General features: G+C 40.8%; 54 protein-coding genes, 1 pseudogene and 1 riboswitch (2 of these 56 running past the window's edge). Of the genes and pseudogenes, 32 read left to right on the top strand and 23 right to left on the bottom strand.

Annotated elements, in window-relative coordinates; all coding sequences use genetic code 11:
* The 3 genes from BK139_RS03565 to BK139_RS03575 all read left to right on the top strand — a co-directional run.
* A protein-coding gene (locus BK139_RS03565; protein WP_076256824.1) for a Ger(x)C family spore germination protein crosses the window boundary here: on the top strand, window positions 1–1,035 show its 3' portion. 96 nt of this gene lie to the left of the window's left edge; only the last 1,035 of its 1,131 coding nucleotides appear in the window; its start codon lies off the left edge, out of view; the stop codon is at window positions 1,033–1,035.
* A gap of 656 nt (window positions 1,036–1,691) precedes the next feature.
* Complete coding sequence (locus BK139_RS03570) at window positions 1,692–2,666, top strand: proline dehydrogenase family protein (RefSeq protein WP_076256827.1); 975 nt, start codon at window positions 1,692–1,694, stop codon at window positions 2,664–2,666.
* 119 nt (window positions 2,667–2,785) lie between these two features.
* Complete coding sequence (locus tag BK139_RS03575; protein ID WP_076256828.1) at window positions 2,786–3,250, top strand: GNAT family N-acetyltransferase; 465 nt, start codon at window positions 2,786–2,788, stop codon at window positions 3,248–3,250.
* Between the two features lie 33 nt (window positions 3,251–3,283).
* Here the strand turns inward: BK139_RS03575 and BK139_RS03580 are convergent, their stop codons facing one another.
* Window positions 3,284–4,069, bottom strand: a complete 786-nt coding sequence (locus BK139_RS03580; protein ID WP_076256830.1) for an endonuclease/exonuclease/phosphatase family protein — start codon at window positions 4,067–4,069, stop codon at window positions 3,284–3,286.
* Between the two features lie 2 nt (window positions 4,070–4,071).
* Window positions 4,072–5,712 (bottom strand): PTS transporter subunit IIBC, encoded by a 1,641-nt coding sequence (locus BK139_RS03585; RefSeq protein ID WP_076256831.1) that lies wholly within the window; start codon window positions 5,710–5,712, stop codon window positions 4,072–4,074.
* 494 nt (window positions 5,713–6,206) lie between these two features.
* Here BK139_RS03585 and BK139_RS03590 point away from each other — a divergent pair, with 494 nt between their 5' ends.
* The 5 genes from BK139_RS03590 to BK139_RS03610 all read left to right on the top strand — a co-directional run bounded on the left by BK139_RS03590 (window position 6,207) and on the right by BK139_RS03610 (window position 11,584).
* Window positions 6,207–7,061: a MurR/RpiR family transcriptional regulator gene (locus tag BK139_RS03590; RefSeq protein ID WP_076256833.1), complete on the top strand. Its 855-nt coding sequence runs from the start codon at window positions 6,207–6,209 to the stop codon at window positions 7,059–7,061.
* A gap of 50 nt (window positions 7,062–7,111) precedes the next feature.
* Window positions 7,112–8,494 carry a YjiH family protein gene (locus BK139_RS03595; protein ID WP_076256835.1) on the top strand — a complete coding sequence of 461 codons (1,383 nt, stop codon included), beginning with the start codon at window positions 7,112–7,114 and terminating at the stop codon, window positions 8,492–8,494.
* Window positions 8,495–8,529: 35 nt separating this feature from the next.
* Window positions 8,530–9,336, top strand: a complete 807-nt coding sequence (locus tag BK139_RS03600; protein ID WP_076256836.1) for a GNAT family N-acetyltransferase — start codon at window positions 8,530–8,532, stop codon at window positions 9,334–9,336.
* 18 nt (window positions 9,337–9,354) lie between these two features.
* A complete protein-coding gene (gene menC, locus BK139_RS03605; RefSeq protein WP_076256838.1) occupies window positions 9,355–10,464 on the top strand; it encodes an o-succinylbenzoate synthase in 1,110 nt (369 codons plus the stop codon).
* Between the two features lie 202 nt (window positions 10,465–10,666).
* Window positions 10,667–11,584 carry a COX15/CtaA family protein gene (locus BK139_RS03610; protein ID WP_483310640.1) on the top strand — a complete coding sequence of 306 codons (918 nt, stop codon included), beginning with the start codon at window positions 10,667–10,669 and terminating at the stop codon, window positions 11,582–11,584.
* 50 nt (window positions 11,585–11,634) lie between these two features.
* Here BK139_RS03610 and BK139_RS24275 read toward each other — a convergent pair whose 3' ends face one another.
* Together BK139_RS24275 and BK139_RS03615 are read right to left on the bottom strand one after the other, a co-directional pair.
* On the bottom strand, window positions 11,635–11,760 hold the full coding sequence (locus BK139_RS24275; protein ID WP_286147838.1) for a hypothetical protein: 126 nt from the start codon (window positions 11,758–11,760) through the stop codon (window positions 11,635–11,637).
* An 81-nt stretch (window positions 11,761–11,841) separates the two neighbouring features.
* Entirely contained in the window at window positions 11,842–12,036 is a 195-nt protein-coding gene (locus BK139_RS03615; protein WP_076256841.1) for an alpha/beta-type small acid-soluble spore protein, read from the bottom strand.
* A 268-nt stretch (window positions 12,037–12,304) separates the two neighbouring features.
* On the opposite strand from BK139_RS03615, the gene BK139_RS03620 reads away from it, so the two are divergent.
* Genes BK139_RS03620 through BK139_RS03630 form a run of 3 tightly spaced genes read left to right on the top strand, consistent with a single transcriptional unit; the run spans window position 12,305 to window position 15,320 of the window.
* Window positions 12,305–13,573: an ammonium transporter gene (locus BK139_RS03620; RefSeq protein ID WP_076256843.1), complete on the top strand. Its 1,269-nt coding sequence runs from the start codon at window positions 12,305–12,307 to the stop codon at window positions 13,571–13,573.
* Window positions 13,574–13,608: 35 nt separating this feature from the next.
* Window positions 13,609–14,592, top strand: coding sequence for a DUF294 nucleotidyltransferase-like domain-containing protein (locus tag BK139_RS03625; RefSeq protein WP_076256845.1), 984 nt, complete (start codon window positions 13,609–13,611; stop codon window positions 14,590–14,592).
* Window positions 14,592–15,320: an exonuclease domain-containing protein gene (locus BK139_RS03630; protein WP_076256846.1), complete on the top strand. Its 729-nt coding sequence runs from the start codon at window positions 14,592–14,594 to the stop codon at window positions 15,318–15,320. The genes BK139_RS03625 and BK139_RS03630 overlap by 1 nt, the downstream gene beginning before the upstream one ends.
* A gap of 303 nt (window positions 15,321–15,623) precedes the next feature.
* Here BK139_RS03630 and BK139_RS03635 read toward each other — a convergent pair whose 3' ends face one another.
* A complete protein-coding gene (locus tag BK139_RS03635) occupies window positions 15,624–15,956 on the bottom strand; it encodes a hypothetical protein (RefSeq protein ID WP_076256848.1) in 333 nt (110 codons plus the stop codon).
* A gap of 153 nt (window positions 15,957–16,109) precedes the next feature.
* Window positions 16,110–16,343, bottom strand: coding sequence for a helix-turn-helix domain-containing protein (locus tag BK139_RS03640; RefSeq protein WP_076256850.1), 234 nt, complete (start codon window positions 16,341–16,343; stop codon window positions 16,110–16,112).
* Window positions 16,344–16,532: 189 nt separating this feature from the next.
* Here BK139_RS03640 and BK139_RS03645 point away from each other — a divergent pair, with 189 nt between their 5' ends.
* Window positions 16,533–17,102, top strand: a complete 570-nt coding sequence (locus BK139_RS03645; RefSeq protein WP_076256852.1) for an HAD-IA family hydrolase — start codon at window positions 16,533–16,535, stop codon at window positions 17,100–17,102.
* Window positions 17,103–17,179: 77 nt separating this feature from the next.
* Here the strand turns inward: BK139_RS03645 and BK139_RS03650 are convergent, their stop codons facing one another.
* The 3 genes from BK139_RS03650 to BK139_RS03660 form a co-directional block, all read right to left on the bottom strand.
* Window positions 17,180–17,446 (bottom strand): hypothetical protein, encoded by a 267-nt coding sequence (locus tag BK139_RS03650; RefSeq protein WP_076256854.1) that lies wholly within the window; start codon window positions 17,444–17,446, stop codon window positions 17,180–17,182.
* Between the two features lie 15 nt (window positions 17,447–17,461).
* The gene (locus BK139_RS03655) at window positions 17,462–17,584 is read right to left on the bottom strand and encodes a 3-methyladenine DNA glycosylase (protein WP_076256857.1); all 123 of its coding nucleotides are present in this window, start codon (window positions 17,582–17,584) and stop codon (window positions 17,462–17,464) included.
* A 169-nt stretch (window positions 17,585–17,753) separates the two neighbouring features.
* The gene (locus BK139_RS03660; RefSeq protein WP_076256859.1) at window positions 17,754–19,190 is read right to left on the bottom strand and encodes a carbon starvation CstA family protein; all 1,437 of its coding nucleotides are present in this window, start codon (window positions 19,188–19,190) and stop codon (window positions 17,754–17,756) included.
* A gap of 228 nt (window positions 19,191–19,418) precedes the next feature.
* Between BK139_RS03660 and BK139_RS03665 the strand changes: the two genes are divergently transcribed.
* Entirely contained in the window at window positions 19,419–20,159 is a 741-nt protein-coding gene (locus tag BK139_RS03665; protein WP_076256861.1) for a protein-glutamine gamma-glutamyltransferase, read from the top strand.
* Between the two features lie 226 nt (window positions 20,160–20,385).
* Window positions 20,386–21,846, top strand: a complete 1,461-nt coding sequence (locus BK139_RS03670) for a UDP-N-acetylmuramoyl-L-alanyl-D-glutamate--2,6-diaminopimelate ligase (RefSeq protein WP_076256863.1) — start codon at window positions 20,386–20,388, stop codon at window positions 21,844–21,846.
* 41 nt (window positions 21,847–21,887) lie between these two features.
* Here the strand turns inward: BK139_RS03670 and BK139_RS03675 are convergent, their stop codons facing one another.
* Entirely contained in the window at window positions 21,888–22,694 is an 807-nt protein-coding gene (locus BK139_RS03675) for a glycerophosphodiester phosphodiesterase (protein ID WP_076256865.1), read from the bottom strand.
* A gap of 81 nt (window positions 22,695–22,775) precedes the next feature.
* Window positions 22,776–23,078 carry a hypothetical protein gene (locus BK139_RS03680; protein ID WP_076256867.1) on the bottom strand — a complete coding sequence of 101 codons (303 nt, stop codon included), beginning with the start codon at window positions 23,076–23,078 and terminating at the stop codon, window positions 22,776–22,778.
* A gap of 283 nt (window positions 23,079–23,361) precedes the next feature.
* On the opposite strand from BK139_RS03680, the pseudogene BK139_RS03685 reads away from it, so the two are divergent.
* The 5 genes and pseudogenes from BK139_RS03685 to abc-f all read left to right on the top strand — a co-directional run.
* Window positions 23,362–23,761: pseudogene (locus tag BK139_RS03685) on the top strand (flotillin domain-containing protein); the annotation flags it as partial.
* Window positions 23,762–23,937: 176 nt separating this feature from the next.
* Window positions 23,938–24,042 (top strand): YjcZ family sporulation protein, encoded by a 105-nt coding sequence (locus tag BK139_RS03690; RefSeq protein WP_076256869.1) that lies wholly within the window; start codon window positions 23,938–23,940, stop codon window positions 24,040–24,042.
* Window positions 24,043–24,087: 45 nt separating this feature from the next.
* Complete coding sequence (locus tag BK139_RS03695; RefSeq protein ID WP_076256871.1) at window positions 24,088–24,210, top strand: YjcZ family sporulation protein; 123 nt, start codon at window positions 24,088–24,090, stop codon at window positions 24,208–24,210.
* A gap of 118 nt (window positions 24,211–24,328) precedes the next feature.
* Window positions 24,329–24,529, top strand: a complete 201-nt coding sequence (locus BK139_RS03700) for a hypothetical protein (protein WP_076256872.1) — start codon at window positions 24,329–24,331, stop codon at window positions 24,527–24,529.
* A 336-nt stretch (window positions 24,530–24,865) separates the two neighbouring features.
* Window positions 24,866–26,638 carry a ribosomal protection-like ABC-F family protein gene (gene abc-f / locus BK139_RS03705; protein WP_076256874.1) on the top strand — a complete coding sequence of 591 codons (1,773 nt, stop codon included), beginning with the start codon at window positions 24,866–24,868 and terminating at the stop codon, window positions 26,636–26,638.
* A 49-nt stretch (window positions 26,639–26,687) separates the two neighbouring features.
* Here the strand turns inward: abc-f and BK139_RS03710 are convergent, their stop codons facing one another.
* Window positions 26,688–30,986, bottom strand: a complete 4,299-nt coding sequence (locus BK139_RS03710) for a S8 family peptidase (RefSeq protein WP_175609055.1) — start codon at window positions 30,984–30,986, stop codon at window positions 26,688–26,690.
* A gap of 689 nt (window positions 30,987–31,675) precedes the next feature.
* On the opposite strand from BK139_RS03710, the gene BK139_RS03715 reads away from it, so the two are divergent.
* Window positions 31,676–32,212 carry an RNA polymerase sigma factor gene (locus tag BK139_RS03715; protein WP_076256876.1) on the top strand — a complete coding sequence of 179 codons (537 nt, stop codon included), beginning with the start codon at window positions 31,676–31,678 and terminating at the stop codon, window positions 32,210–32,212.
* Complete coding sequence (locus BK139_RS03720) at window positions 32,187–32,795, top strand: hypothetical protein (protein ID WP_076256877.1); 609 nt, start codon at window positions 32,187–32,189, stop codon at window positions 32,793–32,795. Before BK139_RS03715 ends, BK139_RS03720 begins: the two co-directional genes overlap by 26 nt.
* Window positions 32,796–33,105: 310 nt before the next feature.
* On the opposite strand, the gene BK139_RS03725 is transcribed toward BK139_RS03720, so the two are convergent.
* The 7 genes from BK139_RS03725 to BK139_RS03755 form a co-directional block, all read right to left on the bottom strand.
* Window positions 33,106–33,846 carry a hypothetical protein gene (locus BK139_RS03725; RefSeq protein WP_076256879.1) on the bottom strand — a complete coding sequence of 247 codons (741 nt, stop codon included), beginning with the start codon at window positions 33,844–33,846 and terminating at the stop codon, window positions 33,106–33,108.
* A gap of 147 nt (window positions 33,847–33,993) precedes the next feature.
* Window positions 33,994–34,761: a TatD family hydrolase gene (locus BK139_RS03730; RefSeq protein WP_076256880.1), complete on the bottom strand. Its 768-nt coding sequence runs from the start codon at window positions 34,759–34,761 to the stop codon at window positions 33,994–33,996.
* A gap of 11 nt (window positions 34,762–34,772) precedes the next feature.
* The gene (locus BK139_RS03735; protein ID WP_076256882.1) at window positions 34,773–35,507 is read right to left on the bottom strand and encodes an ABC transporter ATP-binding protein; all 735 of its coding nucleotides are present in this window, start codon (window positions 35,505–35,507) and stop codon (window positions 34,773–34,775) included.
* Window positions 35,504–36,271, bottom strand: coding sequence for an ABC transporter permease (locus BK139_RS03740; protein ID WP_076256884.1), 768 nt, complete (start codon window positions 36,269–36,271; stop codon window positions 35,504–35,506). The genes BK139_RS03735 and BK139_RS03740 overlap by 4 nt, the downstream gene beginning before the upstream one ends.
* Window positions 36,268–36,561: a thiamine-binding protein gene (locus tag BK139_RS03745; protein WP_076256885.1), complete on the bottom strand. Its 294-nt coding sequence runs from the start codon at window positions 36,559–36,561 to the stop codon at window positions 36,268–36,270. Before BK139_RS03745 ends, BK139_RS03740 begins: the two co-directional genes overlap by 4 nt.
* Window positions 36,562–36,575: 14 nt before the next feature.
* Window positions 36,576–37,580 (bottom strand): ABC transporter substrate-binding protein, encoded by a 1,005-nt coding sequence (locus BK139_RS03750; protein ID WP_076256887.1) that lies wholly within the window; start codon window positions 37,578–37,580, stop codon window positions 36,576–36,578.
* 112 nt (window positions 37,581–37,692) lie between these two features.
* Window positions 37,693–37,801: riboswitch (TPP riboswitch) on the bottom strand.
* A gap of 78 nt (window positions 37,802–37,879) precedes the next feature.
* On the bottom strand, window positions 37,880–38,293 hold the full coding sequence (locus BK139_RS03755; RefSeq protein WP_076256888.1) for a YkvA family protein: 414 nt from the start codon (window positions 38,291–38,293) through the stop codon (window positions 37,880–37,882).
* A gap of 147 nt (window positions 38,294–38,440) precedes the next feature.
* Between BK139_RS03755 and BK139_RS03760 the strand changes: the two genes are divergently transcribed.
* From BK139_RS03760 to treC, 5 genes are all read left to right on the top strand, one after another.
* On the top strand, window positions 38,441–39,175 hold the full coding sequence (locus tag BK139_RS03760) for an NAD-dependent deacylase (RefSeq protein ID WP_076256890.1): 735 nt from the start codon (window positions 38,441–38,443) through the stop codon (window positions 39,173–39,175).
* 102 nt (window positions 39,176–39,277) lie between these two features.
* A complete protein-coding gene (gene tatA, locus BK139_RS03765) occupies window positions 39,278–39,451 on the top strand; it encodes a twin-arginine translocase TatA/TatE family subunit (RefSeq protein ID WP_035327434.1) in 174 nt (57 codons plus the stop codon).
* A gap of 277 nt (window positions 39,452–39,728) precedes the next feature.
* Window positions 39,729–41,132, top strand: coding sequence for a PTS system trehalose-specific EIIBC component (treP, locus tag BK139_RS03770; protein ID WP_076256892.1), 1,404 nt, complete (start codon window positions 39,729–39,731; stop codon window positions 41,130–41,132).
* 91 nt (window positions 41,133–41,223) lie between these two features.
* Entirely contained in the window at window positions 41,224–42,900 is a 1,677-nt protein-coding gene (locus BK139_RS03775) for a glycoside hydrolase family 13 protein (RefSeq protein ID WP_076256894.1), read from the top strand.
* Between the two features lie 43 nt (window positions 42,901–42,943).
* Complete coding sequence (treC, locus tag BK139_RS03780) at window positions 42,944–44,629, top strand: alpha,alpha-phosphotrehalase (protein WP_076256895.1); 1,686 nt, start codon at window positions 42,944–42,946, stop codon at window positions 44,627–44,629.
* Window positions 44,630–44,683: 54 nt separating this feature from the next.
* On the opposite strand, the gene BK139_RS03785 is transcribed toward treC, so the two are convergent.
* Together BK139_RS03785 and BK139_RS03790 are read right to left on the bottom strand one after the other, a co-directional pair.
* Window positions 44,684–45,901, bottom strand: coding sequence for a NupC/NupG family nucleoside CNT transporter (locus BK139_RS03785; RefSeq protein ID WP_076256897.1), 1,218 nt, complete (start codon window positions 45,899–45,901; stop codon window positions 44,684–44,686).
* 181 nt (window positions 45,902–46,082) lie between these two features.
* Entirely contained in the window at window positions 46,083–46,958 is an 876-nt protein-coding gene (locus BK139_RS03790; protein WP_076256898.1) for a metal-dependent hydrolase, read from the bottom strand.
* Window positions 46,959–47,147: 189 nt separating this feature from the next.
* On the opposite strand from BK139_RS03790, the gene BK139_RS03795 reads away from it, so the two are divergent.
* From BK139_RS03795 to BK139_RS03820, 6 genes are all read left to right on the top strand, one after another.
* Window positions 47,148–48,725 (top strand): peptide chain release factor 3, encoded by a 1,578-nt coding sequence (locus BK139_RS03795; RefSeq protein ID WP_076256900.1) that lies wholly within the window; start codon window positions 47,148–47,150, stop codon window positions 48,723–48,725.
* A 394-nt stretch (window positions 48,726–49,119) separates the two neighbouring features.
* Window positions 49,120–50,499: a Na+/H+ antiporter NhaC gene (gene nhaC, locus BK139_RS03800; RefSeq protein WP_076256901.1), complete on the top strand. Its 1,380-nt coding sequence runs from the start codon at window positions 49,120–49,122 to the stop codon at window positions 50,497–50,499.
* A gap of 180 nt (window positions 50,500–50,679) precedes the next feature.
* Window positions 50,680–53,937 (top strand): efflux RND transporter permease subunit, encoded by a 3,258-nt coding sequence (locus BK139_RS03805; protein ID WP_076256903.1) that lies wholly within the window; start codon window positions 50,680–50,682, stop codon window positions 53,935–53,937.
* A 178-nt stretch (window positions 53,938–54,115) separates the two neighbouring features.
* Window positions 54,116–54,592 (top strand): hypothetical protein, encoded by a 477-nt coding sequence (locus BK139_RS03810; RefSeq protein WP_076256905.1) that lies wholly within the window; start codon window positions 54,116–54,118, stop codon window positions 54,590–54,592.
* Window positions 54,593–54,849: 257 nt separating this feature from the next.
* Window positions 54,850–55,596, top strand: coding sequence for an RNA polymerase sigma factor SigI (gene sigI / locus BK139_RS03815; RefSeq protein WP_076256907.1), 747 nt, complete (start codon window positions 54,850–54,852; stop codon window positions 55,594–55,596).
* Window positions 55,593–56,747, top strand: a complete 1,155-nt coding sequence (locus BK139_RS03820) for an anti-sigma factor domain-containing protein (protein ID WP_076256909.1) — start codon at window positions 55,593–55,595, stop codon at window positions 56,745–56,747. The genes sigI and BK139_RS03820 overlap by 4 nt, the downstream gene beginning before the upstream one ends.
* A gap of 49 nt (window positions 56,748–56,796) precedes the next feature.
* Here BK139_RS03820 and BK139_RS03825 read toward each other — a convergent pair whose 3' ends face one another.
* Window positions 56,797–56,997, bottom strand: coding sequence for an alpha/beta-type small acid-soluble spore protein (locus BK139_RS03825; RefSeq protein ID WP_009331086.1), 201 nt, complete (start codon window positions 56,995–56,997; stop codon window positions 56,797–56,799).
* Window positions 56,998–57,108: 111 nt separating this feature from the next.
* Window positions 57,109–57,671: the 3' end of a (Fe-S)-binding protein gene (locus BK139_RS03830; protein ID WP_076256911.1), read on the bottom strand. It continues 763 nt past the right edge of the window; 563 of the gene's 1,326 nt are visible here — the last part of the coding sequence; its start codon lies beyond the right edge, outside the window; its stop codon occupies window positions 57,109–57,111.

The raw sequence follows: 57,671 nt of genomic DNA on the forward strand, positions 1-57,671 counted from the left end.
CTTGGTTTCGACTTACTGGATGATGAGACTTACAAAGGCACAATAAGTCTTTTGCAATTTGACGGTTCACAGGGAAAGACAAGTACTACCATTTCTGCTGAGGGTTCTACCAGTAAAGAAATTCGACAAAGGCTGGAGCAGCAAACAAGCCATGACATTTCCTCTGGACAATTAAGAACCATCTTATTTGATAAAAAAATGGCTGAGGAAGGGATATTTTCATTTCTTGATACGATGCTAAGAGACACCAGCATAAATCCCCTCATATTCTTAGCGATCACAGAAAAATCGGAGGAAACGATAAATAGTAAAGAATATGAAGAGTTTCCTGAAATGGGTTCCTATATGTATCAGTTACTGGACAAACATGAGAAAAAAGAAATGTTAATAAACTCTAACTTGCATGACTTTGTTTCCGCATTATATGAGAGTGGCATTGATCCTACGCTGCCTATTATAAAAAATATTAAAGGTGAAGCACCTTTTATAGAAGCAGTAGCATTATTCAGGGATGATAAAATGGTTGGTTCTATTTCTTTAATCAAAACCTTCTACATAAAATTATTCACTAACAAAAATGCTTTCTTAGGGGATTTAACCTTAACGATACCTTCTGATAAATTAGAGAAAACTGGAGTACTTATCTCTGAGAATGCAGAAAATGAAAAGTATAAAATTACCTTACACCCTATCAATTATCGCGGGAAAATTGAGGTAGTTAATAATGAAATAGTAAACTTAAACGCGTCTATTTCAGTTTCAATATTAGAAACTCAGCCATCTACTTCCATAATTGATAAAGAATCAACAAGAAAATTAGAGCGCTTGATTGGTGAAGAACTTAATAATGAATTCGAGAAAATTCTTGAGGAATTAAAAATCTTAGAAACAGATCCCATAGGAATTGGAAGAAAAATAAAAAGTTTAAGGAAATATTCTCATTTAAGCAATGGAGAATTAAGTGAGAAGTATTCTGCAGTAAAGATAAAGCCAAATATAACTGTAGAAATTAAGCGGCCAGGAGCAGTTAATTAGGAAAAAAATTCGTTCCGACCCCAAACCGACCCCAAACTTGGAATTCAATGGTTTATGACTAATCAAATTGAATAAAATAAAAAACGCCAAACCCTTGATATACATGGGTTTCGCGCTTTTCTTTTGTAGCATCCCAATCGAGATTCGAACAAACGACTACAGCTCAGGAGGCAGACTATGATCTATCATTAATTTAATTTTACCATGAGTACATATTTATTAGGCAACTGTTATTATGTATTATTCAGGACTGGCAAGAGAGGTCTAAATTATGGGGTTGTTGACGAATTGTTGACGAACACGGTCAACAACGGTCTTTTTTAGACCTAAAGGAACAAACTTCATACCTTCTAAATCCTTAATATGCAAGGGATATTCAATAATAACTTTATTGCTTCCGTGACTGTTTGCTACTTTGACAGGGTAGAGGTCGCTGGTTCGAACCCAGTCGGAATCATACTTAAAGTGCTTGGCTGTAACTGCCCAGGCACTTTTTTGTGCATCTGGATAGGGTCTTTTTGAGCTGGAATTTCCTCCGATGTTTTAACGAAACAGTGATAGGGAATCGTTAAAATATAAAAATTCACAAAATAATTTTTATTGAAAATCTATGCTATAATTTTATTGTGAAATTACAAGAGTTAGGGGATATTTCTATGTTGAAAGATCTGTTTATAGGCCTTTCCCAAAACGAATTTCTGAATAGTGCCGCAAAGAAATATGGATTGAAACTAGGCGCGCAGAATGTAGTTGCTGGGACAAATCTAGATGAAGCAATTCAGAGCATAAAAGAGCTTAATGCTCATGGCATCTCTTGTACTGTCGATAACCTCGGGGAATTTGTTTATAAAAAAGAAGAGGCGGCAGAAGCGAAAAAACAAATTATAGAAGTGATAGAGGCCATTCATGAAAATCAGGTGGATGCACATATCTCTTTAAAGCCTTCTCAATTAGGTCTTGATATTGACTACTCTTTCTGCCTTGAAAATGTCAGGGAGATAGTAGAGAGAGCAAGCCGTTATGGTATTTTTGTGAATATGGATATGGAAGACTCCAAGCGTTTGCAGCCTTCCTTTGACATTTTGGATGAATTATCCAAAGAATACAATAACTTCGGTACAGTTATTCAGGCATATTTCCTGGATGCAGAAGAAGATCTGAAGAAATATCAGAACTTCCGGCTGCGGATTGTAAAAGGAGCTTACAAAGAGCCTGAAGAAATTGCTTATCAGGACAAAAATGACATTGACGCTAACTTTATAAAATTAATAGAATGGCATTTGCTGAATGGCAAATTCACGTCAATTGCAACACATGACCATAATGTAATTAATCATGTAAAAGATTTTGTAAGGGCTAACAATATTCCTAAAGATAAATTTGAATTCCAAATGCTCTATGGCTTCCGCAAGGATATGCAGCTGAAGCTTGCTGGTGAAGGCTATAATTTCTGCACATATGTTCCTTTTGGACATGACTGGTATGGCTACTTCATGAGACGCCTGGCAGAACGGCCGCAGAACTTAAACCTTGTGGCCAAGCAGGTATTTACCAAGAAAACAAATACTGTCATTGGTGTTGCAGCAGGAGCTTTCTTATTAGGCAGATTGACAAAGAAACGGAAAAAATAATAATGCAGGAGCCTCCCTATAAATTTTAGTGGGAGGCTTTTTATCTTTTTATAAAGGAATTCTTGGCTATGGATGCGAATTTATTTTGAGTAATGATTTGGAAAGAGAGGAAAGATGACATGGATTTACAACTGAAACCTGTTACAGAGAAAAATTTTTTTGAGGTTATTAATTTGAAATCTGAAGAAGAGCAGGAAAAGAAGTTTCAAATTTTCGAAAGGTTTGTCGGTTCCAATGCTTTTTTCATTGCTCTGGCTTCAGTCAATGGCTGGACATGTAAAGCTATATACGATAGCGAATCATTAATTGGCTTTGCGACTCATGGTCTGGATAAAGAGCATGGCCGATATGAACTTGTCAGTCTGATGCTTGGACATCAATTTCAGGGGAAGGGCTATGGCATACCGGCAATTGAACTTGTAATTGAGGAAATGAAAGAGAAATATGGGTGCCATGAAATCTACCTATCTGTCATCAGGGAGAACGAGCCGGCTATTCGTGTATATGAGAAAGTTGGTTTTGAACCGACAGGTGAGGTTTTTCAGGCCTTTCATCCGGAACCTATCTATAAGTTAAAAGTGTAAAAAGCCCCTGACTGAATTGTCAGGGACTTTTGCTTATATTTCAATTTCCACACCATAATGATCTGAAATGATGGGTTTGTTTGTGCCATTAAAAATAACTCGGGAATATTTTGGATGGATCGGATACGATGATAAAATCAAGTCGATGCGCATCTCATGTTTATTTTCGTCCCAGCCGGCAATTTTGCCTTTAACCGTCACTCCTGAGTCCTGCTTGTCTGCTAATTCAAAAGTGTCATAAAGCCCTTTGTCAATGAGAAAGTCATAACCTTCATTGCGGACATACGCCGAGCTGTTGAAATCACCCATAAAAATGGCGGGTTCATCTTTAGATGCATGTGCAAGAAGAGATTCAGCCTGAAATTTAAAGGATTCTTCTTCATCATCCCACCAGCCAAGGTGACAAGAATAAAAGGTAATTGGTCTGTTTTTGTAAACTAATTTAACGCCAATAATTTTTCGTGTCTTCCAGTGTGCCTGGTCTTTATTTTGGGTAATAAAGAAGGAAAAATCCTCCTTTATTTCATGCTTTGTCAATATGGCAAGACCCTCTTCATATATATCATAGCCAATATGTGAGAAATCCCATTTAAAAACGTAATCTTCCACACCTATTTTTCTCAATTCTTCAATTAACAGCAGTGCATAGTTATCTTTTTTGATATGGCCATCTATTAAAGGGGCTTTGATATGCTGGCTGACTTCCTGCAGAGCGATGACATCATAGCGGTTCTCCTTAATAGCCTCAGCAAGAATTTTAATTTTTTCCAGCTGCTGTTCCTCCTGCCATGAGTGACAGTTTAGAGTTAATAATTTCATTGTTAAGCTCCCAAAAGGTCTTGGATATCAGATTTAAGGACATCTGCTTTTGGTCCATAAATTGCTTGAACGCCTTTGTCCTTAACGATAAGACCTAAAGCTCCATTCTTCTTCCATTCCTGTTCACCAGCAACTGATGCAGTGTCCTTTACTGTGACACGCAAGCGGGTCATACAGGCATCAACGTCTTCAATATTTTCTTTTCCGCCTAATAATTCGATTAACACAGGAGCTAGTGAATTTTTCTTGACTGAAATATCTGAAGATGAAGCAGTATTTTCTTCTTCAATATAGTTTCCATTGCGTCCTGGTGTAGGGAAGTTAAATTTTCTGATCATAAAATTGGCAACCCAAAAGTTTAGTCCGAAGAATACCAGGCAGGCAATTACAAAGTTTACAAGATCCAGCCATAAACCAGCTTTTATAATCATTGGTGTTCTTGTAATCAATTCAATGATCCCAAAAGAATGAACACGGATATTAATAATATCAACGACTGCAAATGCCAGACCTGTCATAACTGCATACACGATATAAAGAAGTGGAGCAGCAAACATGAACATAAATTCAATCGGTTCTGTTACTCCAGTTAAGAATACTGCCAAACCAGCGGAGAAGAACATCGATTTGTATTTCTTCTTTTTCTCAGGATCTACATTGCGGTACATTGCAAGCGCAATTCCCAATAAGGCAGCAGCGGACAGAATCATTTGGCCTACTTTAAAGCGGGCAGGGGTAACGTCATTCAGCAATTGTTTATAGCTTTCTGTATCTCCTGCAGCCAAAAAGTTATTCAGGTCGGCAATCCATGCAAGCCATAGGGGATCTTGTCCAGCGACCGTTGAACCTGCGTTAGAGCCTGTCAGGATTTTGTAAGTTCCGCCGAGCTCTGTATAATTAATTGGGACTGTCAGCATATGATGCAATCCAAATGGAAGAAGCAATCTTTCCAGTGCGCCAAAAACAAATGGAGCGATAACTGGTGCTGTATTCCGTGATGTAGCAATCCATTGTCCGAAATCATTTAATAATCCTTGAATGAATGGCCAAACAATTGATAAGACCAAGGCTGCTGCAACAGAGCCGCCGATTACAGTGAAGGGTACAAATCGCTTTCCATTGAAAAAGGAAAGTGAATTTGGCAATTTATCATAGTTATAATACTTGTTAAATAAATTTGCGCCAAGAAAACCTGAAATAATCCCGACGAATACTCCCATATTTAATGCGGGTGCGCCTAAAACAGAAGTGAAATAGTCCGGGACAATGAGATCTTGTCCAAACAGGGATTTTACCGTGGCCTCGGAACTACCTAACATGTCGGACTTTACACCAAATATGGAGCCTGTAATTCTATTAATCAGAATGAAAGCAATAAGAGCTGCAAACGCTCCGCCTGCACGTTCCTTAGCCCAGGAACCGCCAATTGCAACTGCAAATAAGATATGAAGATTTGTAATAATGGCCCAGCCGATATCCTCCAGAATTCGTGCAATCGATTGCACAAATGCTATGTCAGTACCTGTCATGCCTACAAGCTTGCCAAGTGAAATCATAATACCTGCAGCTGGCATTACAGCCACTACTACAAGTAATGCCTTTCCAAACTTTTGCCAGAAATCAAAAGAAAATAATTTTTTCATCGTTCCCTCTCCCTTATTGTATGGGCTTTCATTAAATGGACTAAAAAAGCATTTCCGTAATTTCACGAAAAAAATTTCGATGCATACATGAATCTATTCTATGAAAATACTATTTAGCTTTATTATTATCTTAAAATAACACGGGCAGAAAAATGATGCAACCGTTTGCGTAAAAAATTGTTGGAGACGTTTAAGAATATCGAAGGGTTACTATTGATAAATATTTTTTAAGTCATCCATCTAGAATTGAAATGTGGTTTTATGCATAAAAATAAATTTTTATTTTTAAAAATACATTTTTCTCTTGCTAAAGAAGTATTTCATCCTTTAGAATTTACTAAAAGAAGGATTACCTTCACATAAAAGAGTGGATTTCTAAACGAAATATAAATAAAAATAATTTTGAATAGTGTAAAATCTTCTTGTTTGAGAAGCATTTCATGCTTTATAATTTGCGTAAGAAGTTTTTCCTTCACTATTCATGAGGAGCCGGCATGGATAAGAAAACAATGAACCAGATGATTAAAGAAAGCTATTCATCCCTCTCGCCAGGACAGAGGAAAGCAGCTGAATTTATTATGGAGCATGCTAATGAGGCGGTGTTGTTAACCGCATTTCAAGTTGGCAGAAATGCAGGAGTCAGTGAGACAACGGTCATTCGGCTTGCGTATGCACTGGGGTTCAGCGGTTATTCCCAAATGCAGGAACAAATCAGAAAAGACTGGCTAGCCGGGAAACAGCAGGCTGCAGAAGAAAATGACTCTTACATAATAAATGCAGCGAAAGAGAACCTGTTTAAGAGAGTCATTGATCAAGAGAGGAAAATACTTCGGCAATTGCTTGATCAGGTTGATGAAAGAGAGCTTTGGAAAGCAATTGATGCCTTAATTCAGGCAGACAGGGTTTATATTGGGGGTTTTGGCAGCTCATTTGCGGCCGCATACTGGTTCTATTACACTCTTAAACAAATGAGGATAAATGTTTATATCTCAGGCCCTCACGGTTTTCTTCCTGAGGATTTGTGTGATTTGACAGAACAGTCAGCAGTTGTCATTTTTTCTTTCCCTCGCTATCGAAAGGAAACCATAAAGCTGGCCTCATTCGCTGAGAGGAAGGGCTCCAGGATGGTAGCCATTACAGACCGGCAGCTTTCGCCGATCGGGCAGATGGCTGCAGTCACACTTACTACTGATGAACTAATGGATACCGGACATCATTCAATTGCATCGGTTATTAGTTTACTGGAAGTGCTGATCGCGGGTATCGATGAACAGGATCGTGAAAGGATTGCCAAGAGACAGCAGGAACTGGAAATCTTATACGCTGATCAGGAGTTATTTGTTGAATAAAGCTGAACAGCAGGGGTGTTAAAAACAGAGTAATAAAAGGGGGCATACGAATGAGCAGTCTTTCAAAGAAATTCATTCAGCAGGAGGAAAGGGAAGCCTACACAACCGGGGACTATTTAAAATTTTTAATTCCTTCTCTGATCGGGGTTTTACTATTTATGGTGCCGATTCAAGGAGAAGATGGGATTACGATCCCGGTTGCATATTTAGCAAATCAAATTAACGGGCTGCTGGGTGCTTCCATACCTGCGATTACTGTTACTATAATGGCTCTATCAGTTATTGGTTCACTGATAGCAGCAGTTTTTAAACCGGGCTTTATCTTAAACAGCCCTTATTTGAACAAATTGCTAAATGTAAGTAAATTTTGGGTAGCAGCCCGTTTGCTTGGAACAGTTTTTGCTATTATTACTTTATTTGAGATTGGTCTGGAACCAGTATATTCAGAGAACACTGGCGCACTCTTAATCTATGATCTAATTCCGATCCTGTTTACTACCTTTCTTCTGGCAGGTTTATTGCTGCCGCTTTTATTAAATTTTGGCCTGCTCGAATTTTTTGGTGCATTATTGATTAAAGTGATGAGGCCTGTTTTTAAGCTGCCGGGACGTTCTTCGCTTGATTGTCTGGCATCATGGGTAGGTGATGGGACAATTGGAGTCCTGTTGACGACAAAACAATATGAAGAAGGATATTATACAAAGCGGGAGGCGGCAGTTGTAGCAACTACCTTCTCGGTTGTTTCCATAACGTTTACGATTGTCATTATTCAATATTTAAATTTAGAGCAATATTTCATACATTACTATTTAACAATTATCCTTGCTGGTCTGGTGGCAGCTGTAGTAATGCCGCGGATTCCGCCATTGTCCAGAAAAGCCGATACTGCTTATGAAGGAACAGTGATGAAAGAGGAAACTTCTATTCCTTCACATACTACACCTGTTAAATGGGGATTAAATAATGCTATTAAGAAAGCGCGTACAAATAATAGTGCTGGCGCTGTTGTAAAAGAAGGTTTGGAGAATGTTTTAGACATGTGGATGGGAGTTCTGCCGATTGTTATGGCAATTGGAACGGTTGCCCTGGTGATTGCTGAATTCACCCCGGCTTTTACGATTCTTGGCAAGCCGTTTGAGCCAATCCTGGCTCTAATGCAAATTCCGGAAGCGGCAGAAGCGGCCCAGACAATGGTGGTTGGATTTGCAGACATGTTCCTTCCGGCAGTCATCGGCAGCGGCATTGAAAGTGAAATGACGAGATTTGTCATTGCCTGTGTCTCTGTAACACAGCTCGTTTACATGTCTGAAATGGGCGGCCTGCTTTTAGGGTCAAATCTCCCTGTCAGCATAAAGGATTTAATTCTTATATTCCTTCTCCGTACTATTATTACGCTGCCGATTGTAGCTGCTGTAGCTCATATTATATTTTAGGGGCTTTATCGCAATTTTAGGGAAAGGGGAAGGTTATGAAGCAAGAAGCATTAACATCACTGGCCATTAAAAACCTTCACACAGTTAAGGATCTCGAAGCAGTATACGAACTTGAAGCAAGAATATGGAGTGTGGAAGAAGCTGTGCCGGTTAATCATACAGTTGCAACGGTTAAAAATGGAGGGTTTGTGTTAGGTGCGTTCCTGGGAGAGGAACTGGTCGGTTTTCAATACAGCTTTCCCGGCTTTGACGGCACAAAGGTATACCTGTGCTCCCACAGCCTGGGGATTCACCCGGAGTACCGGGCGCTGGGGATTGGAGAAAAGCTGAAAAATGCGCAAAAACAGACTGCACTTAAGAAAGGCTATGATCTCATTTCCTGGACATACGACCCTCTTGAAACTGTAAATGCCAATCTCAATCTTCATAAGCTCGGGGCTGTATGCACTCAATATATAGAAAATGCTTATGGTGAAATGTCAGACCATATGAATGCAGGCATACCATCTGATCGATTTTTAGTGGAGTGGCGAATTCAGGATGATTTTCCTGAACGCCGATGGTCTGCTGAAGTTCTGCCAAGGGCAATAGAAACAGGGGCCGCTGATGGTTTGGCAGTCCCTGAAAAAGTAAATTTAGACTATGAAAATAAAAAAATTCTTATACCTGTCCCAGGTAATTTTCAGGACATAAAAAAGCAGGATTTTGAATTGGCTCTGAAATGGAGAAAGAGCACGAAAGAAGCATTTGCTCATTATCTCAGCACAGGCTGGATTGTAACAGATCTTATAAAGCACGAGGCTGCGGAAAACCAATACTTATATCTCTTGGAAAAGGGATAATGCCGGGAGAATGGGAAAATGGAAATTAAAAGCATCATTTTAAGGCACGTGAAAATGGAGCTGCTGAATCCGTTTACTACAAGTGTCGGAACAGAAGTGGATAAGGACTTTATTCTGGTTGAAGTAAAATCAAAAAGCGGGCAGTCCGGCTGGGCGGAGTCGGTTTCCATTATGGAGCCAATCTACAATGAAGAAACAGTTAAAACAAATTGGCATATTATGAGTGATCATTTAATACCGGTCCTTTTTGCATCAGAGATTCGTCACCCTGATGATGTTTCAGAGGCTTTCAGGCCAATCAGGGGAAATTTTAATGCCAAAGCAGCGCTGGAGGGGGCTGTCTGGGACCTTTATGCAAGGGAGAGAGGGGTCTCGCTCTCAAAAGCTCTGGGCGGAGAAAAGGAAAAAATAGAAGTGGGCGTCAGTGTAGGTATTCAGGAATCAGAAATAAAGATGCTTAAGCAAATTGAAGGATATGTAAATGAAGGCTACCAGCGGATCAAAGTGAAAATTAAGCCTGGCTGGGATGTGCAGATCTTAAAAGCCATCCGTGCCGAGTTTCCTGATATTAAGCTTATGGCTGATGCTAATTGCGCCTATACACTTAATGATATTGGTCACCTTCAAAGGATGGAAGAGTTTAATCTGATGATGATTGAGCAGCCTTTGGATCATGATGATATTATTGACCATGCCAAGCTTCAAAGCCATTTGAAAACACCAATTTGCCTGGATGAAAGTATACATACCTTTGAGGATGCCAGAAAGGCGATCGAGCTTGGAAGCTGCCGAATCATAAACTTAAAAATTGGCCGGGTTGGCGGGCTTACAGAGTCAAGAAAAATTCACGACCTTTGCAGAGATCATAATATTCCGATGTGGTGCGGAGGAATGCTTGAAGCTGGAATAGGACGTGCACATAATATAGCCATAACTTCCCTATCCAATTTTACACTTCCGGGTGATACAGCCCCGTCTTCCCATTACTGGAAAGAAGATATCATCGATCCTGAAGTCACTATGGAAGATGGGTTTATATTCGTGCCTCAGGAGCCGGGGATAGGCTATGAGCCTAATCGCTCTAAAATAGAAGATTTAACACTTTACAGCCGGAGTTTTACAAAATAATAAAGTGAAACTTCAATCAGTGGGGGTCTTACTGCCCGTTAGACTGCGATTAAAGACCATACAGCGCCAGAGGGAACTCTGGCGTTTTACTGTATGAATTGCAGCTCGCTCCCTATATTTTTATATTGTGATACATATCACCGAAAGTTTGTCGGGGTTCTGATAAACTGATTGCAAAATTTAGAATTTTGCAATATAAGGAGTGTGCAGTTTGAAGGTAAAACGGCTGGCGTTATCGACCATTATTCTTACCTATATTTTAATTGTATTTGGCGGGTATGTCGCATCTTCGGAATCAGGTATGGGGTGCGGACCTGAATGGCCTTTATGCAATGGGATGGTGATCCCGGTATTGGAAGGAGATACATTAATTGAATTTACTCACAGAGTTATTGGTGCAGTACTTGGAATAATGACAGCTGTATTGTACTTTAGAATTCAAAAATCAAATCAGGTGCGGGAACTTGATAAAGCTTCTAAGGTGCTTATTCTGCTTTTATTAGTTCAAATTTTACTGGGGGCAGCTGTGGTTTGGATGGACTTGCCTGCTATAATTGTGTCTGTCCACCTGATGGTAGCGATGGTTTTCCTTGCTGCGCTAATCTGGATCTGGCGACGTGCTGATGAACAGCCATCATGGATTAAAACAAGAAGAGACCGGAGTGTTCAAAACAAATTTAAGACAGTTTTATTACTGCTGCTTGTTACTTTATTTCTAGGTGCTTATATTAAGCATGAATCATTCGGATTGGCCTGCAGCTGGCTTGAATGTACAAATGGCTTTATGCCAGTATTTTTTCCGGAAATGATTCAGACCGGACACAGGCTTTTGGCAGGAGTTTTGGCCTTTTACATATTTTTTCTTACATATCTTTCATTTAAAAACAGATGGGAGGCTGGATTGCAGAATCGGCTTATGGCTGCCTCCCTGCTGGTTTTAGGTCAAATCTTAATAGGTATCCTCACAATTATAAGCTACATTGAAATATCCTGGGCAGTTCTGCATCTTGCTTTTGGAACAGCATTATTTGCAATTGTTTGTGAGGCTGGAGTATTTGCATCAAATTCCAGCAGAATCAATAGGTTAGGGGAAAAGAGCAGTAATCCTTATTACGGATAATAGCCATACTCAAAAAAGGCAGTCAGGTGACATGCCTTTTTTGTTTTTTGTTATTTTTGCAGATCTTTTTTAGTAATTTCGCTTCTGATATCTGCTACTCTTGAGAACTCTGCATCCTGCTTTTTATTATTTGGATATTTGTTTTTTCTTTCGCGGTTGTCATTTTTGTTGGTCATAGGTCTGCCTCCATTGGTAATGTGTGTTTAGGTGAGTGAAAGACCGGCCCTAGGACAGGGCCGGTATCCCAGCAAGCAATCTTACTGATTTTGCTGGTTTTTAAGCTGCTGCTCTGCCATCGCGACAAGTCGCTTTGTCATTTCCCCGCCGACAGAACCGTTTGCTCGTGCGGTTGTATCAGCACCAAGCTGAACTCCAAACTCATTGGCAATTTCCTGTTTCATTTGATCCAATACAGTTCCTGCACCGGGTACCAAAAGTTTGTTTCTTGCCATGATACATCACTCCCGACGATAATTTGAGCAAATAAATGCTCGTTTTTAACTTAACCGATTAAAGAACAGCAGATGCAACTATAAAATTGCCAATCCAAATAATTTCATTATGTAAGGTTTTATAACATAAAAATTATAAATCTTCAAAAAATTTATTGACATCGGTGTAAAAAAGAGTAAAATAAGGATTAAATTTAAATTATGTAAGGAAATATAACATGAATCTAATTGTTATCCTTACATTAATAGAAAAAGGGAGGAATTACATTTGGAAGCCACATTTTTAATGAATAGTCTTTGGGTAATGCTGGGAGCCATTTTAGTCATTTTTATGCTTGGCGGTTTCGTTATGCTTGAAGCCGGTTCGACCAGGATGAAAAATGCGGGGCATATTGCCGGTAAAACGATTTTTACCTTCGGTTTATCATCATTGGTATTTTGGGCCATTGGCTTTGGTTTCATTTTCGGCGATGATGCAAATATATTGGTTGGGTTATCAAATTTTTTTTACTCAGGTGCTGAGCTTGAGGGAATGAGCTTATCTTCTTCTGTATTCTTCGTATTTCAGATGGCATTTGCCGGTATTTCCATTACGATTGCATTAGGCGGCTTTGCTGAACGTGCAAAACTTTCCGTTTACCTCATTTTTACCGTACTTTTTTCTGCTATTGTTTATCCTGTCGTCGCACATTGGATTTGGGGAGGAGGCTGGCTTGCTGAACACGGCAAGCAGGACTTTGCTGGTTCAACAGTTGTCCACTTAACGGGTGCTATGGCAGCGTTGGCAGCTACGATTTTACTTAAGCCCCGAATTGGAAAATTTAATAAAGATGGTTCCGCTAACAATATCTATGGCCATAACCAGGTATATACAGCCTTGGGTGTGCTGATCCTGTGGGTTGGCTGGTTTGGGTTTAACGCCGGCAGTACTTTGACTGTGGAAGATGGTTTTTTTGGATTTGTAGCTCTTAACACAAATCTTGCTGCCGGAGCAGGAGCAGTTGCTGCACTGATTATTTCATGGATGGTTATGGGTAAATCCGATGTTCCCACAATGCTTAACGGTGCCCTGGCAGGTCTGGTCGCAATTACGGCTTCCTGTGCTTTTGTTGATACATGGGCGGCTGTTGTCATAGGGTTTGTATCAGGAATCCTTGTATTCTACAGTGTGCGTTTCGTTGAAAAGCGAAAAATCGATGATCCAATCTTTGCTCTATCTGTTCATGGTGCTGCCGGGGTATGGGGAACATTATCTACTGGATTCTTTGCTGCACCTGAATTGGCATCAGTCGGTAAACCTGGGCTGTTTTATGGGGGAGGTTTTGAACAGCTGGGAGTACAGTTTATGGGTGTCGCTGTTTCCGGCCTTTATGCTTTTGCTGTATCCTTTATAATTTTGGCAGCTGCCAAGAAGGTATTGAATGGACTTCGGGTAACAGAGGAAGAAGAAATTATGGGATTGGATTTAAGTGAACATGGAAGCTATGGATATCCCGAAGTCTTTATGGCTGATGAAAACAAAAAGTTAAGCTCGTAAGCAAGACTGGAGCTTCTTTTAAAGGAAGTGCCTGGATGGAATCAACATTTAACTCTTATCAATCCCTAAAAAAGTGGAAAGAGGAACAGATCTTAAAATACCGCTCAGATATCAGCGCTCTGAATGATTTTCACGACATTATCATGAAAGCAGTTATTCGTATGGCGTTGGAAAGAACCAAAAAAATTGAAAGACCATCCTCATGGAAATTTGCCTGGTTCACAATGGGAAGCTCGGGGAGAAGGGAGCAGGGCTTTCTGAGTGACCAGGATCACGGATTGGTGTTTGAATCAGGGGCTGCTGAAGCGGAAAAGTATTATTTAGAGCTGGGGAAGGAAGTTTCAAAAGGTTTACAGTCTGTTGGCTATCCATTTTGTGAAGGAAATGTGATGAGCTCTAATCCGCTATGGTGCAAATCACTTTCTGAATGGAAAGAACAAATCCATGCATGGATGCAGGAGGAGAGTCTGCAGACGATCAGGAATCTCCATATTTTCTATGACAGCAGAGTGCTGGCAGGAGAGGAAGCGTATATAGCAGAATTGAAATCCTTTATTCACGTGAATCTCCAAAAAAGCCCGCATCTGCTTACGAGAATGGTGGAGACCAGCATGCATATGAAAAAATCAGTAGGTCCATTTGGCCAGCTTTTGGCAGAGGAAAAGGGAAGCCATCAAGGGGAGCTGGATCTAAAATACGCTGCATTTATACCTTATGTAAATGCCGTAAGAATTCTTGCTGTGAAGGAAGGAATTCTGGACACATCTACTATTGCCCGAATGAATAAGATTATGAACATAAATGGCTATGGGGGATTGGGTAAATATCGAAATAATTTTGCTGTCTTGTTAAAATGGAGGCTTCAGACATACAGGCAAACAGATGCCTATGATGATACTCATTACATTCAGCTTAAAACCTTATCAATATCAGAGCGAAATGAACTGAAAGATATTTTAAAGGATGCCAAAAAGCTTCATCAATTTGTGGTCAGGACCATTCAAAAGGGTGCAGGTTAATGAGGTTCCATCCTTTTGTCCAATTTGTCAGAGGTATTCAGGGCAAACTTCAGACTAACATGTTAGGTGGAATGAATGGTCAAAATCCGCATCATTTAGCATTTATTAGACAAATGCAGAGGGAGCTGCAGAATGCTGATTTAATGCCTATCCCCTTAGGGAATTTGAATGTGGCTGTCTTTGATATTGAGACAACTGGATTTTATCCGGATAAAGGGGATCAAATTATTTCGATTGGTGCGGTTAAAATTACTAGCGGGAAAGTCAGTGAAGACAGTTTTTATTCACTTGTTCATTTTGATAAGCCTCTTTCAAGTGAAATAAAGGAGCTGACAGGTCTATCTGAGGCTGATTTAGAAAAAGCTCCTCCCCTCTCGGAGGTGTTGATTAGCTTTCTTGAATTTGTAAAGGAAATGCCGCTGGTTGCCCATCATGCAAACCACGAAAAAAGCTTTATGCAGTACAGCAGCTGGAAGCTTTTTCGCACTCCATTCAAGCACAGGATATTAGATACTTCCTTCCTTTATAGGATAGCCGATCCTAATAAACCATTAAGAAAATTAGAAGACCTCTGTGAATTTTATGGCATCCCTGTTAAGGGCCGCCATCATGCTCTGGGAGATGCAAAGCTGACAGCTTTCCTGTGGTGCTGCTTAATCGAGGAAGTTCATAAATCAGGGTGCTCAAACTTAAAAGAGGTTTACGAGCGCCTGGCCAGGTTAAGGTAACACAAGGAAGGTTGGACGGGAGAAGATGAAGCCAACTGAGGTAACTTCGGACACAAATCAAGGTTAAAGGAAGTTTGAGTCTGAAGCAGGAGGAACTTCGGACACAAATCAAAGGTTAAAGGAGGTTTGAGTCTGAAGCAGGGGCAACTTCGGACAGAAACCTGATTGTTAAGGAGTTTGAGTCCGAACCCCGGTCCAGGCAGTCATAAAAACCCTTCCATTTAATCAAAATCAAAGCCCCAATCACTATGAGATTGGGGCAAATTTGGTTTCTAAGCGGAGCAAAAAGCACAAAATTCCCCCTTAGAATTCCCCATCAAATGGAGTGAAAGGGATGTTAAGTCTATTCTCAACTGCTCTTAGTCTTTGGTTTAGCCGATTCAGCCTTCGTGTATGGCGGTCAACGGTCTGATTTAGCATTCTGACCTGATCAGTCAAATTGACCAGCTGCCTGTTAAGGCGGGTAATCTCTCTGGATTGATCCTGATTTTGCCTTTCCAAAGCGGTAACTCTTCTCTCCAGCTGCTGGGGCTGTCTTTCCGTATCATATTGTTCGAACTGCTGAATTTCATATTCTGGGGTGAAGTGGGCTGCTGGCTGAGGAAGATAACCTTGATAATAGCCATATGGATACATTGGGCACTCTCCTTTTATGCAAAAATCCTCAAACTCCCTATAATCTATGCATAAATGGGCGGAGAGACACGGCAAATGCCTATTTTATTGGCGGGTTGCTGCTTTGTGGTCTATATTATCTTAAAAGAGAAGGTTTAAAACGGCCGCCTCTGTTTACATAAAAGGGGGGACTTTGCTGATTTCCGAAACAAGAGAAGCAAGTGACTGCATCTGCTGGTCATCGAGGTCAAAAGCAATTTTGATCTTGTTTTCCAGATCAGCTGTTACTCTTCTCTTGCCCACCTCAACCAGAGCTATTAAAGAGAAGCTGCAGCTGACAACTCTTGCGAAATCACGCTGTGTCATGTTATAGCTCTTTCTGATTAATTTAATAATTTCTTTGTTCATTCTAATTCATCCTTTAACAATTCACCCATTTTTCAGGGCTATGTTTTTTGTCTTATAGCTATAAAATTAGCATTGTGATATAGGTTTGTCAAAGTAATTTAATAACAATGGAAAAGCAGTTTAATAGATTGCTGGAGGTATAATAACTAAATAAGAGGATAAAAAGAAAATAGAAAGGAGCTTTGCCTGTTGAATATACTTTGGGATTTTGATGGCACTTTATTTGATACATATCCAGCTTACACAGCGATCGTGAGAGAGGTTATGAATGATAAAAAGGTTTCCGATGAAAAGATTTTTTGCCAGCTAAAGGTTTCTTTCAGCGATGCATTTCAACATTTCAAGTTAAATGACGAACAAATAAAAACAATCAGGATGAGGGCGAGACAGCTGCGTCCAAATGATTTAAAGCCTTTTCCTGATGTGGAGCAGGTATTAAAGCAGGCTGATAAGAATGTCATCATGACTCACAAGGAAAGAGATGATGTTCTTTCTATATTAACCTTCCATAAATTAGATGGATACTTTACCGATATGGTAGCAGGAGACGATGGCTATCCCCGCAAGCCTCACACAGCTTCTTATGAATTTCTGCATGAAAAGCATAAGGTTGATTTAGCAATAGGTGACAGGAAAATAGACATCCTGCCTGCAAAGAAACTTGGCATCAGGACCTGCCTTTTTCAGAATGAAGCTCCTGGAGCAGATTATTATCTGAACCACTATAGAGATTTCAATAAGAAAATAAAGCTATATTAGTAAAAAGCCTGGCACTTTTGGGTGCCAGGAGGTTTTCTTTAATATTGAATTGGTCCTTCATAGCAGCATGTGTTTCTTTACGTTCTTGTTCCATCGTCATATTTATCGCCAAACAGCTTTTTCTTTTTTATTGTTTCAAAGTCTGCTTTGTACTTTTCCTCTGTTGATGAACTGCTCTTTATTTTTGATCCGTTTTTTTCTTCTTCCTTCTCCTGTTTTAAGTCTTCCATTGGTATAGGATCAACATTTTTTTCGCTCTCATACTTATCGAATAAACTTTCCTTCTCGGTTTTATATTGCTCGGGATTATCCATCTTTCCATCCTGAATGTTTTTGTCAGCCACTGTTATTCACCCTCCTTATTTCCTGTTTTCTTCCTGAGGTTTCTCAGGCTCTCTTTGGGGTTCGATATCTCTATCGTTTTCTTTCTTTTTATTTTGTTCTATCGAATTATTTTTTTCTGAATTGTTATGATCAGCCATAGTTAAACCCTCCTTTAACTGTTAGTATTCATTACCCTCTGGCAGTGGAGTAAAACCTAAATGACGGATTGCAAGAGTTTAACTGTTTAATCCGAAAGAGGAGAAATTGCTCTGTAAGGCCATAAAAAAATGCACCTTCACTCTTGTGTGAGGTGCATTTTTTACCGCTTTAGGCAGCTTTTAGGTTGGGGTTATTCTTGCGCAGCTGCTTTTGTTTAAGGATTTGATAAACATACCAGCCGGTAATTAAGAGGGTTATGACTGATCCGATTATCATTGATAGTTGATAATCCATTTTAAAGCCTTCAGGGGCATAGAAGATATAGGTGGATACTACACCAGTCATAAACAATGCAGGAACACCGCTAATCCAATGGAATTTGTTGTTTTTCAAAAGATACATAGTGGCTGTCCAAAGCATGACCGCTGCTGTAACCTGGTTTGTCCATCCGACATATCTCCAAAGGAATGAGTAATCGATGGTTGCCAGATATAAAGTAGGAAGAGCCACAGGTAAGGTGGTGATGACAGCCTTCCATTTCCCATCCATTTTTAGTAAAGATGAAAGTGATTCTGCCAGCATCATTCTTGAGGAACGAAGGGCGGTATCGCCTGTTGTAATCGGCAGGATGATTACTCCTAGTATAGCAAGGATTCCACCCAGCGTACCAAGGAGGCTGCCGGAAATTTCATTAACCACTCCCGCTGGACCGCCAGCCGCTAATGCATCTTGAAGACCTCCAGTTCCACCGAAAAGGGTCATGCCCGCTGCTGCCCAGATTAAAGCAATAATTCCCTCGCCAATCATGGCGCCATAGAAAACCTTTCTTCCATCACTTTCCTTTTTTAATGTACGTGAGACAATCGGACTTTGTGTTGAATGAAAACCTGAGATCGCTCCGCAGGAAATGGTGACCATCAGTAATGGCCAGATTGGCAGTTCACCGGGATGAAGATTAGACAGTGTCACATTCGGTATGGATTTTTCGCTGAAAAGCAATGCAACTGCAATGGATACTGCCATAAAGATTAATATTGCTCCAAATAGAGGATAAATCTTTCCTATAATACGGTTTACAGGCAAAACAGCTGCAAGGATAAAGTAAGCAAAAATAATGAGCAATGATGCCATAAAACTTAAGGGAGTTATACTTGAAATCAGCTGTGCCGGACCGGCAGTAAATGCAGCGGCAACTAAAACCATTAAGAGAATTGAAAATATATTAATGAACGTTTTGGCCGGTTTTCCTAAATATCTTCCGACAATGCTTGGAAATTGCTCTCCTTTATGCCTAAGAGAAAGCATCCCTGAGAAGTAATCATGAACCGCCCCGGCAAAAATGGAGCCGGCAACAATCCAGATAAAAGCTGCGGGCCCGTATAATGCACCCATAATTGCACCAAAAATGGGACCTAGCCCAGCGATATTCAACAGCTGAATCAAGCTGCCTTTCCACCAGCTCATCGGAACAAAGTCCATTCCGTCTTTTTCCGTATAAGCAGGTGTAGGGCTGCTGTCATTTATACCAAATATGCGCTCTACTATCTTGGAATAAAAGGCATAACCTGCAATCAGCAAAACAATCGAACCTAGAAAAGTCGCCATGAAAAAATCCCCCTGTTGTAAATAATTATAAGTATAATCTGAAACTTAAGAATATGTTGAATATTGTACAAGGAAACTGGAATAAAAAGCAAGCTTATTTCAGAAAAAAAGATATTTTCCGATAATAATAACTTGGATTGGATAACGTGATGGAAGTCAAATAATGAAGGAACCCTCCTGCAAATGAAACCATAAGCTACTATAAGTTCATTTGAAGGGGGGAAGACAATGATTATCCTTTCGAATAATCAGAATAAACCGGGGGGTTCCAGTTTTTTTGGAGTTCAGCGTGAAATTTATCTGGCGCTGGAGAGCAGTCCCGAGACTCATCAGTACGATTCAATACATGAACTGCTATTTGATATTCTTTTGAGGGAGAATATTATCAAAGCAGCCAGGCAGCTTCATGGGAGCCGTGTGGAGTTTGCACCCTTTAATACATCACGCTTTAATTCGCGCATATGGAGAAGGACCAAATATGGATACCTGCTGGATCCATCTGTTTTACCGTCCGATGCAATCATGGATGTGTTTACGAACAGCTGGGAATATGCTTTTGAATGTACAACAGCCATTGTGCTGATTTTTTATAAAGCTGTATTGGACTCCATTTCTGTCAGCCGCTTCAATACACTATTTCAGGGACTTCTTGTATGGGATTGGAATTATGATCACGATCTGTCGATTGTTACCAAAAGAGGCCGGAATTTCATACCTGGTGATGTAGTTTATTTTTACAATCCTGATTATGATCATCCAGTTTGGACAGGTGAGAATTCCGTTTATTTGGGCGGGGGCATGTTCTTTGGGCATGGAGTAGGAATGGAAAGCGAAGCAGGGATGATAAGAGCTCTTAACACGCTTAGAAAGCCAGGTGCTACAAGGGATGCTTATCTCATTTCACAGCATAGCCGATTGAACGTGAAGTATCTATCCCAGTTTGCCAAGCGGCCATTATCTATAGTGTGAAACGCAATAAAGCTGACATTTCAATAGGGTGAATCGCTTATTTTTCAGAAGCCATTCACCCAGAATTATCCTCAATTGTAGTATATTAAGACGATTTTACTCATACCTCGATATTTGTATCCTAAAGAAGGCATATTTCCTGAGAATGTGGGAAAACAAAAGATAATGATTATAGATATATATACACCAAATTACTTGATGTTTAAACATTAAAGGAGACAGAAATATGAAATTATCCCAGGTTATTAATTGCCTAAAGGATAGCGGGGAGATGGGTGTACTTACAGACAATCCTGATATTACAGGGATTGAAATGGATTCACGCAAAGTGGGGAAAGGAAGCCTTTTTGTTGCTATTAAAGGTTTTCAGGCAGATGGACATGACTTCATTGGACAAGCTGTTGAAAATGGGGCGGCTGCCGTAGTGGGTGAGGAAGCAATTGAGTTAAATGTGCCTTACATAAAAGTAACGGACAGCAGAACCAGTCTGGGGAAACTGGCGAATTGCTTCTATGATCGCCCATCAAGAAAGCATAAAATAATAGGTATTACAGGAACTAATGGGAAAACGACCACTGCCTATATTTTAAAGCATATACTGGAGACTGCAGGCAGGACCTGCTCCCTCTTGGGTACTGTATCAAACCTTATTAATAACAAGGAATATAAGACCTGCAACACGACACCGGATGCCTTGCAGATTCAAAAAATGCTGAGTAAAAGCCATGATGAGTTTGTCGTTATGGAGATTTCTTCTCATGCGCTGGAACAGTCAAGAACTGAAGGTCTGGAATTAGACTACGCGCTATTTACTAATCTGGCTCATGACCATCTGGATTATCATGATAGTATGGATCGGTATTTTTATGATAAAAAGAAAATCTTTACCTTGTTAAAAGAAGACGGTAAAGGAGTCGTCAATCTTTATAATTCATGGGGAGAAAAAATGGCAGGGCTTCTGCAAAATGAAAAGATTCCGTTGATTATGCTGGGTGATGAGAAGTGCTGCTCAATAAAAGACACTGCTATAAATGGGAAGACTGTTTTTATTCTCGAGGTGAGAGGGAAATCGTTTGAAATTGAATTTCCTCTTCCGGGCCACCATAATGTTTATAATGCAGCAATGGCTTTTTTGACAGGTATTGAATTGGGGATAGACCCGGAAGATATGATTAAGGCTTTGGCTTCATTTCCGGGTATACCCGGACGTTTTGAAATGATTATTCATCCATCAAGAGCTAAATTTGTCGTGGATTATGCTCATACAGTGGATGCGTTTGAATATTGTCTGGACACTGCGAAGCAGCAGGGGGCTGAAAGAATCCTTCAAATTTATGGATTCCGGGGCGGAAGAGATCAATCAAAACGTGTGGATATGATTAAAGTTTCGGCAAAATACTGCCATAAATTTTATTTGACCGCTGATGACCTCAACGATGAGTGTGAAAATGAAATGTTAAGCCAATTAATTTCTCTGAACAATGAATATGGAGACGGTAAGGGTGAAGTGATCCCCGACCGGACATTGGCTATCCGGAAAGCTTGGGCTGAAGCAAAAGAGAATGACTGGATCTTTATTACCGGGAAAGGTCCTGAAGCTTATCAACAATCTTTTGCTTTACCGGCAGATAATGATTTGGAAACCTTAAAGCTGCTGAATACCGGAAGAAAACAGGCAGTCTTATAAAAAAAGGGTGCAGACCATGACTTGGTCTGCACCCTTTTTGTCTATTCAATAAGGTCTAAATAATCAGCTACAATTCCATCCAGTGGAAAATGCTTTAATTTATCTGCTTCTTTCTTGGAACGCACAGTCCAGGCAATTGCTTTCATGCCATTTGCATGTATTAAATCGATCACGCGCTTATTAACCACCGTCCACTTAGGATTCAGGTAGCTTGCATATTCGGCAATATTTTTTATCTCCATTTTGTCAGGAGGATAGTTGATTAAGATGGCGACAGGGATTTCCGGCATCAGTTCATGAAATAATCTCATTGAAGCAGTTTCAAATGACTGCACAATAATATGGTCTTGACCTTTTGAATCAAGTTTTCTTTTTTTTAGTTCCTCGGCGATCATCTTTTCAATGCCCGGATATAGGGATGGTTTCTTTAACTCAATTAAAAGCCCGACACGATCCGCATATTTGTCCAAGACCTCTTCAAATGAAGGGATACAGGCACCGCTGAATTTTGCAGAAAACCAGCTGCCGGCATCCATTTTTCTGAGCTCATCAAAGGTAAAGTCAGAGACTTTTCCTTTATGGTCAGTTGTACGGTCTACAAGGGAATCGTGAATCACGACCAGCCTTCCATCCTTGCTTAATTGCACATCAATTTCCAGATAATCTGCTCCCATTTCGATTGCCCGGTCATATGAGGGAAAAGTATTTTCCGGGCAGTAGCCGGCAACTCCCCGATGGCCAATTCTTTTTATCATATGTGCATTATTTGCTATTTTCTTAATGCCGAAAAATGAAATAACTGTAGCTAAAGCTGTAAAAATCACATTTTTCATTACCTTCAAAGTCATTTCTCCTCGCCATTTTTGCTCATCTTATAGGATATGAAAACATTTTGTCAACTGCAGAGGATTACCAAGTTTTGATCCTGTTTATTCCCAATCCTCATAAACAATTGTACCGCCAGTCAAATCCAGGGTATTTCTTTCGCCTTTATAAAAAAGTTTTCCTTCTTCTTCAACTATAAGGTTTTCATATGTAAATACACTCTTTCCGGAAGGAAGCTGGATGATGATTTTCTCACCCAGTTCTTTTTTGGGGGCTTCTATAGTAATGAGGCTTTGAGAATAAAAATATAATGCTGTAAAGACAGCAGCTAAACATCCCAATAGGACAATTGACACCAGCATAAATTTGCTCTTAGGCTTCTCCATATGCAATTCAGATCTTGTCATGATTCCTATCCCTCCGCTAACCAGATATATTGGTTTATTCCACCATTTTTCACCATTTAATCCTCAAAAGGATTTTAAATCCTCAAATATGGTATGCAGGAATAGTAATGAAAATGACTATAATTGGGTGAAAGTTAGACAAGCAGAAGAAGCAGCAGTGTCAATTGGGAAAATTAAGAAAAATGAAATATTTTCTGGCCTTTGTCCGTATATAAATTAAGCTTTAATAGTAAAAAGGAAGGAGGCACGGGATTGATAGCCTGACTATAAAAATGAATAGGATGGTTTGGCAGAAGCAGAGGCAAAGAGAAAAATTGCCGAGGCATTTGAACAGTATGGCCAGGCGGCTATGATGGATATGGTCATTAACATGCTTCCGGAATATGCGAAACAGCTTGCTAGCCCGTTATCGAATATTGATAAGATTACAGTGGTTGATACAGGGGTGACTGCACTAATGGCGGTGCCAATAAAGTAACCGGCTATGCCGCCAACCTGATGTCCACTATGCAGGAAAGCCTGAAAGCTTCATCCGGCATTGACGTGAAGGAGCTTCTCCAAATCATTTCAGGCAAAGGAAGCGTCCGCCAAAGCCTGGAGCAGCTGACTGAGGAAATCAAAGAAAAAGAACCCGTCCAGACCGCTAAGTATATCCAGGCCACTCTCTCGCTCATAAGAAATAATGAAATTGCCTATTTTTATCTGGGGAGATAACCTGAAAATGCCGTTATATCAACAAAAAATAGAAGCCTTCACACCGAAGGCTTCTATTTTGCGCAGAAAACTGTGTATTCGTCTATCGCACAATCTGGGTGAATTGAATAGGATATATTGAATCAAACAAAGGAGGTAATTGACTATGTCAGACGGTTGCGGATACGGCGGCGGTTTCGCCCTTTTAGTTGTATTGTTTATTTTACTGATTATTATCGGTGCTTCTTGGGGTTACGGTGGATTCTACTAATAAAATATGCAGACAGATTTAATTGGCAAGGGAGGGGATTTTATAATGTATGGCTACGGATATGGCGGCTGCGGATACGGTGGTGCTGGATATGGCGGGGGCTTTGCGCTAATTGTGGTTCTATTCATCCTATTGATCATCGTAGGTGCTTCTTGCTTTAAGTGGTAATAGATTAAAAAGAAAAGCAGGGGAGCCTGCTTTTCTTTTGTATGCATACATAACAGTGTTTCCAAAGATGCCAAATGGGGAAAAGAAGCAGCATAAAAGAAATAGGGAGGTTTGCAAAATGGATGAACTTAAAACACAGGATCGGGAAAACACTATGAGGGAAATTTACTCCATATTGGAGGGCGGCCTTCAGCGGGAAATGCATCAAAATGAATATAAGCTTGTTTCCGAGTGGGTAAGCGGTTTTAATCTGGAGGAAAGAGCTACGATATTAAATATGCTCAAGGAGCTTACCAATAAACATATCCGAATTGATTAATGGTATCCGGGGCAGATGCATGTATCCGATTGCTGAACATGAGCCTATTGACAATAAAAGCCAGAAGCTTATATACTACAATCAAACAGGTTGAAAGGATGATTTAGGGGCATGAAGTTATAATCTTATTTTTTCTGGTATCTTTTTATATTTAAAAAGTTTATCCCGGAGAACATAGGATTAGTGTGCCCTTTTTTAATCATTCCTTATCGGAAGTGATGTCTGCTTATTTGTCTTTAAGCGGATTATATTTTATTTAGGCGCGCGTTTTTTATGTATTTGCACCATGTCCAATGATGGGTGCACAGTCCTCTCCGGGTATGGGGAGGTTTTTTTATGTGTGCAAATAAAATCAGCAATCACCACAATAACGGTATACCGGTTATCATGGCCAGGGATCTTCAAAAATCATTCGGAGATAAAATGGTTTTTTCTAATTTGGAATTCGATATTTATCAGCAGGATCGAATTGGTCTTGTTGGCTTAAATGGCACAGGTAAGACTACATTGGCCAATATTTTATTCGGCAGTATCCAGGCGGATAAAGGGACAATCGAGCGGATGAAGGAGCCATATAGAATCGCCTATCTGCATCAGTCAGCAGATTATTCTGTGAGTGATATTCATGCTCCTGACCAAAGCCCGGAAGAAGAAATTGTCCGTCAGGCAAGCAGATTAGGACTCTCAAAACTCCGAGAATGGAAAACGGAAAGGCTTGATTCTTTAAGCGGGGGAGAAAGATTGAAGCTCTCCTTAGCTAAGGTTTGGTCATCAAAACCGGATATGCTGATTTTGGATGAACCCACCAATCATTTGGATTTACAGGGAATCGAGTGGCTTATTGGGGAGATTGGCCAATTCTGCGGTCCTGTCATGGTCATTTCCCATGACCGTCACTTCCTTGATCAGGCTGTCCGCAGGATTTTTGAACTGCAGGAGGGCATTTTAACCATGTATGACGGCAATTACACAGCCTACCGGGAACAAAAACAGAAAAATTATGATGATCAGCTTCATCAATTTAATGTTCAGCAAAGAGAGATCGATCGGATCGAAAATCAGATGGCCAATTTAAAAAAATGGTCAGAAAAAGCTCACAGGGAATCAACTAAGGGCGGAAGTCCTTCTGAAAATAGGCAGATGGGCTTTAAAGAATACCACAGAGTGAAGGCTAAAAAGATGGATCAGCAGGTGAAGTCAAAAATGAAAAGGCTTCAGCAGGAACTGGATAAAAATAGAATTGAGAAGCCGGCAGAAGAGGCAAAAGTGCACTTTCAATTTGATTCAGCAGGCAAACGGGGAAAAAGGATCATTGAAGCTAAAAACCTCTCAAAAAGCTTTGGAGATCGGACTCTTTTCAAGGATAGCCAGTTTTATATAAAGCATGGCGAAAAAATAGGGATTCTTGGATCAAACGGGACTGGCAAGACCACTTTTATCCGTATGCTGCTGGAAGAGATACCCCCTTCTGATGGGGAACTCTGGATTAGCAGCACTTTAAAGATTGCCTATTTAAACCAGGATATTAATGATTTACCGTTAACCAAAAACGCCATTGAAGCACTTGATCTCAGCGAACGGGAGCAGATTTACAGGGCAAGGACCCTATTGGCAAATCTGGGTATGAAGGAAGCGAAGTTAACTCAGCCGATTGGACAGCTGAGCATGGGGGAGCGAATCAGGGTGAAGCTCACAGACATGCTTTTAAAGGAATATGACGTCCTAATATTAGATGAACCGACTAATCACTTGGATTTGCCAAGCAGGGAGCAACTTGAAAAAACGCTCAGGGAATTTTCAGGTACACTTATCATTATTTCGCATGACTTATATTTTTTGGAAAAATTAAGCACAAGATTGCTTGTATTTGAAAAAAATAAAATCACCAGATTTGATATGAACCTGAAGGAGTATCGTATGAAATCCAGAAGGTCCCAGCAGGAAAAAGCTCATGATTCCACAAAAGACCGGATCATGGTGATTGATAACCGCATCAATGCGATTCTTGGAGAACTCAGTCTGCTTGTTCAGGGTGACAGCAAATATGCCCAATTGGATAAGGAGTTTAATGGCTTAGTAAAAGAAAAAAGAACATTGTTAAATCAATAAGTGCAAAAAGGCAGGCCCCAATAATAATGGGCCTGCCTTCACATCTGATTTACTTCTTTTTAGTGCTGTTATTATTCTTCTTTTTTGCATTAATCCACAGTTTTCCATCTGCTGTCTTGCGGGCTTCATTGCCGTAGTCATCCATCACTTTCACTTCAATTTCGGCACCAGGTGCTTTTACATTTGAAGTGGCAGTATAGTAGCCGACATAATGGCCCGGGGAAGTTTCCATCATTGGAAGCTCAGTTGCGTTATTCAGGTGGCCGCCAGCATTTGTTAAAGGCATTCTGATGGCAAAGGTAGCTTTTAACCCTGGTTCACTATCAAATTCGATTTTTACCGATTCGCCTTTTTTAAGCTCCTTGTCTTCTGCAGGAAGAAGATTTTCTATGGAAGGAGCTGTATATTTAGCATCGACTGTGATTGTTTTCTCTTCGCTGTTTTTCGCTTTATCCTGTGCTGTTACTATAATGGTGTTTTCACCTTCATCCAGCAGGATGCGAAGAGAGTATTCACCGTCTGTAACCTTTGCTGTCTGGCCGTTTACTTTTACCCAATCAAGGTTATCGTCAGAAACGGTTCCCTTAACAGTGACTGTTTCTTTGTTTGTTTTCGATTTATCTGCAGGGCTTGTAATGGACAGTTCCGGTTTTGTTTTATCATATATTACTTTTACAGGTTCAGAAGCATCAGTGGACCCTGACTCTGTTGATGCTTTGGCAGTAAGTGTGTTTTCCCCTTCAGTAAGTGAAATCTCTGCTGAGAAAGTGCCTTCGTCTGTACTGCCAGCCGATGCGACTTCTTCTCCATTATTAAATACTTTTACAGTAGTTGTAGGAGCGGAAGTACCTTCAATAGTAACTTTACCCTGGTTTGTAAATGTTCCATCCGCTGGTGAAGTAATGACAGGTGCTGTAACTTCATAGTTTACTGTCGCGCGAATCATATAGTTACCTTCATCTTCAGGCGACGGTGACCAAGCTCCGCCTACAAGCTGCCAGCTGCGTCCTGCATACTCTCCATCCTCATCTGTGCCAAGGCCAGGAGCATTAGGATTTGGTGCTGATTGGATATAGACCATATAGAAGTCGCCATTTGTAACGATTCCTTCGTCACTAAGATCTACATGTGTCCATTCACCGTTTCTTAATGCTGTTGCTTCAAATGGGCCTGCAAGTTTCTTGCCTGGGGCTCCGTCCGGTCCGCTCGCATCGTATACTTCCACTTTGAAGTCTGTACCGCCCGGAGTCGGCCAGCTTGTATCCCAGAAGCGGAATAATCCGCCGGTAACCATTGCGCTGTCATGGCCGGATGCAAGGGACATTTTAACTGCCCAGCCATTGCCGGCATCGTAGAATGCACGAGCATTTTCAGCTGTGCCATCATCATATCCGATTTCACCCGGATATCCGATAAATGGCTTAAGCTCAATGTTTTGCTCAAGAGTTGAGCCGCCTTCGATCGTGATGCTCTGCTCCTTGCTGTAGTAGGAAGGTGCCATTGCTTTTAAAGTGTATGTGCCTTCATAGGCTGTGAGTGTATATTCACCGTTTTCATTTGTTGTTACTGGCTGTACTGCCGCATCTTCAATTAAAAGAAGCGTAGTATTTGCAACAGGCTCTCCAGTTGCTTCATTTGTCACAACACCTGTGACAGTGCCTTTTGGTATTTCCTCAAGGACGAAATTTGCAGTCGCTTCTCCATCCTGCGGTATATTTACATTTTGTGTTTGAGAACGATAGCCGTATGCTTCCGCTTTTACAGTGAAATCACCTGAAGCATGTGTCATTTCAAAAGATCCGTTTTGAGGATTAGTAAATACGGACCTGCCTGATTCCAGCACACTTACTTCGGCAGTAAGCGGAAGAAGATCAGGTGCCGGCTGATGCTGTTTCTCATCATCTTTTGCTGGTGCATCCTTTTCAGGAACAATTTTATCAGGATTTACCTTTTCCTTCTTTAATTCTGCAGAAGGTTTATCCTTGCTGATGCCAAGCTGTGCTTTGCCTGCAGGTTCAGCTGGAGTATCAGATAACCTTACATCATCAATATACCAGCCTTGCTTCTGAACAGAGCCATCTGTAGTTACATTGAATGCTACATAAATTCTCTGTCCTGCGTATGCACTTAAGTCTACTTCTGCATTAACCCAGTCTGTTGTATTGCCGTTTACGCGCAGAGCCTGTTCCCAGTTTTCCATATCGGTTGATACAAAAACGTGACCATAATCATAACGGTTTTCAAGCTCGTGCCATTGCTTAAATTGAAGGTAGGCATTTCCTTCCGGCAGGTCAATAGGAGGCATCTGCAGATTCATGTTTGCTCTATTTGCATAGTTGCCGTCAAGTTTAGTTGCATATACCTTTTCCCCGGATGCTGCATTGCCAGGACCTGATGATGGAACTCCCCACTCCCAGCTGTTTTCCGGTCCATACGAAGTCCAGCCGGCCGGCTGTGATTCAAAGTCCTGAGAATAGCCAATGCTGATTCCTGGTCTTACCGCCACTTCATAGGAGTCTGTTTCAGTTAAATTCCCGCCAAAATCATTGATCTTCCATTTATAAGTTACAGAAGGTTCAGCTATGTCTTCTCCAGGAATAACTGCCTGGTAAGTACCATCTTTATAGTTGCCGTCTGTTCTTTCGGCCTCAATGGCGGCCCAGTTGCCGTCAGCTTTTAAGTATTCAAGATCCACTCTTGTGACGCTTACATTATCTGATGCAGTCAATTCAAGTGCGAGATCCATTCCTGCATATGTTTCCTGAGGTGCTTCATGATTGGCTTCAGGAGCTTCGGAGTCATCTCCTTCTTTTGCAACCTGGCCTTTAATTTTTCCAAGACCGGTCAGTACGGAAGAAACCGCATCGAAGGCATTTACGAGTCCGTATCCAAAACCATTATTTGGTGTCTCAGGATAAGTACCATTTGTCAAAGGAGTAGAGGTGGTCAGCAGAATTTCCTCCATCTCTTCAACAGTCAGACTTGAGTCAACCTGGCGGAGCAGCGCGGCAACGGCAGAAACATGCGGCCCAGCCATGGAGGTTCCGTTCCAGCCGCCTTCATATCCGCTTCCGGGAACTGAGGAACGTATGTTAACTCCTGGTGCAGATACATCAGGCTTAACTTCTTGGTATGGAGATGGCCCTTGCAGTGAAAAGCTTGCTAAGCCATTGTTAATATCAGTCGCACCAGTAGCAAATGATTCCGGGTAGTTTGCTGGTGTTGCAACTGAACCAGGTCCGCCTGGATTAAACAATGTAGTGTTTCCTGCAGAGAATTCCGGGAAAATTTCAGCTGCACGCCATGCCTGCACCATTGGACGATACCATTCATCCAGTCCAGGTCCGCCGCCCCAAGAATTATTGACAACATCGGGTGCTTTTTCAGGATGCGGATTTCCTTCAGCATCCTTTGGAGCCAGGATCCATTCACCGGCTTCAAGAAGGTCTACATCAGTTCCGCCGTTTGCAGTAAAGGCTTTTACTGCGATCCATTTCGCACCAGGTGCAACACCGATCTGATTGCCTCCATTCGGCTCGGCACCAACCATAGTTCCAGTTACGTGGGTTCCGTGACCCTGATCATCGTAAGGAACTGTCTGCCCTGCAGTGGCATCAAACCAGCTGAATTCATGTACTGGAGAATCAGGCTGTGCAGGGTTATAGCCCCGGTACTTTTCTTTTAATGCCGGGTGGTTCCACTGAACACCTGTATCAATAGATGCAACGACTGTACCGGATCCATCAATTCCCATCTCCCATACAGCAGGAGCTCCGACGCGGTCGATGTTCCATTCGATCGAGCTGGTTTCTGCTTGTGTTTTAAGAGATTTTTCTGCCTCTTTAACAGGTTTATGAAGCTGTCTTGTTTCATTTGGAAGAATCTTTTCTACTTCAGGGAATACTGCGATTTGCTCCATAACGTCTTTAGTAGCTGTTACTGCAATTGCATTGACGATGTAGAAGGATTGAACATCTTTTGCCTTGCCGTCTTTTTCCTGTTTTTGAAGAAAATCGGCGACATGGCCTTGAGTTTCAATAGCTGTAGATCTTAGTGAGGACAGGACTGCAGAGCGTTTCATGTATTTTGATTTAGAGGCTGTCAGTTTTTGTGATGCAGCCGCTTTTTCAGCCTTCTTGACTGCTGCTGAAGTATCGGCCTGTTCTTTGAATTTAATCAGGAATGTTACTTTATCTTCTTTGTCAAATTGTTTAAGCAGTGAGCTGTTAATTTTACTTTTTGCTGTCTGAGGAGCAGCTTTCTTAACTGAAGTATGCGGAGAGCTCTTGCTTTCTGCCGACCCTATGCCTGGGAACATCAGCGGCAAAATCAGAAAGGCTGTCAGCATCACATACAGAATGCGATTCAATGATTTTCTTTTTCTTTTCAAAAAATTCCCTCCTTGTTTTGTTAATTCATTTAAATTGCTGGTTTGCAATGAAGAACTCAACCACCTCCTATGGGTACTTTCCAAAAATGGAAAACCCTGCCGTTATCCTGTACTTTAGCTAAATTAAAGGCTGGAGATTGTCGAAAATTAATGTTTTTTGCAGTGGTTTTATGAAAATAGCCATAAGGCTTCATACGTCAATAAGGGTTACATGCTTAAAGAATGAACTTTTTATGGTTATTTATAGAGTAAAAGTATCATTTTTCCATATAGTCAAATGAATCTTGGAAAAAATAAGGAAAAGGAGGGAGGCAGTATTTTCACAGAATGATAAAATAAATAAAAAGGGTGGAGAACTTAAAGGAAACCTTTACTCAAAATTGAAAAAAATGAACAGAAGATGGGTAGTCTGGGGTGTAACTTTATTCATCTTTTTACAGGTGAAAAGAGATTGAAAAAAGTTACGGTTAAAAAGGCGCTTTCTCGGATTTTTCTCAAATTTGATGCTTAGGAATCAGATTGTTTTAAAATATAGGATAAATGAACAGGTTCTGGATTATGGTTTTACCAAATGTTTTACATAAACAATGGAAAAGTGTTTCTTTTCTGATTCTTATTCGTCTAATACTATGCGAGGGGGCGCCACAATGGAGAGAATATCGGCAGAAGCGTTTGAAGATATATACAGCGAGTACAGCGATCGAATTTATGGATACATATTTCTTCTCGTAAATGATAAGGAAGTGGCGGAAGATCTGACACAGGACACCTTTATCAAAGCCTACAAATATATGAATCAATTTAATGGGGAGTCCCATATCTTTACGTGGCTTGTCCGGATATCAAGAAATGTAGCCATTGATTATTTGCGCAAAAAAAGCAGATTCAAATTTTTCTCAATAGAAAAATTCCAGCTCCAATCAGAAGAAGATACTCCTACAGAAATAATGATTAAGGGTGAAAAAGTCACACTCTTATATGAAGCAATCCGCCATTTGAAATTAAGCTATCAAGAAGTGCTGATTTTGAGAAAGATAAAGGAGTTTTCCATCAAGGAGACGGCCGAAATCTTGAATTGGTCCGAAAATAAAGTGAAAATCACCACTTCCAGGGCACTCGCAGCGCTAAAAAAAGAATTGCAGAAAAGGGGGGAAATCCATGAAGAGCTCATTCGGATCCGATAATTCCTTTCGAGAATTGGGACGTATTCCGCGGTCTCAAAAGCAAAAGCAGGAGAGTCTGCAAAAAATATTGAGGAGCATAGAGGAAAAACCTGAAAGAAAGAAAGCTATTTTCCCGAGATTTTTATCTGCTGCCGCTGTAATGGCTGCTTGTGTCATGTTCGCTTTTATTATTTTTTCTGAGGATTCTATGACCAGAGGCAGCAGCAGTTCAGAGATGCTTGGGAATAGCTTTATAAGCCAAACAACTATTGCTATATCAGAAACCGAGAAAAGCTTCTCTGCCGATGGAAAGTATACGGCTGAAACCGCGACTGTAAAAGATCCAAAGTGGGAAAACACGGCAAGAAATGCGATTAATTCGGCAATCCTTTCAGAGGCAGTCATTGATGCCAAACCAACCTATGATATCCAATTTAATTTAAAGGGAAAAGAGCCGGTAAAGATGAAAGTCTGGAACGAGCAAGGCGAAGTTTACTTTAAGCTGATTGACAGTGAAGAAATTTATTCAGTTCCTGCTGCAGAGGGCTCCATATTTTTTGAATATATAGAAGCAATCGCACAAAGCATTCAAAAGACTCCTTAATTTGACTCCTGTAAGGGGTCATTTTTTTAGGCAGAAAGAGCTTGAATTCGACAATTATCGAGAATTTTTTCAAAAATCGGATTTCTGGGACTGACACTTAGCCCGTTATTATTTTCCTTATTTGCCAGTTTTACAGACTATAATATTACTTCAAAAATGAATTTTATCGGCCTTGATAATTTCAAACGCATGTTTACGATTGATGACCTTTTTAAAACGTCACTATGGAACACTTTATAGAAGGTTCGAATATCGCATCAGGCACGAAAGGATAACAAAAACGGCTAAGCGATTCGCTTAGCCGTTCTTTTCATTGTATAGGGCAATAGGTTCTCCATTCTCCGTCAACGCACACCTTGTGGCGGGGAACATAGCATTCAATGACCACAGAATCCGGATTCAGCCCGTTTTCTTCAAGCTGGAATGATACTGAAGCTTCGGACTCAGTGTCAGCGGATGAGCAGGGATACCCGCCGCGCCATTCATACTTTGTACAGTAGTAGCATAGCTGGCCGGATGCTTTGGCTTTATCGGAAGAGACTGTATTGATTTTGGCCGCTTCTTTAATCAGCTGTGTTTTTTTCAATTCTACTTCTGTTAAATAATCAGTAAAGGTGCTGTCTTTTGAGATATCTATCTTGGTCTCTTCCTCAGATTTCAGGTCTCTTACATAAAAAGCCTGATCCTCAATAAGCCTGCTGTAATCAACCAGCCGCACTTTTAATTCCTTCCCGGACTCAAAGGAGAAAGATAGAAGGGACGAAAAATTTACGAGAGCTTTTTCATCTAAGGAAATATTTTTTTCGTTGTATTCAATTTCATATTGCACTGTCCAGCCATATTGTTTTCCTTTTTCATCAATAAGAGCTTTTGGCTGGGTGGAGGCATCTTTTAATATAGAAGATTTGAATTCCTTAAACTCATCAGATTTCAACACAGCTTTCATGAAATCTTTCTCAGTCAAATCAGCAGTACTGCTTTTGGGCTGTGCAGAAACATTGCCTGAGAAAACTAGTAAAATAGTCAAGAATAAGAAAATATACTTTTTCATCACATACCTCCTAAAAGTATTGTCCAATATAAGATTAACCTATATTTCCATATTTAGGAATGGTGCGATGTGATTATATTTATCTAGTATATTTTATCTAATCTGAATATAAAAACAGCCTTGTGGTAAAAGACTTTTTAAGGCGAATTAATTAATATTATAGAAGCTTTTTGTATTATCATATAGCTTCTTAAGGGCGCTGCTGAAAGATATTTCTTTTAGTTTAGCAAGGGCACTGATGGAATGGGCCATCATGGAAGGGTGGGTAGGTTTGTTTTTAAAAGGGCCTTCGAATTCCCATGGGCCATCTGTTTCTGCCATCAATTTATCCAGTGGGTAATCCCGTACGAGGCCCTGTATTTCTTTTTCATACACGATATCTGGAGTAAAGGATATGTAATACCCATTGGAAATCAGCCTGCTTGCTGCAGCAGTGTCACCTTTAAACCAGTGGAAATGAGCCTTTTTAATCGAATGCTTTTCCAATAAATTGCACACAATCTGTGCATCATCATAAATTGCATGGAGGATAATGGGCTTATCCCGTTTTTTAGCAAGCTTTATGAATTCTTCGAGAAGTTCAATATATCCGCCTTGAATCTTGCTCCCCTCAGATCTCAAATAGTATGGAAGGCCAACCTCGCCAACAGCAGCCATCTGCTCTGTGTGAGTCTTTATCCAGCTGAAAAGCTCTGATATATCATGATCATTGGGCAGAACCTGTTCAGGGTGAAAACCAAAGGCAGGTTTAACAAAGGGATAGATTTCTGCAAGAGCAAGGTTTCTTTTGCAGGAGGTTAAATCGCTTGAAACAGTAATAAGTGAAAGCTTAAACGGCAATTCATGAAACATTTTTTCTAAATCAATATCGCTGTACTTATCAAGATGAATATGGGCATCAATATAATTATCCATGCTGTTGCCTCCTAATGATTTTTCAGCGCAAGATGGATGCTTCTTTTGCATTCAAGGAAATTTTTATCCAGGAAAATTCCCTCCATTCGCGGCCGCCCAAAAGGAACTTTAAATTCTTGAACCACTTTAGCAGGCTTGCTGCCGAGTATTAATATTCGATCAGAGAGGTAAATGGCTTCTTCGATATTGTGAGTGACAAACAGAATCGTCGGCTTATGTTCATTCCAAATATCGAGAAGCCATTTTTGCATATCAAGACGGGTAAGTTCATCCAAAGCTGAAAAAGGTTCATCCAGCAGTATGATTGGCTGCGGGCTTAATAGTGCCCGGATGAAGGCGGCCCTTTGCTTCATGCCTCCTGATAATTCATGTGGAAATGCATTTTCATAGTCACCGAGTCCCGCTTTTTGAAGCATTTTTCTGGCAGTTTCCGGATCGGCTTTCCCCATAATTTCCTGGCCAAGCAGAACATTCTGAAGGATAGTTCTCCATGGCATCAGGGAAGGTGTCTGGGGCATATAGCTAATTGACCCGCGTTTGCCGGTGATTTCGGCATTTTGAAGCATTATGGACCCTTCATCAGGCAGAAGCATCCCGCCAATCAGGTTAAAGATAGTGCTCTTTCCGCTGCCTGATGGACCTAAAATCGAAACAAACTCTCCTTCATTTACTTGAAAACTCAAATTGCTTAAAACCAGATTTGAGTCAAAACTTTTCGTTAGAGAATTAACCGATAATTGTATCATTTCCTGCCACTCTCCCTGGACTTCCATTTAATAAGCAAACGTTCTGACAGTAATATACCTCCAAAAAGCAGCAAACTTAACAGCATAATCGCAAGTATGGCTACAAAAACGCGGTCTGTCCGAAAGGAAGAAGAGGCTAAAGTCATATATACCCCTATTCCGGCTTTAGCTCCGAGCCATTCAGATATTACAGCACCCATCACACTATAGGTTGCAGAGATCTTTAGCCCGGAAAATAAAGATGGAAGGGAATGGGGAAGCTCAAGCTTCCAAAACAGCTGTCCTCTGCCGGCTCCAGCCATCAGCATATAATGCCTGAGATCTGCCGGAGTTTGCCGAAAACCATCCAATGCTGCAACAGTAATGGGGAAGAAGCATACCAGCGTAATGACAATAAGTTTTGGAAGTATGCCAAATCCAAACCATACAACCAGTAAAGGAGCCAGAACAATTATTGGCACATTTTGTGAAAGGATGAGAAGCGGGTAAACAGACTCCCTTATAAAAGGTAATAAGTGCAATATTACAGCTGTAAGCAATCCGATGACAGTGCCAATGGCAAATCCCCATAATGAAAGCAGGACTGTCGATTGAAGATGCGGGCGGAATCCATCCCAGCCTAAAACCCCCTCCTGAATGATATCGGTCGGGGGAGGCAGGAGCCAGACAGGGACCTCTGCCAGATTTACCGCCACTTCCCAAAGAATGAATAAAAGGAGGAGAACCGCAGCCGGCCTCCACCCTTTTCTGAATACATTGATCATGGACGGTACTTCTCCGTTAAATCACTCATTTCAATTCCATCGGGCTGATAGAGAATCTTAACCTGTGAGATTACATTGCTGCTTCCTTTTTCAATCATTTTTCTGTTCATATCAGCAATGATTTTCAATAAATGTTCTAAATCGCCTTCCATCGTTGTTTCGAGTGGATGCACTTCGAACTTAACACCGGATTGCTGAATGACACTGATTGCTTCATCAACGTACGGGATAACACTTTCCCCATCTTTAGTTTTTGGAATGATTTGAATGCTTACAAGTGCGTTTGCCATTTCATAAACTCTCCTTATTCCGGCAGGAAATCATTTGTAAATGCTTTGCCGGCATCTAATTCTTTATCTAAAAGACCATTTTCATGCATCCAGTCTGCATAGTTTTCCCAGACCTCAAGCTTTTGTTCTCCCCATCTGGCAGCATCGTCCTGATAGCGCGGGGATAGCCACTCCTGGCTCTTTTTGACCAGTTCGCTGTCCAGGTCAGGAGCATTCTTTAACAAAATATCAGCTGCTTCCTCAGGCTGGCCGATTGCAAATTCATATCCTTTGGCTGCAGCTTTTACAAATGCTTTGACAGTATCCGGATCATCTGCAATCATTTTTTCACTCGTTGCCAGAACAGGCGTGTAGTAATCCAGTTTTTCTGAGTAGTCTGTGAGGTAGACCATGTTAATCTTTTCCCCCCGAAGCTCAGCTTCTACACCTGTCCATCCGTAATAAATCCATGCGAAGTCTATATCTCTTTTAACCGCTGTAAAAAAGTCTGCATCTCCCATGTTCACAATTGATACCTTATCAGCATCGGCATTTTCCTTCTTCATTAGGGAGTCAATTACTGATTTTTCTACAGGAGCTCCCCACCCGCCATACGTTTTTCCTTCAAAGTCTTTCGGTGATTTAATGTTTTTTTCAGCAGGGGATGCAAAACCGGAAGTGTTGTGCTGAATGACAGCCGCTATTGATACCAGCGGCACACCCTGTACACGGGCTTCCGTGATGCTTTCCTGATAGCTGACACCGAAATCAGCCTTGCCTGATGCCGTCAATTGATCTGCACCTGCTTCACCTGGCATGATAATCTCGACATCGAGCCCTTCTTCTTTAAAATAGCCTTTTTCTTTTGCGGCATATAAGCCGGTATGATTGGTATTTGGCGTCCAATCCAGTACGACAGTAACTTCTTTCAATTCTTGTTTGCTGCCTGGATCTTCATTTCCAGTCTTAGCATCCTGGCCGCTGCCGGCACAGCCGGATAACAGCAGCATCGCAGAAATAACTGCTATACACTTTTTCATACAGAAACCTCCCAAAAAAGCTTTATGTAGTAAGGAAAGTTGATATTAGTCTGCCCAGAAAATAAAAAACGCCCCGGCATAATACCGGGACGCATATAAAAAACAATTTATTTTTGTTTAAGAATATGTTCCCTACGCCGGTATTAGCCAGATCAGGTTCAAAGGGTCAGCATCTTAAGGATGAAGTCTCAACCGGCACACCGGTTCCCCTACATTTCTTGCTATTTAATTTTAACAGGCATGAATACTTTCCATGATTTATTATAGCAGACATTATCAAAATGGGCACCATTTGAAAATTATTTCATTTCAATAGTCCGGCTCTCTTTCCATGTTTTGAATTTCTCAAGTTCACCTGTAATCTGACTGACGGCAAAACCAAGTACTGCTGCATCATCGAGGATACCCATTCCAATTAAAAAGTCTGGAACCAGGTCGATAGGAGAGACAAAGTATAGGATGGATGCAATAATAAAGATAATTGATTTTTTGGAGATATGCCGGTAATCGCCTTTTGACCATGCCTTAACTAAATCGATCAGCAGCTGAAACTTTTCCCATATATCACTTAACGAAGATTTGTTTTTCTCAGCTTTAAGTGTAGCCTTTTTTAGCAGGCCTTTTGTTTTTTCAGGATCATCCGCATAGCGTTTTGCTCTGGAAGAAAATTTTTTATAGCCGTCCTTATAGTCTTTCGTTTCTATTTCAGGCATAGCCATCACTCCTATATTGATAATTCGTATAAACAATTATAATCTATTATTTACCGCATACCGGACATGACATAAACATTTAAACAGGAGAAAAAAATGGAAACAGCCTTCAAAGCTGTGACAATATTTTAGTGGGAGCTGGTATTTGTGCTTGAGAAATGGCTGAAGGAATCAAATTATACAGTAATACTATCTGGAGCAGGAATGTCAACGGAAAGCGGGCTGCCTGATTTCAGGTCAGCCAATAATGGCTTATGGAACGGGAAAGACCCTGGGAAAATTGCCAGTACTGAAGCATTGAATGAAAATGTGAAGGAGTTTATAGAATTTTATCGGCACCGGGTAATCGGGCTTAAGGAGTGCAGCCCCCATAAAGGCCACTATATTCTTGCTGATTGGGAAAAGAGAGGCATTTTAAAGAGTATTATCACCCAGAATGTGGATGGATTTCATCGGCTGGCGGGAAGTGAAAATGTATCAGAGCTTCATGGGAATCTGCAGACACTCCATTGCCAGAAATGCAAAAAAGAGTTCCCGAGCGAGGGATATTTGCATGGACACGTTCAATGTAATTGCGGGGGGCTGCTTCGTCCTTCAGTAGTTCTGTTTGGGGAAATGCTGCCTGAGCAGGCTTTAGATTTTGCAGCGGCAGAATCAGAAAAGGCAGAATTATTTATTGTTCTGGGATCATCCCTGACTGTGACACCAGCCAATCAGTTTCCGCTGATAGCAAAACAAAACGGAGCAAAACTGGTGATTATTAATATGGAACCCACTGATTTTGACTTTTATGCTGATGAGGTGATCCATGAGCGCAAAATTGGTGAGGTTCTCAAAGAACTTGATCGTGCTTTTAAACAGCGGGAGAATGAAGATTCATAAAAATAGCCCTCATACTATGATTTTTTGAGTCAATCCCCTATAATGGACAATGAACATGATTACTGCTGTTTCAAGCGATATGATATATAAGGAGTGTTCAGCATGTTATCAAACATCGGTATTCCAGGCTTAATTCTCATCCTGGTTCTTGCTCTTATTATTTTTGGTCCTAAAAAACTTCCTGAAATAGGGAGAGCATTCGGGGAGACCTTAAAAGAATTTAAGAAATCTACCCGTGATCTCACTAAAGATGATGATGATGATAAAAGAAAATAGCCTACTGGTTTAGAACCGGCTTTGCAGACGATTAGTCTCGAAGCCGGTTTTTCTATTTTATGGCTTTCGAACCGAGTGAATGGGTATATAAAATGGAAAAGAAAAAATAGTTGACTAACATGTATATACAAGATAAAATGAAAGCGTAAACAGTTCATGTATATACAAGTTTGTTTGTGTGTAATGGATAGATTTATAAAAATCGAGAACGATAAATAAGAACCTTATAACTGTTTTTTTCTTTAATATGAAAACGGTAACAGGAGGAGAGAGTAGAATGGCCACAAATAAAGAGTCAGCAGAGCAAATCGTAGAAGCTATCGGGGGCAGGGATAATATCGCTGCGGCCACTCATTGTGTAACAAGGCTGCGTTTTGCATTAAAAGATGAAGGAAAAGTCAATAAAGAAAAGCTCGAAGATATTGATATTGTAAAAGGTTCATTTTCCACCAATGGCCAATTCCAGGTTGTGATTGGGCAAGGCCTTGTTGATAAAGTATATAAAGAAATGACAGATGCAACCGGTATTGGCGAATCGTCAAAAGAAGAGACCAAAAGTGCAGCTGCCGAAAACTTAAATCCCCTGCAGCGTGGAATTAAAACACTGGCTGATATTTTTATTCCAATCCTCCCGGCTATCGTAACAGCTGGTTTGCTTATGGGAATCAACAACATTATGACAGCGCCGGATATTTTCTTCGATGATAAGTCGTTTGTTGAAGTTTATACAAACTGGGCTGATCTGGCGAGCATCATTAACCTGATTGCCAATACTGCTTTCGTATTTCTTCCAGGCCTGATTGGATGGAGTGCTGTAAACCGGTTTGGCGGCAGTCCGCTTCTTGGTATGGTGCTTGGTTTGATGCTGGTGCACCCGGATCTTTTAAATGCATGGGGCTATGGTGCAGCAGAAGAAGTGCCGAAGTGGAATTTATTTGGTCTTGAAATTGAAAAAGTAGGTTACCAGGGCCAGGTGCTGCCTGTATTATTTGCTTCATATGTTTTGGCTAAGATAGAAGTATTTCTGCGAAAAAGAATTCCTGATGCGTTTCAGCTTCTGACTGTCGCGCCAATCGCTTTGCTTATTACTGGATTTCTTTCTTTTATTGCCATCGGACCAATTACATTCACGATCGGCAGCTGGATTACAAATGGGGTTGTCGGAATCTTTGATGCTGTTCCGGCCCTTGGAGGATTGATTTACGGAGGATTATATGCACCTCTTGTTATCACTGGCATGCATCATACATTCCTGGCAGTCGATCTTCAGCTAATCGGCAGCATTGGCGGCACGTTTTTGTGGCCGATGGTGGCACTATCCAATATTGCACAGGGTTCAGCCGCTTTTGCCATAATGCTGTTAAGCAAAGGGAACGAAAAGCTGAAAGGGCTTGCGCTCACTTCTTCAATTTCAGCGTGGCTGGGTGTAACGGAGCCTGCGATGTTTGGGGTTAATCTTCGCTTTAAGTATCCGTTCTTCGCAGCGATTATTGGGTCAGCTGCAGCAGGCATATTCATCACTATTAATGGAGTTAAGGCACCGTCAATTGGAGTAGGCGGCTTACCGGCATTCTTCTCCATCTTTGCGGAAAACTGGGGTGCTTTCTTTATCGGAATGGGAATTGCCCTAGTTGTGCCGTTTGTATTAACTATAGCTTTCTCGAAATTTAAAAAAGCTTAAATAAAATGATTGATGCCATGGAGTTCTATGATTCCATGGTATCGCCATTTTTAGGCTTTGATCAATATTTAAATATACCGGAGGTTGCATTATGAAGAAGCAATGGTGGAAAGAGAGTGTAGTTTACCAAATCTACCCTCGAAGCTTCATGGACAGCAATGGAGATGGAATAGGAGATTTACAGGGAATTATCTCTAGACTTGATTACTTGAAAGAGCTTGGAATTGATATGGTCTGGCTTTCTCCAGTTTATAAATCACCAAATGATGATAATGGTTATGATATCAGTGATTATCAGGAAATTATGCGTGAGTTTGGAACAATGAAGGATTGGGAAGAGCTTCTTGGAGAGCTGCATACAAGAGGCATCAAACTCATTATGGATCTGGTAGTGAACCATAGTTCAGACGAGCATATCTGGTTTTCAGAAGCAAGGAAATCGAAAGATAATCCATACAGGGACTACTATATATGGCATGAAGGAAAAAATGGAAAGGAGCCAAATAACTGGGGCAGCAATTTCGGCGGGTCTGCCTGGGAGCTTGACGAAAGTACAGGAGAATATTATTTGCATTTGTTTTCAAAAAAACAGCCGGACCTCAACTGGGAGAATCCGAAACTGAGAAAAGAAATATACGACATGATGACCTGGTGGCTTGAAAAAGGGATTGACGGGTTCAGAATGGATGTAGTCAACTTTATCTCCAAAGTGGAGGGACTTCCAGATGATGAACCAAAGCCAGGAAAGAAATATGCTTCCGGAAGCAAGTATTATCGGAACGGCCCAAAAATTCATGAATACCTGCAGGAGATGAATGAAAAGGCCCTATCGAAGTATGATGTCATGACTGTCGGTGAAATGCCTGGTGTAAATCCGGAGTGGGCTCGGCAATATACAGGTGAATCACGCAATGAGTTAAATATGGTCTTCCAATTTGAACATGTTAGTCTTGATAACGGGCCAAATGGCAAATGGGACCTCAAACCCCTGGATCTATTTGACTTAAAAACAAATCTGACCAAATGGCAAAATGAACTGGATGAGGTTGGCTGGAACAGTCTTTACTTTAATAATCATGATCAGCCGCGCTCTGTTTCAAGATTTGGGAATGATGCAGAGTATTGGGATAAGTCAGCAAAGATGCTGGCAACACTGCTGCATATGATGAAGGGAACTCCATATATTTATCAGGGCGAAGAAATTGGAATGACGAATGTACGTTACTCAAGCATTGATGAATACAGAGATATAGAAACACTTAACTTTTATAAAGAAGCTCTTAACGATGGCTGGACAGAGGAAAAGGCACTGAATGCCATCTATGCAAAAGGGCGTGACAATGCAAGAACGCCAATGCAATGGGATTCTTCCAGGCACGGAGGATTTACGGAAGGAACTCCATGGATAAAAGTGAATCCTAACTATAAAGACATTAATGTCGAAAAGGCCATGGAAAACCCTGACTCTGTTTTTCATTATTATAAAAAGCTTATTGAACTTAGAAAGAAAAATGAAATTATTATTTACGGAAAGTATAACCTTATACTCGATCATCACCCCGAAGTGTACGCCTATACAAGAACACTGGGCAATCAGACTCTTCTCGTCATGTGCAACTTCTATGGCGGAAACACTGAAGCAGAACTCCCTGCAGACCTTCAGGGGGAAAAATTTGAATCGCTGATTGGGAATTATAAAGATATACAAATCAGCAGAACAATGAAACTTCGTCCATACGAAACTCAGGTGCTTCTCTTTAACAGCTAAAAGAAAAGCATTATTCTAAAAAACTAAAACAGGGTGATTCTAAATGAAACAACCGTGGTGGAAAAAAGCAGTAGTTTATCAAATTTATCCGAAAAGCTTTAACGATACGACAGGAAATGGAGTTGGAGACATTCCTGGAATTATTGCCAAGCTTGATTACTTAAAAGAATTAGGTGTGGACGTCGTCTGGCTGACACCCATTTATAAATCTCCACAGCGTGATAACGGATATGACATTAGCGACTATTTCAGCATCCATGAGGAATATGGAACAATGGCAGACTTTGATAAGCTCCTTGAAGAAGCCCATAATCGGGACATGAAAATCATTATGGATATTGTTGTTAACCATACTTCCACTGAACATCAATGGTTCCAGGAAGCAAAAAAATCAAAAGACAATCCATACCGAGATTTTTATGTCTGGAAAGATCCTAAGGAAGATGGAAGCGAGCCGACAAACTGGGAATCCAAATTCGGCGGAAATGCATGGCAATATGACGAAGCAACCGGCCAATACTATCTTCATCTTTTTGATGTTACACAGGCTGATCTAAATTGGGAAAATGAAGACCTTCGCCGCAAAGTGTATGACATGATGGAATTCTGGTTTGAAAAAGGTGTAGATGGCTTTAGACTTGATGTAATTAATCTGATTTCCAAAGATCAGGATTTTCCGGATGATGACGGCTCTGTACCACCGGGCGACGGCAGAAAATTCTATACCGACGGCCCTCGTGTACATGAATTTATGCATGAAATGAATGATAAAGTATTCTCAAAATACGATAGTATGACAGTTGGGGAAATGTCATCCACTACAATTGATCATTGTATAAAGTATTCCAACCCCGAGCGTGAAGAATTAAGCATGACTTTCAACTTTCATCATTTAAAAGTGGACTACCCTAATGGAGAGAAATGGGCACTCGCTGATTTTGATTTTACGGCATTAAAGCAAATTTTATCAAAATGGCAAACTGAAATGCACAAAGGGGGAGGCTGGAATGCTTTATTCTGGTGCAATCATGATCAGCCCCGTGTTGTATCAAGGTATGGTGATGACAAATACTATCATCGTGAATCTGCTAAAATGCTGGCAACAGCCATCCATATGATGCAGGGAACTCCTTATATTTATCAGGGTGAAGAGTTTGGCATGACAAATCCCGGCTTTGAGAGGATTGAAGACTACAGAGATGTAGAATCACTGAATGTTTATTCTATTCTTAAGGAAAAGGGAATGGCAGAGGAAGAAATAATTAATATTCTCAAAAGCAAATCGCGCGATAATTCCCGGACGCCTGTTCAGTGGAATAGTACTGAAAATGCCGGATTCTCCGATGGAACCCCATGGATTCCTGTCGCATCCAATTACAGGGAAATCAACGCCGAAAACGCATTGAAGGACGAGAACTCGATTTTCTATCATTATAAAAAGCTGATCCAGCTTCGAAAGCAGTACGATATAATCACCTATGGTGACTATGAACTGATTTCTGAAGATCACCCTGATGTATTTGCTTATGTTCGGAATGGTGATAATGAAAAACTGTTGGTCGTAAATAATTTTTATGGGAAAGAAACGTCATTTACCCTTCCTGAACACATTCAAGCAGATGAATATAAAGAAGAAATCTTACTTTCCAATTACAAGCAGTCACCTTCTGCTGCGGAGACCATCCAATTAAGGCCATATGAATCCGTTATCTATTATTTAAAGAAATAGAAAAAATCCTCCCGGCCTGCGGGGGGATTTTCCATATTTTTATTTCATAGTTCATTAAAACAGCATTCCGGCTATGGCGGCACTTAGCATAGATGCCAAGGCACCCGCAGCAACTGCCTTCAAACCAAGCCGTGCAATGTCCTGCCTGCGGTTCGGGGCCAATCCGCCAAGTCCTCCCAGCAGGATGCCCAATGAGGAAATATTGGCAAATCCGCAAAGGGCGAAGCTTACGATCGCCACCGTTTTATCAGATAAAGTCGGGATATCCGGTGCAAAAGCAGAATAAGCAACAAACTCATTCAAAATTAGCTTCTGGCCAATATAATTTCCTGCCTGTACGGCTTCTGACCATGGAACTCCTATAGCAAACGCAAGCGGAGAGAACACATATCCAAGAATGATTTCGAGCGTTAAGCCTTCCAGCCCGAATAGCCCTCCAACCCATCCAAGAAGCCCGTTAATTAAAGCAACCAAAGCAATAAAGGCCAGCAGCATTGCGCCGATATTTAAAGCGAGCTCGAGTCCGACACTTGCTCCTTTTGCAGCTGCATCAATGACATTGGCAGAATCGCTATCCACTTCCATATCAAATTCTTTAGGCTCTTCTTTATCTTCCGTTTCCGGAAGCATCACTTTGGCCAGGACCAACCCGGCAGGTGCAGCCATAAAGCTAGCTGCCAGAAGATATTCGAGAGGCACACCCAATAAGGAATAACCAATTAAAACAGATCCTGCCACAGAAGCAAGGCCTCCGGTCATGACCGCAAACAACTCGGATTTTGTCATATCAGCGATAAATGGGCGGACCACAAGCGGAGCCTCTGTTTGCCCCACGAATATATTGGCTGCTGCAGACATGGATTCCGCTTTTCTGGTCCCGAGAAGCTTAGCCAGTCCACCGCCGAGGATCTTAATGAAAAACTGCATAATCCTTAAGTAATAGAGGACGGAAATCAATGATGAGAAAAAGATTACAACAGGCAAAACCTGAAGTGCGAAAACGAAGGTAATGCCCGATTCATCTGTAAAAAGGCCGCCAAATAAGAAATTTATTCCCTGATTGGCGTAATTGATTATATCGTTTACCTTCATTGTGAGCCATTCCAATCCCTTTCTGCCGCCTTCCCACTTTAAAACGAGAAAGGCGAAAATCAGCTGAATGGCAAGCCCTCCCGCAACTGTTCTTACACTTATCGCCCTTCTATTGCTTGAAAGCAGGAAGGCTATCCCTAAAACGACAATAATACCGAATATCCCCCAAATAAAATTCATGTTTACACCCCTTCACTATGTAGTAGTTTTTCCCGGCAAAAATCAGCAGCAGTAATCCTATTCCCTTGTGAAACTGCTTGTAAAGCCCAATAGTTGTATTATGTGCAAAAGGAATAAATTCATGAAAATACTATGCATGAAGTAAATAATGGGGATAAACGGAAAAAGATGAGCACATGGCTCATCTTTCCGTATTTTTTTCAATATATTCGAATAAAAATGACTGGCCGTTTCTGTAAAAACGGGGATCATAGAGTCCAAGCCTTTCATCATCATCAACAAGAACGACAAATGGAGACCATTCATAAAGGGTTTTCGCTTCAGGACGCTCAGAAAACAATTTGTCCAAATCCGCAGCTTCTTTTGATTGAAGCACATACTGGGTTGTCTTTTCGGTGAAAAGAGTATCAGTGAATATGGTCACTTCATCATCTCTCTTTGTAATAACGGAATAAGTCCATGGTATAAACTCTGCCGATAGGGCAACTTGTTCATATTTTTCATCATATTGCTTATAAATGAGGTAACCCTGAGTGCTTTGAATTACTACGTGAAGAAGCATAAATGCCCATGCCATTTTAAAATAGTAAGGGGATTTTGACTTATTCCTTTTTGTAAAGAAATAGGCTGCCCCCATTATGATCCAGAACACCAAATCAACAATTGGAATCGTACCAAAAGTAACCCTCATTGTTGAAAATGGCTCCAAATAACCTGTGCCCCATGCATTAAATAAATCGCTGGTATTATGTATGAAAACTGCGAGCCATCCCAGCAGAAAAAGCTTCTTATCATTGACTCTAAAAAGCAGGATGGACAGCAGCAAAAACAGCAGAGCCCACACTGGAGTCAGGAAAACGGAATGGGTAATTCCCCTGTGCCACATCTGATAAAGTCCTTCTGTATCCCAGAAGCGCGAGATGACATCAATATCGGGAATTTGACTTGCCCCTACAGCGGTAAGCAGGTACGCTCTTCTGGAGTTCTTATCCATCCTCTGTTTATCCACTGCGCCATATAGGCTCAAGCCAAATAAAGTATGAGTAATTGTGTCCATATTTAACCTCCTTTTTTACATTTAGTTTCCCTATTATAAGCCTCAAAAAGAGTAATAAAAAGAAATATGCAATCTTAAATGCGTTGCAAACTTGACTTGAGAGCGATAAAATTGAAGGTATTGCAATAATTAAGTGACACATTGATTGCTTGATCAACAAATTTTCATATAAGTAAGTGAGGAACTACTATGCCCAAAAATTTTGAAGAAGAAGTTTTATCCCGCCGCACGTTTGCGATTATTTCCCATCCGGATGCCGGTAAAACGACGCTTACCGAAAAGCTCCTATTGTTCGGTGGTGCCATTCGTGATGCAGGTACAGTTAAAGGGAAGAAGACAGGCAAATATGCGACAAGTGACTGGATGGAGATTGAGAAGCAGCGTGGAATTTCTGTAACCTCCAGTGTGATGCAGTTTGAATATGAGGGAGCGCGTGTAAATATTCTAGACACGCCTGGTCACCAGGATTTCAGTGAAGATACGTATCGCACGCTGACAGCCGTTGACAGTGCAGTTATGATCATAGACTCAGCTAAAGGTATCGAGGAGCAGACACTTAAATTATTCAAGGTCTGCCGCATGAGAGGAATTCCGATATTTACTTTTATGAATAAGCTTGACCGTCAGGGGAAAGCACCCCTTGAGCTCCTTGCTGAGTTAGAAGAAGTTATGGGAATTGAATCTTACCCAATGAACTGGCCTATTGGGATGGGGAAAGAGTTCCTGGGGATATATGATCGGTTTAATAATCGAATTGAGCAATTCAGAGTAGAGGAAGAGGAACGCTTTATTACCTTAAATCAGGAAGGTGAAATAGAGGGCAGCCATTCCATTAAGGATTCTGGACTATATGATCAGACGCTTGAAGAGATTATGCTGTTAAATGAAGCAGGCAATGAGTTTTCAAGAGAGAGAATTGCAAATGGAGAACTGACACCTGTGTTTTTTGGAAGCGCATTGACCAACTTTGGTGTACAGACTTTCCTTGAGTCTTACCTGCAATTTGCACCGCCGCCCCAGCCGAGAAATTCGACTGCAGGGGAAATTGATCCGCTTTCAGAAGAATTTTCTGGATTTATATTTAAAATTCAGGCCAATATGAACCCTGCACATCGCGACCGGATTGCATTCTTAAGAATTTGTTCAGGCCAATTTGAGCGGGGCATGGCTGTGAACATACCAAGAATAGGCAAGTCCATTAAGCTTGCGCAGTCAACTCAATTCATGGCTGATGACAGAAGTACAGTTGATTCTGCAGTCAGCGGAGATATCATCGGAATTTATGATCCGGGAACTTATCAAATAGGCGATACATTAACAGCCGGAAAAAATAACTTCCAATATGAACGTCTTCCTCAATTTACACCCGAGCTTTTTGTTAAAGTAACAGCAAAAAATGTCATGAAGCAAAAACATTTTCATAAAGGCATCCAGCAGCTGGTTCAGGAAGGTGCCATCCAGCTGTTTAAGACAGTCAAAATGGAAGAATACCTCCTGGGTGCAGTGGGACAGCTTCAGTTTGAAGTTTTTGAACACCGCATGAAAAATGAATATAACACAGAAGTATATATGGAAAGACAAGGCTCCAAGATCGCACGCTGGGTAGAAGGCGATGAGGTCAACGAAAACCTTTCCAGCGGAAGAAGTCTCCTGGTTAAAGACCGATACGGCAAAAATGTCTTTCTCTTTGAAAATGACTTTGCACTCAGATGGTTCCAGGAAAAAAATCCTGATGTAAAACTATATAATCCGATGGACTCGGAATAAAGCTGGCGGCCCTTTATGGGCCGTTTTAGCTTTCCATTTTTTCCTTCCTCATTTCTATTGACATATCTATCAATTGATAATATAGTATTAACACATACACTTTAACGCTAAAAAGCGTTTAAGTTAAAAAGCGGAAAGTGTAATCTCAATCAAAGATCTTGTCCGCAGAATAAGTAGAGTAATTGCCGGCAGCAAATAGAAACTGGATGGCTGATGAAAATCCAGGCAGCAATGGTCGAAATACAACTGCATCCAATATGGACAATACTTTTTAAGTGGGTAAGCAGCGTTAGCTTATCAATTAGGGTGGTACCGCGGAGCTCCTTCGTCCCTATAGGCGAGAGGGCTCTTTTTGTTTGTATAAAATTACAGGCAAATTTAGGAGGAATACATTATGCATCATGATCAGGCAGCATTAGATTTAAAGCCCCTGGAGGCACTCATTGTCACGTTCATCATTTTAGGCGGAATCAGTTATTCGATTATTTTTGCCGGGGCAGTTCCCCATATTCCGGTTGTTTTCGCGATAATGGGGTTAATAGCTTACGGTTTAATAAGAAAAGTATCTATAACACAGCTGGAAAAGGGGCTTATTGAAGGTGCCCAGTCCGGATTAGGGGCTATTTTCATCTTCTTTTTAATCGGGGTGCTGATAAGCAGCTGGATGGCGAGCGGCACGATTCCTACATTTATTTACATGGCTTTGGAAGCTGTTAATGGAAAGTTCTTTTATGCCATTGTATTTGCGGTATCATCAGTGATCGGCATGAGTATAGGAAGCTCACTTACAACAGCTGCTACATTGGGAGTAGCCTTTATGGGAGTCAGTTCTGCTTTGGGGCTCTCGGATGCAATTACGGCAGGTGCGGTTATTTCCGGCGCATTTTTTGGAGATAAGATGTCGCCCCTATCCGATACAACCAACCTGGCATCATCGACAGTGAAAGTGGATTTGTTTGAGCATATCAAGACGATGGCCTGGACAACGATTCCTTCTTTTATCATTTCACTGGCAATCTTTGCTTTCCTGTCACCATCGGAGGCAGCGTCTGACTTCTCGAAGATTGCCCAGCTGAAAAAAACTTTGCTGGATGAGGGACTGGTGCATTGGTACTCCCTTATTCCGTTTGCCATTTTGACTATAATGGCCATTAAAAGAGTATCAGCTATTATTACGCTGTCAGCTGGCATCGTATCTGCATTAATATTTGCCGTTATGGTTCAAAGCAGCTTCAGCTTGGAAAAAGTTTTGACATTGCTGTTTTCGGGATATGCTTCAAATAGCGGTTCAGAAGAAGTTGACGCCCTTTTATCAAGAGGCGGCATGGAAAGCATGATGTTTTCGATTTCGTTGGTATTGCTCGCGCTTTCTATGGGCGGTTTATTCTTTAAGCTTGGGATCCTTCCAGCTCTTCTGGAAGGGGTCAAGGGGTTTTTGAATCGGATGTCAGCTCTAGTGGCGGCAGCAGCAGGAACAGCGATTGGGATTAATTTCCTTCTAGGCGAACAGTATCTGTCTATTCTTTTAACAGGAAATGCTTTCAGAGAGCCTTTTGAAAAAGCCGGACTGCACCCAAAGAATCTTTCCAGAATTCTTGAAGATGCAGGCACGGTAGTAAACCCATTAGTTCCATGGAGTGTCTGCGGAGTATTTCTAACAGGTGTTTTAGGTGTAGAAACAACAGCTTATATGCCTTTTGCATTATTCTGTCTGCTCAGTCCTGTAATCACCTTAATCTATGGATTTACGGGTTTGAAAATCGAAAAATTATAGAGGAAAGCAGCTGCATAGGCTGCTTTTTTCTGTGGATAAAGAGCTGCTGTAATTTTTCTATTGACAGCACACTGATTGCTTGCATCGCATTAGTTGCTTTAATATAGTTAAAATGTGTTAATTTCTACATGATATCGATCACAAGATTATCTCATCCAGTCTTTGAAAGGAGCAGAATGTGTGCGAATAAGCGATTTTTCAATCAAAAGGCCAATTTTTACATTGGTTACGATGTTCTTAGTGCTTATTTTAGGAGTAGTCTCCCTCTTAAATATTCCATTAAAACTCATACCAGATCTTAATCCTCCTGTTGGAGTAGTAGTCACTTCGTATCCTGGAGCAAGTCCCGATGAAGTGGTGGAAAAAGTAACAAAGCCGCTTGAAGAAAATCTGGCAACGCTGCCGGGGATCAAGACCTTGACCTCTACCTCACAGGAGAGCGCAAACTTCATTTTGATGCAATTTTCCTGGACTACAGATATTGATGAAATACAAAGTGAGGTCATTCAAAGACTGGATCAGACACAGCTTCCTGATGAAGCTGATAATCCGCGATTTATGAAGTTTGACCCTGCTCAGTTTCCGATTATTCAATTATCTCTCAGTGCAGATGAGGAGCCTGAAGCATTAAGAAAGCTTGCTGAAGAACTGAACCTCGAGCTGTCTAAAGTTGAAGGAGTAGCAAGCGTAAATCTCTCAGGAACTGCGATTAAGGAAGTAAGAGTGGAACTGGACCAGGAAAAGCTGAGAGATTTCAAACTTAGCCAGGCGGATGTTGTGGATGTAATTGAATCCAATAATATATCAATGCCGGGTGATCCTGTCTTGACTGAGGGAAAAGAGCTGACAACCAGAATTATCAGCTCCATTGATTCCCTGGATACACTGAAAAAACTTACGGTAACTGCAGACCCCGCAACAGGGAATAAAGTAAGCCTGGATGATATTTCAGAGGTTCAGCTGGCCAGCCAGGATGATCGCACCATCACGCGCACAAACCAGGCTCCATCTGTCTTACTGAGTGTTCTGCAGCAGTCCGATGCCAATACGGCAGAGGTTTCAGACCAATTTATTAAGCAATTGGATAATCTTCTTGAAAAGGAACAGTTTGAAAATATTGAATCAGAAATACTTTTCGACCAGGGGGATTACATAAGTCTTGCAATAGGAAATATCTCAAATTCACTGATTCTCGGCGGTATTTTTGCGATGATTGTGCTGTTTTTCTTTTTGAAAAATGTCAAAAGTCCGCTCATCATTGGAATCTCTATTCCTTATTCAGTTATTTTCACGTTTGTGTTAATGTATTTTTCCGATTTCACCTTAAATATTATGACTCTTGGCGGATTGGCACTTGGAATAGGCATGCTGGTGGATAATTCCATCGTGGTTATTGAGAATATTTACCGCCACTTATCAATGGGGAAAGATCCGAAAACGGCGGCAAGTGCTGGGGCAAAAGAAGTAGGAGGTGCAATTACGGCTTCCACCCTGACGACAGTTGCCGTTTTCCTCCCAGTAGTATTTATAACTGGAATAATCGGTGAATTGTTTAAGGAGTTTGCCCTGACCATTTCCTTTAGTTTATTTGCATCTCTGGTTGTTGCCCTGACAATAGTGCCAATGCTAGCGAGCAGGCTGCTGAAGTCTCCAAGAACAAACACGGAGGCAAAAAGGCAGGAAACAGGTTTAATGAGATCACTTGAAAAATCAATCAAGTGGTCTTTGCGGAATCGAGCAGCGGTAATCGCTATTACCATGCTGTTATTGGCAGCGGGCAGCTTTGGATTGACCACAGTAGGCACACAATTTCTGCCAAATGCAGATGAAGGCTTTTTTACGGTGCGTATGGAGCTTGAGAACGGTACTGCACTTTCAGAAACAGAAAAGGTTGTATCGGCTTTAGAGGAAGAATTAAAGGATGAAGAAGAAGTTGATACCTTTGTCAGTCTAATCGGCACTACACAGGAAGGGTCCTTCCGGGGCTCGAAAAATGCCAATATCGCTGAATTGTATATCAAAATGAAAGAGCTGGATCAGCGGGAAAGGTCTACTTTTGAATTTGTCGATGAGGTGAAAAAGGATCTGGAAAGTGCTGCTTCAAAGGTTAATGAAACTGCAGAACTCTCTTTTAATACACAGTCGACAGCAGGTACATCGCCGAATACACTGACCTTTAGTGTGAGGGACACAGATCCCAGCCGTTTAAAGGAAAATGTTGATAAAATCTATAATGCTTTGAAAGACCTTGAGGACGTAACCGAATTGTCAACTGATCTCCTGGATACCGTTGAGGAAATTCAGATTACTGTGGACCGTGAAAAGGCTCTTGAAGAGGGTCTGGCTCCCGCCCAGGTAGCCATGGCAGTAAATGATGTAACCCGGGGCAATCGTGCTACACAAATGATAGACGATGAATCAAATATATATGGCGTTTTTGTTGAGTACGATCGGAAAGTCACACAGGATATAGAGAATTTGAAGAAATTGCTTATTAAAAAGCCTGATGGCAATTATGCCGCTCTGAGTGATGTAGCTAATATTGAGCGAGGAGAAGGACCGGTAAATATTCAGCGCATTAATCAGCAGGATGCTGTCCAATTTACATTAAAGTACAAATCTTCTACAAACATGGGTGCCATGTCAAAAGAAGTGGATAAAGAAATTGCCGATCTGAAATTGCCGGATGAAACAGAAATCGTTTTTAGCGGTGACAGAGAATTGCTGGAATCATCCATTGATGACCTGATTCTGGCATTTGTACTGGCAATCGTGTTTATTTATCTTGTCATGGCAGCTCAATTTGAGTCGCTTAAGTATCCGCTGGTTATCATGTTTACTGTGCCGCTCATGGTTATAGGCGTGGCAATTGCTCTTACCGTAACCCAAACACCTATTAGTTTAACAGCCATAATCGGGATTATTGTGCTTGCAGGAATTGTAGTGAATAATGCAATAGTCATTGTCGATTATATTAACCAAAAGAAAGAGCAGGGTCTTAAGAGCTACGATGCCATAATTATTTCAGTTAAGGACCGTGCAAGGCCAATATTCATGACGGCCTTAACTACTATACTTGGCTTAGTGCCTTTAGCACTTGGCATTGGAGAAGGAACAGAAATTAACCAGCCCATGGGTATTACTCTTATTGGCGGGCTGATCAGCAGTACGTTCCTGACACTATTTGTCATACCAGTTGTATATAGCTTTTTTGACAAGGATACACGGCGATTAAATAAAATGTATGCAACACCGGATGGACACTTAGTACCGGCTTACCTGCTTGAAGAAAAAGTGGACAAAAACTGGAATCACGATAATGACGAAGACAAAAAACAGCTTCAATCCTCTGATGCCAAATTCTACAGCAGAGATGATATGGCAGCCATGCTGGAGGAATTATTAGAAATTGTAAAAAGAGATGACGATGATAAGTAAAGAAACGGGATGATAATTCCTAGATCTGATAAAGGCTCCTTTTAATGAAGGAGTCTTATTTTTGCACTGAAGTCTAATTTTTAGATGGTGTTTCAGGAAAATATCTGGAAAATAAATTGATAATTGACCAATATTCAGAGCACAATAAAAGTATCGACTTGTAGCTGGTGGTAATGAAATGAAAAAACTCAGTAAACTAGAAGCGGTTTTTTGGAGTATTGCATTGCCGGGTTTTAGCCAATTATTGGCGGGGCAGCTGTGGAAGGGGACATTGTTTGTCGTCCTTGAATTTATCATTAATGTATACAGCCATTTTAATTCGGCCATCATGTACAGTTTTATGGGCGAAATTGATAAAGCTGTTCATGTCCTTAATTATCAGTGGCTCATGTTTTATCCTTGTCTTTACATGTTTGCAATGTGGGATGCATACCGCAGTGCTATGCCGGAAAAGGAAGAATTATCATTCCTTCCTTTTGTATTCAGTGCCTATTTTGTCACTGTAGGACTAATGTACTCAACAAAACTCAAATTGTTTGGGATTTTTTTGGGGCCGGTCTTTCTTCCTATGATATTTGTTATTCCAGGTGTAGTAACCGGCCTGCTGATCAGGTGGTTAATTCTGAAATGGAGAAAGCCAACCATTCAAAGTTAGTTTTATTGATTAAAAAAGCTTTGTCACACTAATTACTTTAGTGGTGCTGAAGCTTTTTTCTTTTTTAAAATATTTTCTTACATTACCCCCACAAATCCCTTCCCTGAATCCGTACAGTTGTAATGAACAAGCGGCCGCTTTTTCATAAGGTGAAATCATATGAGTTTCAAAAGTGTATTAAAAAGCTTTTAAAGCCCTGCCCAAAATACGGATTGGACGCCGTATGATATAATGTGATTTGAAAAGAGGTGGGGCTATTGCTGGGTTTATTGTTTATGCCGAAAAAGCGTAAAAAATCGCTCGAAGAAACGGTTAAATTAATACAGCAGGGAAATGCAGCATTGAATAATGAGCTAATAGAGTCATATAAGCCGTTTATTGCTAAAACAGTATCATCAGTCTGCAAGAGGTATATTCATGAATCTGATGATGAATTTAGCATTGGCCTCATAGCTTTTAATGAAGCCATTCAAAAGTACAGTCCTGATAAGGGAAGTTCACTCATCAGTTTTTCGGAAGTGCTGATTAAAAGGCGGGTTATTGATTATATCCGTAAGCAATCCAAATTTCAGAATCTCAGCTTTAATGGAGTCTCTAATCTGGAAGATGATGATACGGCCAGCTCGGCAATAGAAGATGAATTGTCCATTGAAGACTACAGGAAAAAAACAGATGAAGAACTGAGGAAAGAAGAAATTTTCCAGTTTACGCAGATTCTTCAGGAATTCGGCCTTACCTTCAGTGATTTGATCGAACAATCCCCAAAACATGCGGATGCTCGAAAAAATGCTATGACTGTAGCCAAAATTCTGGTTGAAAATGAAGAGCTCAAAAGTATTCTTTTTGACAAAAAAAAGCTGCCAATAAAGCAGCTGGAGGGTTATGTATCTTTAAGCAGAAAAACAATAGAGAGAAATAGAAAATATATAATTGCCATATCACTGATATTAACTGGCGATTATGTCTTTTTAAAGGATTATATCAAAGGGGTGTTGGAAACGTGAAAACAGGTATAATCATGGAAATAAACGAACGTTTTTTAACACTATTAACCCCGGAAGGAGAATTTCTGCGGGCCCGAAAACAAGATCAGGCATACGCAATAGGCCAGGAAATTGCATTCTTCCCAATAGAACTGAAAAACGGAAAGTTGTCGCGTCCTCTATCTATTTTTAGATTATCCAGAGGAAAAGGATTAATGGCAGCAGCATTTGCGATGATGCTCGCAATCGTGTCTTTTCTGCCGTTTTTGCAAAACGACGAAGTGTACGCTTATATGTCAATAGACGTCAATCCGAGTATTGAATTAGGGGTCAATCAGGAATATCAGGTAGTAGAACTCATTCCTTATAATGAAGAAGGAAAACTTATTATCCAGAACATCGAGAACTGGAAAAAGAACAGCATTCATGAAGTGGCTGACAAAATTCTCCTTCAGATAAAGAAGCAGGGCTATTTTAAGGAAAATAAAGAGGTAGTCATTGCTGCAGTGTATACAGAACAGAATAAAGAAGCGGATGAGCACATTCAGAAAGAGTTAGCAGATATAAAACAAGCGGCACAAAAAGAGCAGCTTGAGGTAACTTTACTGGAAGCAAGTGAAGAGGAAAGAGAAGCAGCTATTGATAAAGGGCTGTCAGCCGGAGTATACAAGGAAAGTAAATTAAAGGCTGAAGATGACAGGAAGGAAAATTCTGAACCTGTAAATCCGAATAAACAGTCAGATAAAGAAACACAACCTCCGCAAAAACCTGCAGAAAATACCCAAAGCCAATTAAAAAAGCAGGGAAATAAAGGAGTTAATAAAGAAAAACCTGCTGTTCCGGGGCAATTAAAGAAATCTGAGAACCAGCAAACACAGCAGAATAACAGCGGGAAAAACAATGGAAATAATCAAGAAAAAAGACACGATCATAAAGGAAAAAAAGATCAGGGAAATAAGGTAAAAGTCCAAAAACATCCGAATCATCCAAGCGAAAAAAAAAATAACAAGGGTAATGAAAACAGAAATAACCCCGAGAGAAGTTCCAAAGAAAGTGATAATGAGAAAAACAGAGGCTGGAAAGGTCATGAGAAAAACCAGAAGAATAGTGACAATCCCAATAAAGGCAGCGGAAACAATCAAGGGAAGCATGATGATAGAGGAAAACGATAAAATCAAAGTCCGGAGCAGGCTCCGGACTTTTTCCATTTATATGAAGTTGTTATTGGTTATTCTGGCCGGACATTTGGGCCTGAGCTTGCTGGACAAGCCGCTTAGTAATTTCTCCGCCTACAGATCCGTTAGCCCGGGATACTGTATCAGAGCCTAATTGAACACCAAATTCCTGGGCAATTTCATATTTGACCTGGTCCATGTATTGTTCAATACCAGGAACTAAAAGCTTATTGCTGCTTCTTGCCATTGTATTCAACTCCTTTTTATTGGTCTTACAGAGTTACCATTCCTCTGTATTTGTAGTATGAATTAAAAAGGGGTTTTCATAAGTGGTAATATTTCGGCATAAGCATGATGTTTATTTTTCAAAGGCAGCCTCTAACAGGATGTCTGCTATGTGAACAGCTTTAATCTTATGCTGTAAACCTTCCCGTTCAATCCCCAGCTTCATCTGCAGAAGACAGCCTGGATTAGAGGTCACAATCACCGCAGCATTTGCTGACTTGGCCTGAATCATTTTATGATCAAGTATTTGCATAGACATTTCAGATTCAACAATATTATAGATACCGGCTGAACCGCAGCATCTGTCTGCATCTTTCATTTCCCTGAATTCAATGCCCCTGATTGATTTCAGAAGGAAACGAGGTGCTATGGAGGTTTTCATGACATTGCGCAAATGGCAGGAATCCTGATAGGTTAAGACCTGCCCCGGAAGCTCAAGGTGAACTTTTTTATGAAATTCAAGTTCATATAGAATCTGGCTGATATCTTTAAGTTTTTCCGAAAACTTTACAGCTCTTTCGTGCCATTCCCGGTCATCTTTAAGCAGGTGGCCATAGTCGATAAGGAATGCCCCGCATCCTCCTGCATTTGAGATGATATAGTCTGCGTCCAGTTTTTCAAAAGCTTCTATGTTCC

Origin of the sequence: Paenibacillus sp. FSL R5-0490, assembly GCF_001956215.1 — a bacterium.
Lineage (GTDB): Bacteria > Bacillota > Bacilli > Bacillales > Cytobacillaceae > Cytobacillus.

Excerpts from the sequence above, each read along its gene's own strand:
- BK139_RS03665 (WP_076256861.1), top strand. The coding sequence starts at position 19,419 with ATGATTATCCTTTCGAATAATCAGAATAAACCGGGGGGTTCCAGTTTT.
- BK139_RS03675 (WP_076256865.1), bottom strand. The coding sequence starts at position 22,694 with ATGACTTTGAAGGTAATGAAAAATGTGATTTTTACAGCTTTAGCTACA.
- BK139_RS03750 (WP_076256887.1), bottom strand. The coding sequence starts at position 37,580 with ATGAAAAAGTGTATAGCAGTTATTTCTGCGATGCTGCTGTTATCCGGC.
- menC (WP_076256838.1), top strand. The coding sequence starts at position 9,355 with ATGGAAATTAAAAGCATCATTTTAAGGCACGTGAAAATGGAGCTGCTG.
- BK139_RS03740 (WP_076256884.1), bottom strand. The coding sequence starts at position 36,271 with ATGATCAATGTATTCAGAAAAGGGTGGAGGCCGGCTGCGGTTCTCCTC.
- BK139_RS03710 (WP_175609055.1), bottom strand. The coding sequence starts at position 30,986 with ATGCTGACAGCCTTTCTGATTTTGCCGCTGATGTTCCCAGGCATAGGG.
- BK139_RS03785 (WP_076256897.1), bottom strand. The coding sequence starts at position 45,901 with ATGAATTTTATTTGGGGGATATTCGGTATTATTGTCGTTTTAGGGATA.
- BK139_RS03570 (WP_076256827.1), top strand. The coding sequence starts at position 1,692 with ATGTTGAAAGATCTGTTTATAGGCCTTTCCCAAAACGAATTTCTGAAT.
- BK139_RS03625 (WP_076256845.1), top strand. The coding sequence starts at position 13,609 with ATGGAATCAACATTTAACTCTTATCAATCCCTAAAAAAGTGGAAAGAG.
- BK139_RS03690 (WP_076256869.1), top strand. The coding sequence starts at position 23,938 with ATGTCAGACGGTTGCGGATACGGCGGCGGTTTCGCCCTTTTAGTTGTA.
- BK139_RS03700 (WP_076256872.1), top strand. The coding sequence starts at position 24,329 with ATGGATGAACTTAAAACACAGGATCGGGAAAACACTATGAGGGAAATT.
- BK139_RS03735 (WP_076256882.1), bottom strand. The coding sequence starts at position 35,507 with ATGATACAATTATCGGTTAATTCTCTAACGAAAAGTTTTGACTCAAAT.
- BK139_RS03790 (WP_076256898.1), bottom strand. The coding sequence starts at position 46,958 with ATGGACACAATTACTCATACTTTATTTGGCTTGAGCCTATATGGCGCA.
- nhaC (WP_076256901.1), top strand. The coding sequence starts at position 49,120 with ATGCATCATGATCAGGCAGCATTAGATTTAAAGCCCCTGGAGGCACTC.
- treC (WP_076256895.1), top strand. The coding sequence starts at position 42,944 with ATGAAACAACCGTGGTGGAAAAAAGCAGTAGTTTATCAAATTTATCCG.
- BK139_RS03695 (WP_076256871.1), top strand. The coding sequence starts at position 24,088 with ATGTATGGCTACGGATATGGCGGCTGCGGATACGGTGGTGCTGGATAT.
- tatA (WP_035327434.1), top strand. The coding sequence starts at position 39,278 with ATGTTATCAAACATCGGTATTCCAGGCTTAATTCTCATCCTGGTTCTT.
- BK139_RS03580 (WP_076256830.1), bottom strand. The coding sequence starts at position 4,069 with ATGAAATTATTAACTCTAAACTGTCACTCATGGCAGGAGGAACAGCAG.
- BK139_RS03575 (WP_076256828.1), top strand. The coding sequence starts at position 2,786 with ATGGATTTACAACTGAAACCTGTTACAGAGAAAAATTTTTTTGAGGTT.
- BK139_RS03720 (WP_076256877.1), top strand. The coding sequence starts at position 32,187 with ATGAAGAGCTCATTCGGATCCGATAATTCCTTTCGAGAATTGGGACGT.
- BK139_RS03660 (WP_076256859.1), bottom strand. The coding sequence starts at position 19,190 with ATGGCGACTTTTCTAGGTTCGATTGTTTTGCTGATTGCAGGTTATGCC.
- BK139_RS24275 (WP_286147838.1), bottom strand. The coding sequence starts at position 11,760 with ATGACCAACAAAAATGACAACCGCGAAAGAAAAAACAAATATCCAAAT.
- BK139_RS03635 (WP_076256848.1), bottom strand. The coding sequence starts at position 15,956 with ATGTATCCATATGGCTATTATCAAGGTTATCTTCCTCAGCCAGCAGCC.
- BK139_RS03795 (WP_076256900.1), top strand. The coding sequence starts at position 47,148 with ATGCCCAAAAATTTTGAAGAAGAAGTTTTATCCCGCCGCACGTTTGCG.
- BK139_RS03640 (WP_076256850.1), bottom strand. The coding sequence starts at position 16,343 with ATGAACAAAGAAATTATTAAATTAATCAGAAAGAGCTATAACATGACA.
- BK139_RS03590 (WP_076256833.1), top strand. The coding sequence starts at position 6,207 with ATGGATAAGAAAACAATGAACCAGATGATTAAAGAAAGCTATTCATCC.
- BK139_RS03600 (WP_076256836.1), top strand. The coding sequence starts at position 8,530 with ATGAAGCAAGAAGCATTAACATCACTGGCCATTAAAAACCTTCACACA.
- BK139_RS03755 (WP_076256888.1), bottom strand. The coding sequence starts at position 38,293 with ATGCCTGAAATAGAAACGAAAGACTATAAGGACGGCTATAAAAAATTT.
- abc-f (WP_076256874.1), top strand. The coding sequence starts at position 24,866 with ATGTGTGCAAATAAAATCAGCAATCACCACAATAACGGTATACCGGTT.
- BK139_RS03775 (WP_076256894.1), top strand. The coding sequence starts at position 41,224 with ATGAAGAAGCAATGGTGGAAAGAGAGTGTAGTTTACCAAATCTACCCT.
- BK139_RS03715 (WP_076256876.1), top strand. The coding sequence starts at position 31,676 with ATGGAGAGAATATCGGCAGAAGCGTTTGAAGATATATACAGCGAGTAC.
- BK139_RS03810 (WP_076256905.1), top strand. The coding sequence starts at position 54,116 with ATGAAAAAACTCAGTAAACTAGAAGCGGTTTTTTGGAGTATTGCATTG.
- BK139_RS03730 (WP_076256880.1), bottom strand. The coding sequence starts at position 34,761 with ATGGATAATTATATTGATGCCCATATTCATCTTGATAAGTACAGCGAT.
- BK139_RS03585 (WP_076256831.1), bottom strand. The coding sequence starts at position 5,712 with ATGAAAAAATTATTTTCTTTTGATTTCTGGCAAAAGTTTGGAAAGGCA.
- treP (WP_076256892.1), top strand. The coding sequence starts at position 39,729 with ATGGCCACAAATAAAGAGTCAGCAGAGCAAATCGTAGAAGCTATCGGG.
- BK139_RS03630 (WP_076256846.1), top strand. The coding sequence starts at position 14,592 with ATGAGGTTCCATCCTTTTGTCCAATTTGTCAGAGGTATTCAGGGCAAA.
- BK139_RS03725 (WP_076256879.1), bottom strand. The coding sequence starts at position 33,846 with ATGAAAAAGTATATTTTCTTATTCTTGACTATTTTACTAGTTTTCTCA.
- BK139_RS03680 (WP_076256867.1), bottom strand. The coding sequence starts at position 23,078 with ATGACAAGATCTGAATTGCATATGGAGAAGCCTAAGAGCAAATTTATG.
- BK139_RS03670 (WP_076256863.1), top strand. The coding sequence starts at position 20,386 with ATGAAATTATCCCAGGTTATTAATTGCCTAAAGGATAGCGGGGAGATG.
- BK139_RS03655 (WP_076256857.1), bottom strand. The coding sequence starts at position 17,584 with ATGGCTGATCATAACAATTCAGAAAAAAATAATTCGATAGAACAAAAT.
- BK139_RS03595 (WP_076256835.1), top strand. The coding sequence starts at position 7,112 with ATGAGCAGTCTTTCAAAGAAATTCATTCAGCAGGAGGAAAGGGAAGCC.
- BK139_RS03745 (WP_076256885.1), bottom strand. The coding sequence starts at position 36,561 with ATGGCAAACGCACTTGTAAGCATTCAAATCATTCCAAAAACTAAAGAT.
- BK139_RS03825 (WP_009331086.1), bottom strand. The coding sequence starts at position 56,997 with ATGGCAAGAAGCAGCAATAAGCTTTTAGTTCCTGGTATTGAACAATAC.
- BK139_RS03615 (WP_076256841.1), bottom strand. The coding sequence starts at position 12,036 with ATGGCAAGAAACAAACTTTTGGTACCCGGTGCAGGAACTGTATTGGAT.